This window comes from Secundilactobacillus similis DSM 23365 = JCM 2765 (genome assembly GCF_001311075.1).
GTDB lineage: Bacteria > Bacillota > Bacilli > Lactobacillales > Lactobacillaceae > Secundilactobacillus > Secundilactobacillus similis.
Genome location: NZ_BBAD01000018.1, coordinates 1 through 46,029 on the forward strand (window position 1 = coordinate 1; position 46,029 = coordinate 46,029).

General features: G+C 48.0%; 35 protein-coding genes and 7 pseudogenes. 10 read left to right on the top strand and 32 right to left on the bottom strand.

The window, feature by feature from the left end; translation table 11 throughout:
* Nucleotides 1–563: 563 nt before the first annotated feature.
* From JCM2765_RS05960 to JCM2765_RS05985, 7 genes and pseudogenes are all read right to left on the bottom strand, one after another.
* A pseudogene (locus JCM2765_RS05960) lies at nucleotides 564–2,817 on the bottom strand (glycoside hydrolase family 65 protein).
* Between the two features lie 33 nt (nucleotides 2,818–2,850).
* Nucleotides 2,851–4,227, bottom strand: a pseudogene (locus JCM2765_RS05965) (SLC45 family MFS transporter).
* 166 nt (nucleotides 4,228–4,393) lie between these two features.
* Entirely contained in the window at nucleotides 4,394–4,732 is a 339-nt protein-coding gene (locus JCM2765_RS05970; RefSeq protein ID WP_054734908.1) for a type 1 periplasmic-binding domain-containing protein, read from the bottom strand.
* A 14-nt stretch (nucleotides 4,733–4,746) separates the two neighbouring features.
* Nucleotides 4,747–5,064: a type 1 periplasmic-binding domain-containing protein gene (locus JCM2765_RS05975; RefSeq protein WP_054734911.1), complete on the bottom strand. Its 318-nt coding sequence runs from the start codon at nucleotides 5,062–5,064 to the stop codon at nucleotides 4,747–4,749.
* A 4-nt stretch (nucleotides 5,065–5,068) separates the two neighbouring features.
* On the bottom strand, nucleotides 5,069–5,260 hold the full coding sequence (locus JCM2765_RS05980; RefSeq protein WP_162231397.1) for a LacI family transcriptional regulator: 192 nt from the start codon (nucleotides 5,258–5,260) through the stop codon (nucleotides 5,069–5,071).
* A complete protein-coding gene (locus JCM2765_RS19010; protein WP_162231398.1) occupies nucleotides 5,257–5,346 on the bottom strand; it encodes a LacI family DNA-binding transcriptional regulator in 90 nt (29 codons plus the stop codon). The genes JCM2765_RS05980 and JCM2765_RS19010 overlap by 4 nt, the downstream gene beginning before the upstream one ends.
* A gap of 89 nt (nucleotides 5,347–5,435) precedes the next feature.
* Nucleotides 5,436–5,930, bottom strand: coding sequence for a methylated-DNA--[protein]-cysteine S-methyltransferase (locus JCM2765_RS05985; RefSeq protein ID WP_225352003.1), 495 nt, complete (start codon nucleotides 5,928–5,930; stop codon nucleotides 5,436–5,438).
* A gap of 75 nt (nucleotides 5,931–6,005) precedes the next feature.
* On the opposite strand from JCM2765_RS05985, the gene JCM2765_RS05990 reads away from it, so the two are divergent.
* Entirely contained in the window at nucleotides 6,006–6,662 is a 657-nt protein-coding gene (locus JCM2765_RS05990; protein ID WP_225352004.1) for an endonuclease III domain-containing protein, read from the top strand.
* On the opposite strand, the gene JCM2765_RS05995 is transcribed toward JCM2765_RS05990, so the two are convergent.
* From JCM2765_RS05995 to lplA (JCM2765_RS06030), 8 genes and pseudogenes are all read right to left on the bottom strand, one after another.
* On the bottom strand, nucleotides 6,659–7,468 hold the full coding sequence (locus JCM2765_RS05995) for a hypothetical protein (protein WP_156301695.1): 810 nt from the start codon (nucleotides 7,466–7,468) through the stop codon (nucleotides 6,659–6,661). The two genes, JCM2765_RS05990 and JCM2765_RS05995, sit on opposite strands and share 4 nt — an antisense overlap.
* 148 nt (nucleotides 7,469–7,616) lie before the next feature.
* Nucleotides 7,617–8,816: pseudogene (locus JCM2765_RS06000) on the bottom strand (iron-containing alcohol dehydrogenase).
* Nucleotides 8,817–8,958: 142 nt separating this feature from the next.
* Nucleotides 8,959–10,131, bottom strand: a complete 1,173-nt coding sequence (locus tag JCM2765_RS06005; RefSeq protein ID WP_054734919.1) for an aminotransferase class I/II-fold pyridoxal phosphate-dependent enzyme — start codon at nucleotides 10,129–10,131, stop codon at nucleotides 8,959–8,961.
* A gap of 13 nt (nucleotides 10,132–10,144) precedes the next feature.
* Nucleotides 10,145–11,272, bottom strand: a complete 1,128-nt coding sequence (locus JCM2765_RS06010) for an aminotransferase class I/II-fold pyridoxal phosphate-dependent enzyme (protein ID WP_054734922.1) — start codon at nucleotides 11,270–11,272, stop codon at nucleotides 10,145–10,147.
* A gap of 970 nt (nucleotides 11,273–12,242) precedes the next feature.
* Complete coding sequence (locus JCM2765_RS06015) at nucleotides 12,243–12,761, bottom strand: hypothetical protein (RefSeq protein ID WP_054734926.1); 519 nt, start codon at nucleotides 12,759–12,761, stop codon at nucleotides 12,243–12,245.
* Between the two features lie 12 nt (nucleotides 12,762–12,773).
* Nucleotides 12,774–13,202, bottom strand: coding sequence for a hypothetical protein (locus tag JCM2765_RS06020; RefSeq protein WP_054734929.1), 429 nt, complete (start codon nucleotides 13,200–13,202; stop codon nucleotides 12,774–12,776).
* Nucleotides 13,203–13,728: 526 nt separating this feature from the next.
* Nucleotides 13,729–14,739, bottom strand: a complete 1,011-nt coding sequence (gene lplA, locus JCM2765_RS06025) for a lipoate--protein ligase (RefSeq protein WP_054734932.1) — start codon at nucleotides 14,737–14,739, stop codon at nucleotides 13,729–13,731.
* Nucleotides 14,740–14,845: 106 nt separating this feature from the next.
* A complete protein-coding gene (lplA, locus tag JCM2765_RS06030) occupies nucleotides 14,846–15,856 on the bottom strand; it encodes a lipoate--protein ligase (protein ID WP_054734934.1) in 1,011 nt (336 codons plus the stop codon).
* Nucleotides 15,857–16,252: 396 nt separating this feature from the next.
* Between lplA (JCM2765_RS06030) and JCM2765_RS06035 the strand changes: the two genes are divergently transcribed.
* From JCM2765_RS06035 to JCM2765_RS19015, 4 genes are all read left to right on the top strand, one after another.
* Nucleotides 16,253–16,723 (top strand): universal stress protein, encoded by a 471-nt coding sequence (locus JCM2765_RS06035; protein WP_054734938.1) that lies wholly within the window; start codon nucleotides 16,253–16,255, stop codon nucleotides 16,721–16,723.
* A gap of 112 nt (nucleotides 16,724–16,835) precedes the next feature.
* Nucleotides 16,836–17,360, top strand: a complete 525-nt coding sequence (locus tag JCM2765_RS06040; protein WP_054734940.1) for a GNAT family N-acetyltransferase — start codon at nucleotides 16,836–16,838, stop codon at nucleotides 17,358–17,360.
* The gene (locus tag JCM2765_RS06045) at nucleotides 17,361–17,972 is read left to right on the top strand and encodes a pseudouridine synthase (RefSeq protein WP_369404043.1); all 612 of its coding nucleotides are present in this window, start codon (nucleotides 17,361–17,363) and stop codon (nucleotides 17,970–17,972) included.
* Between the two features lie 31 nt (nucleotides 17,973–18,003).
* On the top strand, nucleotides 18,004–18,258 hold the full coding sequence (locus JCM2765_RS19015) for a pseudouridine synthase (RefSeq protein ID WP_369404044.1): 255 nt from the start codon (nucleotides 18,004–18,006) through the stop codon (nucleotides 18,256–18,258).
* On the opposite strand, the gene JCM2765_RS06050 is transcribed toward JCM2765_RS19015, so the two are convergent.
* The 3 genes from JCM2765_RS06050 to JCM2765_RS06060 all read right to left on the bottom strand — a co-directional run bounded on the left by JCM2765_RS06050 (nucleotide 18,252) and on the right by JCM2765_RS06060 (nucleotide 22,006).
* Nucleotides 18,252–19,529 (bottom strand): APC family permease, encoded by a 1,278-nt coding sequence (locus JCM2765_RS06050; RefSeq protein ID WP_054734943.1) that lies wholly within the window; start codon nucleotides 19,527–19,529, stop codon nucleotides 18,252–18,254. The genes JCM2765_RS19015 and JCM2765_RS06050 overlap by 7 nt on opposite strands.
* A 366-nt stretch (nucleotides 19,530–19,895) precedes the next feature.
* Nucleotides 19,896–21,116: an ABC transporter permease gene (locus JCM2765_RS06055; RefSeq protein WP_054734946.1), complete on the bottom strand. Its 1,221-nt coding sequence runs from the start codon at nucleotides 21,114–21,116 to the stop codon at nucleotides 19,896–19,898.
* A complete protein-coding gene (locus JCM2765_RS06060) occupies nucleotides 21,113–22,006 on the bottom strand; it encodes an ABC transporter ATP-binding protein (protein WP_054734949.1) in 894 nt (297 codons plus the stop codon). Before JCM2765_RS06060 ends, JCM2765_RS06055 begins: the two co-directional genes overlap by 4 nt.
* 187 nt (nucleotides 22,007–22,193) lie before the next feature.
* Between JCM2765_RS06060 and JCM2765_RS06065 the strand changes: the two genes are divergently transcribed.
* Nucleotides 22,194–22,874, top strand: a complete 681-nt coding sequence (locus JCM2765_RS06065) for a hypothetical protein (protein WP_054734952.1) — start codon at nucleotides 22,194–22,196, stop codon at nucleotides 22,872–22,874.
* 66 nt (nucleotides 22,875–22,940) lie between these two features.
* Here the strand turns inward: JCM2765_RS06065 and JCM2765_RS06070 are convergent, their stop codons facing one another.
* The 4 genes and pseudogenes from JCM2765_RS06070 to ybaK all read right to left on the bottom strand — a co-directional run bounded on the left by JCM2765_RS06070 (nucleotide 22,941) and on the right by ybaK (nucleotide 29,361).
* A complete protein-coding gene (locus JCM2765_RS06070; RefSeq protein ID WP_420852586.1) occupies nucleotides 22,941–24,704 on the bottom strand; it encodes an ABC transporter ATP-binding protein in 1,764 nt (587 codons plus the stop codon).
* A 26-nt stretch (nucleotides 24,705–24,730) separates the two neighbouring features.
* Nucleotides 24,731–25,285, bottom strand: a complete 555-nt coding sequence (locus JCM2765_RS06075; RefSeq protein WP_054734957.1) for a MarR family winged helix-turn-helix transcriptional regulator — start codon at nucleotides 25,283–25,285, stop codon at nucleotides 24,731–24,733.
* A gap of 860 nt (nucleotides 25,286–26,145) precedes the next feature.
* Nucleotides 26,146–28,522: pseudogene (locus tag JCM2765_RS06080) on the bottom strand (phosphoketolase family protein).
* Nucleotides 28,523–28,854: 332 nt separating this feature from the next.
* Nucleotides 28,855–29,361, bottom strand: a complete 507-nt coding sequence (gene ybaK, locus JCM2765_RS06085; RefSeq protein WP_054734960.1) for a Cys-tRNA(Pro) deacylase — start codon at nucleotides 29,359–29,361, stop codon at nucleotides 28,855–28,857.
* Nucleotides 29,362–29,527: 166 nt separating this feature from the next.
* Between ybaK and JCM2765_RS06090 the strand changes: the two genes are divergently transcribed.
* Nucleotides 29,528–30,256, top strand: coding sequence for a GntR family transcriptional regulator (locus JCM2765_RS06090; RefSeq protein ID WP_054734963.1), 729 nt, complete (start codon nucleotides 29,528–29,530; stop codon nucleotides 30,254–30,256).
* A 483-nt stretch (nucleotides 30,257–30,739) separates the two neighbouring features.
* On the opposite strand, the gene JCM2765_RS06095 is transcribed toward JCM2765_RS06090, so the two are convergent.
* Nucleotides 30,740–31,399: an HD domain-containing protein gene (locus JCM2765_RS06095; RefSeq protein WP_054734997.1), complete on the bottom strand. Its 660-nt coding sequence runs from the start codon at nucleotides 31,397–31,399 to the stop codon at nucleotides 30,740–30,742.
* A 215-nt stretch (nucleotides 31,400–31,614) separates the two neighbouring features.
* On the opposite strand from JCM2765_RS06095, the gene aroD reads away from it, so the two are divergent.
* Both aroD and rbsK read left to right on the top strand, forming a co-directional pair.
* Complete coding sequence (gene aroD, locus JCM2765_RS06100; protein ID WP_054734966.1) at nucleotides 31,615–32,367, top strand: type I 3-dehydroquinate dehydratase; 753 nt, start codon at nucleotides 31,615–31,617, stop codon at nucleotides 32,365–32,367.
* A 180-nt stretch (nucleotides 32,368–32,547) separates the two neighbouring features.
* A complete protein-coding gene (rbsK, locus tag JCM2765_RS06105) occupies nucleotides 32,548–33,480 on the top strand; it encodes a ribokinase (protein ID WP_054734969.1) in 933 nt (310 codons plus the stop codon).
* A 90-nt stretch (nucleotides 33,481–33,570) separates the two neighbouring features.
* On the opposite strand, the pseudogene JCM2765_RS19240 reads toward rbsK, so the two are convergent.
* Nucleotides 33,571–35,410, bottom strand: a pseudogene (locus JCM2765_RS19240) (hypothetical protein).
* A gap of 625 nt (nucleotides 35,411–36,035) precedes the next feature.
* On the opposite strand from JCM2765_RS19240, the gene JCM2765_RS06115 reads away from it, so the two are divergent.
* Entirely contained in the window at nucleotides 36,036–37,322 is a 1,287-nt protein-coding gene (locus JCM2765_RS06115) for a chloride channel protein (RefSeq protein WP_369404045.1), read from the top strand.
* An 87-nt stretch (nucleotides 37,323–37,409) separates the two neighbouring features.
* Here JCM2765_RS06115 and JCM2765_RS06120 read toward each other — a convergent pair whose 3' ends face one another.
* From JCM2765_RS06120 to JCM2765_RS06155, 8 genes and pseudogenes are all read right to left on the bottom strand, one after another.
* Nucleotides 37,410–37,646: a hypothetical protein gene (locus JCM2765_RS06120; protein ID WP_054734971.1), complete on the bottom strand. Its 237-nt coding sequence runs from the start codon at nucleotides 37,644–37,646 to the stop codon at nucleotides 37,410–37,412.
* A gap of 397 nt (nucleotides 37,647–38,043) precedes the next feature.
* On the bottom strand, nucleotides 38,044–39,036 hold the full coding sequence (locus JCM2765_RS06125; protein WP_054734975.1) for a substrate-binding domain-containing protein: 993 nt from the start codon (nucleotides 39,034–39,036) through the stop codon (nucleotides 38,044–38,046).
* Between the two features lie 240 nt (nucleotides 39,037–39,276).
* Nucleotides 39,277–40,515, bottom strand: coding sequence for an IS110 family RNA-guided transposase (locus JCM2765_RS06130; protein WP_054734978.1), 1,239 nt, complete (start codon nucleotides 40,513–40,515; stop codon nucleotides 39,277–39,279).
* 810 nt (nucleotides 40,516–41,325) lie between these two features.
* Nucleotides 41,326–41,867: pseudogene (gene hxlB, locus JCM2765_RS06135) on the bottom strand (6-phospho-3-hexuloisomerase).
* Between the two features lie 2 nt (nucleotides 41,868–41,869).
* Nucleotides 41,870–42,493, bottom strand: a complete 624-nt coding sequence (locus tag JCM2765_RS06140) for an orotidine 5'-phosphate decarboxylase / HUMPS family protein (RefSeq protein ID WP_054734982.1) — start codon at nucleotides 42,491–42,493, stop codon at nucleotides 41,870–41,872.
* The gene (locus JCM2765_RS06145; protein ID WP_054734985.1) at nucleotides 42,490–43,452 is read right to left on the bottom strand and encodes a sugar kinase; all 963 of its coding nucleotides are present in this window, start codon (nucleotides 43,450–43,452) and stop codon (nucleotides 42,490–42,492) included. The genes JCM2765_RS06140 and JCM2765_RS06145 overlap by 4 nt, the downstream gene beginning before the upstream one ends.
* A 29-nt stretch (nucleotides 43,453–43,481) precedes the next feature.
* A pseudogene (locus JCM2765_RS06150) lies at nucleotides 43,482–44,773 on the bottom strand (gluconate:proton symporter).
* A gap of 3 nt (nucleotides 44,774–44,776) precedes the next feature.
* Nucleotides 44,777–45,526 (bottom strand): sugar phosphate isomerase/epimerase family protein, encoded by a 750-nt coding sequence (locus JCM2765_RS06155; protein ID WP_054734989.1) that lies wholly within the window; start codon nucleotides 45,524–45,526, stop codon nucleotides 44,777–44,779.
* Nucleotides 45,527–46,029 lie beyond the last annotated feature (503 nt).

Here is a 46,029-nt window from a genome sequence, read left to right on the forward strand (position 1 = left end):
GCTGTCGGTAACCAGAACCGTTGACTGTCACATATTGAAGTCGACGAAACTGTGTGCCGGCAACGTTAGACGATAACTCGACAACTGCAGAAGCAATTATGGTCAATGTTTAGTAACCGCCATGAACCAACGATTGCGCGATGCGGAAACGTATCAGTTGCACGTCATGTTTATGCCAATTCAGATATGCTATGTTGCCGTGCAGAGCATTTTGAGATGTTCTGCGATAGTGCCAAATTACGCAATATGAGATTCCGGTCAGCGACTAGGTGGAAGCTGTGTCGCGATAATTGGTGGTTGTTGATGAACTTCCGACAACCGCCAATTATCGGGGACGAATTCAAGACTCGCACGGATTTTGGCAAGGCTTGAATTCGAGGACTGAGACCGCTTTTTGGCTCAGGCCGGCCCCACAGCAGGAACCTAGTCGCTGACCGGAATCGACAGTCTAAGCCAATCACAGCACTTCACAAACTAAACCGAATCACACTTACGCTGGACACAACCGACAGTAAAAAGTCCCTCAACGCAAGTAACGCGTTGAGGGACTTTCACTAAATCAACTATGCAAGTTCAACCGCTTGGCCATCCAAATCAACCGTCAAAGGTTCACCAGACAACAAGGTCAGTTTCGTGCCAGTCGAATCGACCCGAACTTGGATCGAGCGACCGCGGAACAGTACCCGGAATTGGTAGCTGTTCCACTTCTTTGGCAGGAATGGCGCAAAGTGTAACTGGTCATTGCGGACCCGCATGCCGGCAAAGCCTTGGACGATTGCCAGCCAGCTCCCAGTCATGGACGTGATGTGCAAGCCATCGCTGGTATCGTTGTTGTAGTTGTCCAGATCCAACCGGGCAGTCCGTTCATACATTTCAACCGCTTTGTCTTCGTAGTGCAAGTCAGCAGCTAAAATCGAGTGAATGGCCGCCGACAAGCTCGATTCATGAACGGTCAGTGGTTCGTAGAAGTCGAAATTGGCTTTCTTTTGAGCCGGTGTGAAGTCGTCGATGAAGTCCCAGACACCTTGTAACACGTCACCTTGCTTGATGTATGGTGAGCGCAAGATTTTATCCCACGACCAGTTTTGGTTGATTGGCCGTTGGTCAGCTGGAATGGCTGAGACTGGTTTTAAGTCCTTATCCAAGAAGCCGTCGTGCTGCACAAAGATGCCTAAGTCTTTGTCAGCTGGCAAATACATCCGATCGACAATATCTTGCCACTGCTTCTTTTCGCCATCCGTCACGGCTAACTTAGCTGCGACGTCATCAGAAACTTGATCCAGGATCTCCAACGTGTATTTCAACGTCCACTGCGCCAAATAGTTGGTGTACCAGTTGTTATCCACGTTGTTTTCGTACTCATCCGGTCCGGTAACGCCGTGGATCATGTACTGCTGGTTACGTTCGCTAAAGTGAACCCGATCAGCCCAGAAGCGCGAAATTTCGGTGAGCACTTTGCTACCTTCGTTAAGCACGTAACTCGTATCGCCGGTGTAACGGGTGTAGTTGTAAATGGCGAAGGCAATATCACCATTCCGGTGAATTTCTTCAAACGTAATTTCCCATTCGTTATGGCATTCGATCCCATCAAAGGTCACCATTGGGTACAAGGCCCCTTTGAGGCCCTGTTCGCGGGCGTAACGTAGGCGCCATCGAGTTGTTGGTACCGGTACATTAACAAGTTGCGCGTCACGGACGGATCGGTGATGCCAGGTAAACGGGTACGGCGAAGGCTTCGGTGTCCCAGTAAGTTGCGCCACCGTATTTTTCACCCGTAAAGCCTTTTGGCCCGATGTTCAACCGGCTATCTTCACCATAATAGGTTGAGAATAACTGGTAGAGGTTGAAACGAATCCCCTGTTGAGCGCCCGTGTCACCATCAATTTCAACGTCGGACTTTTCCCAACGGTCGGCCCAAATCTTTTCGTGGGCAGCAAATAGGTCGTCGTAACTCTTCATCGCAACCTGGCTACTCAAGGTCTTCATCGCAGTTTCCAAATCAGCGCGGTTATCGTAATCCCGTGAGGTCACGACAACAACGTGCTTCGTCAGTTGGGTGCTTTGGTTAGGGGCAAGGTCACCACTGAACTGGTTAACAACTGCGCTTGAGCTTGGTTTGATCACATCGCCGGCCGTGAGATCCGTGGTGTTCGTCATCTGAACGCCAACGGTAAACCGGGGTGTGCCAAAGGGATTTTCCTTCGTAATGGCAACGATTGAACCCGTTGTTGCGGTTTGATCCGTTTTTAACACGTTCCAGAACCGTTCATCGTAGTTGGCATCTTCGTTTTGAACATCGGCATCCAAGGCTGAACGGAAGGTCACGTTAACGGACTCTTGGCTCTGGTTCGTTACGGTTAAGCGAATAACGGCCAGTTCCTTTTGAGCGGCACTGATGAACCGCTCAAACTTAAAGCCAATTTGCCGACCCTGCTTAGTCAACGTAAACGACCGGGTCAACTGTGAGTGTTGCATGTCCAAATCCAACGCAAAGTTACTGAACTGGTCCGTCGCCAAGTCAACGGGTTCACCGTTGATCAGCACGTTCAACTTAATGAAATTGATGGCGTTGATCACTTTCCCAAAGTACTTAGGATAGCCGTTCTTCCACCAACCCACTCGGGTCTTATCTGGGAACCAAACGCCGCCCAGATAGATGCCTGGCAACGTATCGCCGGAATAGTCTTCTTCAAAGAATCCCCGCATCCCCATGTTGCCATTACCTAAACTGGTCATGGATTCCTGAAGACGCTTATCTTCAGGGTTAAAGTTATGCGTGACAATGTGCCACGGTGTGATTTCAAAGGTTTGTTTCATTTTTAGCTACCTCTTTCTCTAAAATGCTGACGGTTAAGCCGCCTTACGTGCCCAAACTTCTTTGACGATGCCAACACTGGCAGCGCCGACTGCTAAGAAGATACCGGACAGTAACAACATGGTTGGCATGTGTGAGCCCAACAGTGGGAAAATGGCGAAACTAGCAATTGACGCCACGATTTGTGGTAAACAGATACTACTGTTGAACAAGCCTAAGTAAGTCCCCATGTTGGCAGAATCTTCGATGGCGTTGGTCAAGAACGTGAATGGGAAGGCGTTCATTGCAGCCCAAGCGCAACCAATCAAGGCAAAGGAAATGAACAACGTGTACTTATCATGAATGAAGAAGATTGACCCGAAGCCAACGGCCCCCATGATCAAACTTGCGGAGTAGAAGCCTTGTGGTGGTTGTTGTTAACCTTTGATAAAACTAAGGCCCAGATAACGGCCGCAATGGATTGAACGGCTGACATCACACCGTACCAGTTCCCGGCAGCTTGGTAACCAGCGCTGGTTGGGTTGGTAACGCCCCAAACGTTGGAAGCAATGGCACCAGTTGCGTAGGTCCAAAGGTATTGGAAGCCCATCCAGCAGAAGAATTGCACAACGGAAACGGTCCAGAACACTTTAGGGGCTGACTTCAAAGCGGCGAAGATGCCCTTCTTTTCTTGGTTGTCTTCGATGCCGTGGTACTTGGCGTAGGTCACTGGGTCGTATTCCTTAACCCGGAAGACCGTCAGCAAGCAGCAGAGTAACAGAATAATGGCACCGGCGTAAAATGACCAAACAACCGATGGGGGAACGGTCCCCTTCTTAGCGGTGTTCGCTAACCCAAGTGCGGTTAACGCGAACGGGAAGATGCTGGCCAACAGGCCCCAGCGTTAGAACTGAAACTTTGAATGGCGTAAGCAAACCCCTTTTGCTTTTCGTTCACCATGTCACCAACCATCATCTTAAATGGTTGCATGGCGATGTTAGACGATAGATCCATGAATAACAGTGAAATGGCGCCGAACCAAAGTGCGGCTAACGAAGCGAACCCGAAGCCAAAACTCCCGGCATTTGGTAACAGACACATCACGATCATGGCAATAATGGCCCCAATCAACAGGTACGGGATTCGCCGACCGAATTTTGGTGACCAAGTCCGGTCTGAGAAATACCCAACGAGTGGTTGGACGATCATGCCGGCTAATGGCGGTAAAATAAAGAAGAAGCCTAAGTTATTAGGATCAGCCCAATGGTTTGGAAGATCCGACCCATGTTGGTACTTTGTAATTGGAAGGCCATCTGAACACCCAAAAAACCGAAGTTGATCAGGAAAATGGTCGATGATGGCAACGCGGGCAACAAATCTTTTTTAGGTTCGGTTGCGACCGGCGTTGCGTCAGCAGTGCTAGATTCTGACATTCTGATTCCTCCTCGAACAAATTTGATGATTGCAAACGCTTTCTACGAGACCTATTATGCAACCGTTTGCAAAAGAATGCAACCGGTTGCACTAAAGTTTTTTAAAAAAGTGGATTCCCCTCAGCTCAAAACGCCTGAGTAGTCCCACTTTCACAACCTCAATTTTTTAACGCTCAATCGTAAACGGAATCACTTCCGACTGGCGACTCTCATTAAACAGTACCCGAACCGCCGCTTCACCCATCTGTTGCGGATAAAGTTCAACAAACCGCACTTGGTCACCCATCAGCATCCCCGTCTTATTCCGGTTAAAGCTGATTAACGGTACCGTATGACCTAGTTGCCACATCAACTGATAAATCATCAATCCCAGCAAATCATCCGTCGTCACGATGCCGTCCAACGTCTGCCGCGTCCGTAAAAACTGGGCAACGGCTTGATCCAAATGTTGCTGACTCTGCTTAGGCAGTTTAAGCACCTCAGCATCAACGCCAGCGCGCTTCATCGACGCCTGAAAGCCTAACCGCCGTTTGCGCTCAAATCCCAGTTCGGTTCTGATTCAACAAACAACGTCCGGTGAACGTCAAACTTATCGATCAAGTAATCACCAACTCGTTCACCCGCAAGATGATTATCGTTGTTAACGTACGCCTCGCCATCCTCATTAGGATCACCAACGAGCACGTACCGAACGTCTTGTTGCTTCAACAAGGCAATCACTGGATCATCGCGTTTCGAATACAGCAAAATAAAGTACCGAATGAGGCCCTGACTGATTAACGAGGCCACGTTTTGCACCAGTTCATCACTGGTCGTCGCAATTGCAACCGATAGCACCCCGTTACGCCCGTAGTTGCTGATTAATACCCATTAACAGATCCACGTAAAATGGGTTGGCCGACGTACTCATCTCTCCCGGTGGAAAAACGACACTAACCGCATTGGAGACGCCGTTCGTCAGGGTCTTGGCATTGTAGTTCGGCAGATAACCCATTTCATCCGCGAGTTGTTTGATTTTCTTTCGCGTTTTCATACTGATTTTCGGGTGATCATTGAGTGCCGTGATGCCGTAGACACCGACACCCCAGCCCGTTTCGCAATGTCTCGTATCGTAACCATGTCGTTCCTCCATTGGGAAATCAGTCGCTTGTTGCGCCCGCTTCCGTTTAGTCCTACATAGTCTTATTTTGACCCTTTTACGGGCGATGTCAACGAGATTCTAGCGTTAATAGTTGGCGCTTTAAAGAAACACCACCCCGAAACTGACCGATGCTACCATCCTTGCGTAAAATTCGGTGACACGGCACCACGATCATCAACGGATTCTTAGCCACCGCGGTCGCCACTGCCCGGACTGCTGTTGGGTGTTCAACTCGGTCAGCCAAGGTACTGTACGAAATGGTTTCACCGTAATTCAGTTGACTTAACGCATGCCAAACCTGTCGTTGCAGCGCCGTTCCCGTAACGGGCGCTAACGGCACATCAAAGTGGTGCCGGTTGCCCGCCAAATACTCCCGTAATTCAGTTGCCGCCTGCGTTAAAATCGGCGTTTCCTGCTGAACAAGATCTGCCGTTAACTGAAAATCGGCCAGTTCATCAACGCCAGCACCTGGTGTTCCGACAAAACACAACCCTTGATCACTAGCCGCTAAAATCATCGGCTGGTCCAATAACGATACTGTTTGATACATCACTTTAGTCATCAAAATTCCTCCTCGTTCAATCCAAATTCCCGACATTTAATGAGGACTGTGCTAAATTGGAATTACGCATTCTAATTGAAAGGCAGATGTCCTATCACAACTTCAATCGATCTCAATTGGCTCTACCAAGCCCTGCTCACCCATATGGGTCCCTCGGGTTGGTGGCCAGCCGAAACCAAACGCGACATTATCGTTGGCGCGATTCTGGTTCAAAACACGAACTGGCAAAACGCCGACCAGTCACTGCAAAACCTCAAACGAACTACTAAGCTTGATGCTGACGCCCTCTTAGCCCTTAGTCACGATGAACTAGTTGACCTCATTCGACCTAGTGGGTTCTATCAAAACAAGGCCAAGGCGCTCCATAGCGTCTTTCAGTGGTTCAATGACCAGCACTGGGATTACGCCCAGATTTGGCAAACCAATCGCGCAACCCTGCGTCAACAGCTACTTAAACTACCGGGCGTTGGTAACGAAACCGCCGATGTGTTTTTAGTCTACATCTTTGATCAACCCGCGTTTATCGCTGACACTTACACGCGACGCCTATTCCAACACCTTGGCTATGAACACACGGATACTTATCAGCACCTGCAACGCCAAATCACGCTACCCCAATCCTTCACCTTCGAAATGGCACAGGATTTTCACGGGTTAATTGACGAGTTTGGCAAGCAGTACCTCCAACGCCCCGGTCAGTTTGAAACTAGTTTTTTAGCTGGGCTACTCTAGTTCAACGCGTTTTGAGTCGGTACTAGGTAGATGCCCCAAGAGCCGTACCCACTCAACCAGTTTTTGTAATTACTGTCGTAACCATGTGGCGTAGCGTAGACACCAATTTGATACCCTTTAAACTGATTCCGTTTTGCCGTGGTATAACCCTGGTTCTCCAAACCCGCCTTGACCAGTTTAACGAAGTCGGTTTTACTGGTCGTCTTAGTCCAGTTATAGGCCGAAAAGATGCCCACCGCTTGCTTGTTCTTATTGGTTGCGGAGTAGTTGTTCGTGCGATTGATCCCCGCGTTTAAATCATTCCGGGCATCCGTCGTATACTGGTCATTCAGAATCGTCCCGGGGAACAGGGCTAAGATATCGACTTGCAACTTAGCCGCCTCACGAGCCGATTTGATACCCGCTAAACCGCCACCATATGACTTGACCAGTGGGTTCTTAGCCAACGCATCATTCGGGTTATCGCCCTTAGTCAGGTAATCTCGCCAAACCAGGCCTTCAATCTTACCGGTGTTATTCTTCACGCGGTAGTAGATGCCCGTGGTCTTGCCGATTCGCAGCTTATAACTCTTAGATAAGTACCACGTGGTTTTCGGGTAATTCTTTAAATTATGAATATGCTTGCTGTGCTTCAAATCCCACATATAGGCCGTTTTAGTGGTTTTAGCGTGCATCGCTAAATCACTGTACGCCTTCTTCTTCAAGACCTTCACGGACGCCGCCTGTGCTGATGGCGCTTGCCAGCCAGCAATACCGACAATCCCCAGCACGATCCCCATTAGTAACCACCAATTACGCTTTTTCAAGTTATCCACCCCTAAACATACGTTCGCATTAGTTGGTTAAATCATATCATGCCGTTGATACCGCTGACAAGCCCTTTCCATAAACAAACGCAAGCCCCCAAAACTGTCATTTTACCGACAATTTTGGGGGCTTGCGTTTGTTTATGATTTAGTTATTAGCGCCTCGAAATGCCACTAACGAGTCTCGATAGATCCGTTGTGCATCCGCTGGCGTTACGGGAACGTATCCCCGCTTGATCAACTTACCATGATCAACGGCGTTCGCTGCCATGGCCTCAAAGTAAGTGTCGTCTTTAATACCAACTTCTGGCAACGTCATTTCAGCCCCCAATGACGCAATCCAGTCATAGGTCTTTTGAACTGCATCCCGGGCAAGCTGTGCGTCATCGTCACCGCTTAACGCCCAGACGTTCCGAGCAAATCGTGCAAACAACGCTACCGTACTCTTATCTTCCAACACCCAGTCCATCCAACGAGGCGTTAGAATGCCCAATCCGATACCGTGGGTGATATCGTAGTAGGCTGACAATTCATGTTCCAAAGCGTGAACTGTCCAGCCACCCTCATTGGCCGCACCAACTAGCCCGTTCAAGGCCATCGTCGCCGTCCACATCAAGTTAGCCCGGGCATCGTAGTTGGTTGGGTCCGCAATGGCCACGGCGCCCACTTAATAACTGCCCGCATCAGCTTCGATCATCCCCTTAGACGCATCGTTTGCATCGTCACGGTCAAAATACTGTTCGGTCAAATGGCTAAAAATATCAATTGAGCCAGCAGCCGTTTGCCGAGCGGGCACGGTTTCAGTGAGTTCAGGATCTAAGAACGATACGGCTGGGGAGTTGGGACCTTGGGTGCCGTATTTTTCGTGAGTTTCTGGGTTGGTGATCACTGAACCAAAGTTCATTTCCGTGCCAGTTGCGGATAACGTGAGGATGTCCACAATGGGAACTTGTGGTAAGACGTTTCGATCAGCGCCGTTCGCCTTGATCACGAGGTCCCAAGGATCACCTTCGTAGAACTTGGCCGAACCGATCACCTTGCTGGCATCGACGACGGAACCGCCACCAACGGCTAGGATAACGTCAATATCATGTTCCTTGGCTAAACGTTGCCCTTCTTGAACCGAAGCTAGTTTAGGGTTAGGTTCAACGCCACCTAATTCAACGATGTTAAGGTCTGCTAGTAACCCCTTTACGCGATCATAAAGGCCTGATTTTTTGATTGATTGGCCACCATAAACGAACAGCACGTTGTTCCCAAATTGGGCAACGGCATCGTGTAATTCGGCATCAATGTGATTGCGACCAAACCGAATATCAGTTGGGTTATGAAATTTAAAGTCTTGCATGTTTGTATCCTCCGAAGTTTAAGTTAACTTCTATTAAACAACTTAGAGGCAACTCTAAGTCAAGCAAAAAAACATCAAGCAGTAGCGCTTAACGCAAGCGCTACTGCTTGATGTCCATCGTTTAATTTAATTCTACTGATGTTTATCTTACTAAATTAGCCGCTTCAATCTTCTCAAAGGCCTGCTTAAAGTCCGCCTTCAAATCGTCAACATCTTCAACCCCAACGGAAAGCCGTAATAGGCCATCAGAGATACCCCGTTCGTGACGTTCATCCGCTGATAATTCGGCGTGTGACATCTTTGGTGGGTAGGATAAGATGGTTTCCACTGCCCCAAGGGAAACGGAGAAGACCGGAATCTTCAGCTCTTTGACCAGTTTACGGACGTTGTCTTCTGACCCAATATCAAAGGAAAGAACCGCCCCGCCAGATGTCGCTTGGCTGAATTGAATGTCGTGACCCTCAAAATCCGTTAAACCAGGATAGTTGACGCCTTCGACAATGGCTTGTTCTTGGAACCATTTGGCTAATTCGAGCGCACTTTCAGCTTCGGCTTTGACCCGAACCCCCAGCGTCTTGATGCCGCGAAGCAGTAACCAGCAATCGCTAATACCGAGTGTGGCACCCATGGCGTTTTGAATGAAGTAAACTGCATCACCCAATTCCTTGGTCTTCGTCACGATTAAGCCGGCCAAAATATCAGAATGGCCCGCTAAGAACTTGGTCCCACTATGGAGGACTAAATCAACACCCAAGTCCAATGGCTTCTGGAAAATCGGCGTCATGAACGTGTTATCCGCAAAGACCAACGCATCGTGTTCGTGAGTAATACGAACAACTTGCTTAATGTCGGTCACTTTCAACGTTGGGTTAGCTGGGGTTTCAATGTAAACCACTTTCGTCTTCGGCGTAAAGGCAGCCTTCAGCGCTTCTGGATCATTACAGTCAACGAATGTATAGTCGATGCCGTAGTTTGGCAAGAGTTGCGTCACTAAGCGGAACGTCCCGCCGTAAACGTCGTTAGTAACGATGACGTGGTCGCCTTGATGCAACGTTAAGAAAGCCGTTGAAATTGCAGCCATTCCGGTCGCAAACGCAAAGCCGCGCGTCCCGTGTTCAAGGGCAGCGATGCTATCTTCTAGCACGTCACGAGTGGGGTTGCCGCTACGGGTATAGTCGTATTTGCCAAAATGGTCCAAATCTGGTTGCGCAAACGTGGATGACAATTGGATTGGTGGGTTCAATGCGCCCGTTGCTGGATCGGGTTTGGTTGTGGTTTTGATCACCTTAGTGGCGTCTGAAAATTCTTGGGTCATGGGCAATTCCTCCTTACTTCGTGGCGGCTTTGACAGTCGCAGCTTCAATGGCTTGGTTTAAATCGTCAATTAAATCGTCGCTGTTTTCAAGGCCAACGGATAACCGCAACAAGCTCTTCGTAATGTGCTTAGCTTGGCGTTCTTCTTCGGTCAAATCAGCGTGGGTTTGGATGGCTGGGACGGTCAATAGACTTTCGACGCCGCCCAAACTTTCAGCAAACGAAATGATGTTGAGGTGTTGCAGGATCGAATCAACCCAGTCCTCATCGTGGACGTAGAAACTGATCATGCCGCCGTGACCGGGATATAACACTTTATCGACAGCATCGTTGGCTTCAAGCGCTTCAACAATGGCTTTGGCGTTGCGTTCGTGTTGTGCCAACCGCAATGGTAAGGTCTTCAAACTTCTCAACAGGAGCCAACAGTCAAAGGGATCTAAATTGGCCCCAGTGGTCATCAAGTTGCGGTCAAGCCATTCAGCGTCCTCTTCTGACTTGCAGACCACTGCACCGGCCAAGATGTCATTGTGGCCACTCAGGTATTTAGTGGCACTGTGAACCACTAAATCGGCCCCTTCGTTCAATGGTTGTTGTAATAATGGCGTGTAGAAGGTGTTATCCACGATCACTTTAACATCGTGTTCGTGAGCGATCGAGGCTGTTTTGGCAATATCGATAATCTTCATTGTCGGGTTAGATGGGGTTTCAAGCCAGATCCCCTTGGCATGTTCCCGCGAAACTAAGGCGCTTAAGCGGTCAAAATCTTGACCGTCCCAAAGGTGGAACGTCATGCCGTAGTTATCGGTCAACAGGTCAAAGAACCGGAAGGAACCACCGTATAAATCATCTGAAACAATAATCTCGTCACTGGATTTGAATTGTGAAAATACCAACTGAATGGCTGCCATCCCAGAACTCAACGCAAAGGCCGCAACCCCGTTTTCCAATTTCGCTAACGTTTCTTGTAATACGTCTCGCGTTGGGTTTGATTCCCGCGCGTAATCGTAGCCGGTCGATTGACCTAAGCCACCATGACGAAACGCCGTTGAAAAGTAAAGTGGCGTTGATACGGAGCCTGTTTTGGCTTCATCCGTTCGGTTCCCTGCTTGTGCTAAAATCGTTTCAATATGTTCTTTTGTCATACTCAATTCCCTCCGAAGTCTGGCTTATTTTGATGCGTGGCTTATGGGTAAAAGGCCCGGTTGACACGCAACAATTAGAAGTTGCCACGAACCAGCCGTTAAGCTGCTTCGAGCCGCGGCGCGCCACCTAATTGGTTTTGAAACTAAAGAAACCCCCGTTCCGAGTTAATCGGGACGAGGGTTTCGCGTTACCACCTGAAATTTACTTGAACTTCACAGTTCAAATCTTGACAAGTACCGCTAAATACAGCGATACTCCGCATGATATCGTTTGCCAACGGACCAGGTAGCAGACTGCCACCCCTGGTCAAGCTCAGAGATCATCTTCAACAACTTGCGCCGACTACTTCTCACCAACCGTAGCTCTCTTTGCGGACCCGTCTTGTTTACTCTTCTCATCGTTGCCTCATATTTAATTGAAATCCTGAAATTATTTTCTAATTTAACTCTAATCTTGATGAGTGTCAAGGGACTTTCACAAAGTATTTTTGAGGTTGAGTGAGTGCGCTTACGGCGCCATCGGTTTTCGGCGTTGCTTTGAGTGATCTGTTTTGTTGATTGGTTGGTTTTGTGATTGATTTTAGTTGTGTGTTCTGGCTACCACGCCGAAACGTGTTCCAAGAAGCAGAGACCTGCACCTAAGGACCACCCACCATAAACCCAAGCCCGGGGTTTATGGTGGGTGGCCCTTAGGCTCCGGTCTTTAGGCGCTTCTTTCCACACTCTGTACAAAAAAAGACACCCAGGAAAAATCCTAGGTGTCTCAACGGCCACTTAATTGCTTAAATGGGCTCTCAAAAATCCACATTTCCTTTGAGCCAAGGCCTCCGTATATCCGACGGAGTAAACGGCCTGCCGTGCAAAAAGGTCACCGAGCTGCTTGCGCAGATCACCATTGCTGATGACGTGACATTCTCGACTCATCGCATAAAGCCATCGTACCATACTTCAAGGATAATGTGAAGGGATTCTAGTCAGTTGCTTCTTCGTCTGAATCGGCCGCCTTTTTATCCGTTTGGGCATCTGCTTCAGCTGCAGCCTTTTGATTAGCTTCGATTTGCGCTAATTGGTCAGTGATCCAGTCCCCAACGGCCCCTGCCATATCAGCATTGTGGGCATCGAAATCGGCAACGGAAGCTACCTTATCGATTCGTAACGATGACGCGTTAACGTCGGGTGATTCAATGACACTGTAGACGTTGACCGCTAAGGTTTCATCATCAGATAACATCTTCTTCATGGCATTAACGTACTGCAACGGCAAATTGATCACGCTAGTTTCAAGCCGAATCACAATGTCTGCATCCGTCACCGTTAACGCTACGCCAGCCAGTTGATTAGTCTTAACCGCGTCCGTTAACGCTTTAACTACCGGTTTAATCGCCTTTGCTGGATCCTTAGTCAAGGTGGCTAAGGTCGTGTCAAAGTCGGCTTGCGTGTAACTTTCGGCTTCAACTTGTTCAATAAAATCCTTCACTAAAATATCCATGATCGACCTCGATTACTTGTTTTGATTGAGTTTCTTTAATAGTTCGTCATCGCGCTTGTTTTGGAGTTGCTTACGGTATTTGAACGCCACCGTTAACCAGTAGAAGTTAAATGCAACGGCGCCACAACCCACAAGAACGAGTATTGCGCGAATCCCCAGCGAGGCGTGACTTTGACCCCACACCGCCAGTATACCATTGACCAGTCCCAGCGAGTAGACCATGATCACTAGTCCCAGCACGTAGTACCCCCAGTTCTGTCCTAACGCACCGATCACCATCGGCACTGCGTACAAGATCACCGAAATCACCAATGATTTAACGATGCTTCCCGCTTGAATCGTATGGCCAAATGCCGCCAGTTTGGACGACATCACCAAGTTAATCACTGAAAACAGCGCCCATGACACTATTCCCAAGGAAATCAGTTGCTTCTTTAACATGTGAAAACTCCTTTATTCACTTCAATCAACTCTCCAGCAGCCCTTATTCGCCACTCGACCAGGTTTCCTGATCATCTCTCAAAATTGTAGCATAGTTCTTGAAGCGATAGCGTAAAAACAATTAGATTCTTATTTACTTCACATGCTAACGTTTGTGTCCAGCGTAAGGGTTGGGTACGATTGGGGTGTTGACTGTTTGTCGTCGCTTCGCTCGCCAAAGCCGCATAAAAATCAGCGCTCTCAGACTACAAAATTCGGCGTCACTTAAACTGTCATTTCTAGGGTTCCTGAAGTTGTGAAAACTTGTCAACCACGCGCTTTCTGGCCACCACGCCGAATGGTGCTGCGCGAGACTGAGAGCTGCATGCAAGGCGACATCGGTAAAAACGCCAGGCCCGGGCGCCTTCACCGATGTCGCCTTGCACACTGCTCTCAACCCGTCTCGCTCCGCACACTTACGCTGGACACGAGCGACAGCAAAAAAACGCACTGTCAAAACGACAGTGCGTTTAAGTGTTCAGTTCAATTAAGCTAACAAGTCAACCAAATCGGTCTTTTCAATGCCCATAAAGTACTGGCTCGTATCAACATCAGCCAAAGCTTCAGTCAAATGTTCGCTATCGTAGCGAATACCAGTCAGGGTGTCAGCGAGTTCGCTGGCGTCCTTAGGGCCGAAGAAGTCGCCGAAGAACTTGATCTGTGAAATTTTACCTTGATCAACTAAGATCCGGGCATCAATTGTCCCAGAGGTAAAGTGCTTACGTTTCTTAACGGTGAACTCTGGTGAAGTCCCGTAAACCCAGTCCCAGTTGTTGTAGTATTCTTCGTAGATCTTGTCGATTTCAACTTGGTCTTCGGGGGTGACTACGTATTCTTGATCCTTGATCTCATCTAGGCTGTCCACGTGGAACAATTCCTTCAACAAGATGTCCCGGAATTCAGGAACCGTAATGTTTTGGTATTCTGGTGCCAAGTATGGCTTCAAGTTAGTGACCCGTGACCGCACGGACTTAATGCCCTTTGACTTGATCTTGTCTTCTGGCACGTTCAAAGCATCCGCAATCACGCCTTGGTCAACGTCCAACATCAACGTCCCGTGAGAGAACGTCTTGCCGTTCTTCGTGTACATAGCGTTGCCTGAGAACTTCTTGCCGTCTACTAAGATATCGTTACGACCCGAAACCTCAACGCCAGTCGCACCCATATCGTGTAACGCATCAACGATGGGTTGAACGAAAGACTTGAAGTCACCAAATTGTTCGGAATCGCTATCTAGCACAAAGCTAAAGCACAGGTTGCCGAGGTCTTGGTAGACCGCCCCACCGCCGGAAAGCCGACGGGTAACGGTGATGCCGTTTTCCTCCACGTATTTTTGATTAATCTCTTCTAGTGTGTTTTGGTTGCGCCCCACAATAATGCAGGGTTTTTCGTAATAGAACAGGACTAATGGTTCCCCAAAATCCTTGTTGTTCATCAAATACTGCTCAGTGGCCAAGTTCCGACCAATATCATGAGCTTTCATTGAAACGTAGCGCATATCCCAAACTTCCCTTCAAATATGATAACCAATCATGTAACCATTTTCTAGTTTACCACATTCATGTAATCGGTTACAGCCACTCGCTTGTAGCCTATTGCGCAAGCTAGCCGAGTAACTGAACGAAGGTATCGACATCGATGCCGGAGAAGTACTGGGTGGTATCAATGTCCTTTAGCGCTTCACGTAATGAGGGTTGGTCGTAGCGAACGCCTTTTAGCTTTTCGGCTAATTCTTTCGCATCCTTTTCACCAAAGAAATCGCCGAAGAACGTGATGGTCTTAATCCGGCCCCGTTCAACTAACACCCGAGCGTCGATGGTCCCCGCTGCAAAATGCTGCCGTTTCTTGACCGTGAACTCCGGTGAGGTGCCGTAGACCCAGTCCCAGTTATTATAGTAGTTATCGTACAGGGTTTTAATGTGCGCCTTATCGTCATCCGTTAAAACGTAGGCCTTATCTTTAATCTCATCTAAACTATCGACACCGTAAACCTTCTTCAAAATCGTATCGCGGAACTCCGCAATCGTGAGGTTTTGATACTCCGGTTTCAGGTATGGTTTCAAGTTTGTGACCCGCGACCGCACCGATTTGATGCCCTTCGAAGCCATTTTATCCTTTGGCACGTTCAGCGCATGGCCAATCACGCTCTGGTCAACGTCAAACATCAGCGTGCCGTGGGAGAACATCTTGCCGTTCTTCACGTACATTGCGTTGCCAGAAAACTTCTTGCCGTTGACCAGAATATCATTTCGGCCAGAAACTTCGATCCCCGTAGCACCCATATCACGTAGCGCATCCACGATGGGTTTCGTAAACGCTTTGAAATCGCCAAATCGCTCATCATCACGATCCACCACAAAGCTAAACGACACGTTGCCGAGATCATCGTAAACCGCCCCACCACCGGATAATCGCCGCGTCACTTGAATGTTATGCTCCGCGATATATTCTTGATTAATTTCTTCCAGCGTGTTTTGGTTCCGACCGACAATGATGCACGGATTCTGGTAGTAAAACAATAACAGCGGTTCGTCAAAGTCCTTGTCGTCCATTAAATACTGTTCAGTAGCCAAATTATACCCAATATCATGTGAGGCCATGTTGTAGTAGTACATCAAACGTCCTTCTCTCTGCGATTTAGTGTGACTCGTTTTCATTAGCGTCCGTCGTCAATTTCGCATGGCTTGACCAATCTACGTCACTTAACGCCACAATGACGACACGTCTTACTGTCGATTTTACAACAATTTGTGCAAAAAGAAACCGCTTTAATCCGTGCTTCTGGCTGGTATTTGTGAAATAAATGAGGATAAATCCTAATTTAACCGGGATTATAGCTCAATCTTTTTTCAGAAAAACGGGCGGAAACTACTTTTTTCTTAATGGTATTTTATAGTTTATGTTAAAATAGAAGGTGAAGTACAAGTGGTTATCAACGTTGGGCAAGACCATGGCGTGCTTACGAGACAAGCTTCAACTTGAAACTTATAATAAGTGAGGGAGTGGCGTATATGGACCAACAATATCAAAACATTCTCGCACCAGTTGATGGATCAAAAGCCACCGATCCGGTGTTAGATAAAGCAATCGAAGTTGCAAAGTTAAACGATACCCATTTGGATATCCTGAACGTGCTAGAAGTAAATCAGTTTAGTGACACTTACGGGGGCGCTGTGAGTGGCGATGTCATCTACAAGCTTTCCGAAGACGTCCAAGCGCGCTTGACCGAATTGAAACAAAAGGCCTTAGACGCTGGCGTGAAGTCCGTTGACATTCACGTGCGTTTTGGGAACCCAAAGCCCGTTATCGCCCGGGAATTCCCAGCTGACCATGACACCCAACTGATCGTCATTGGCTCAACCGGTCTGACCGCCGTTGAACGGTTAATGATCGGCTCCGTAACCAACTACGTCAGCCGTTCCGCTGTCTGCGACGTTTTAATCGTTAAGCCAGCCGAATTGTCAAAGTTAAACAAACAGTAATTTAAAATTACCTCTAAACGCCATGGCCGATTCCAGTTAGGATCAGCATGCGTTTTAACTTACATATATATAGAAACTACCGTCCTCAATCTACCAAAAAAGGAGCTCTCTCATGTCCCCCATTTACAGCACCGAGCGTCTCATCGTTCGACCACTTACCTCAGCTGATATCCCAGTGCTAAGCAACACCCTTCAAGACCCCATCGCCATGGCCGCCTACGCGCACGCTTTTAGCGACCAAGAAGTGACGGATTGGCTGAACAACAATCTACGTCGCTATCAAGAAGACGGCTACGGCTTGTGGGCGCTGATTTGCAAAACCGATGGTCAGTTCATCGGCCAATGTGGCCTGACCAACCAGAACTTTAACGGCCAATCCGTTGTCGAAATCGGCTATTTGCTACAACGCGATTACTGGCATCAAGGCTATGCGATTGAGGCCGCTCAAGGTGCGAAACAGTACGCTTTTGATACGTTGCACGTACCAGAAGTGTGGTCGATCATCCGCGACAATAATTTTGCGTCCATGAACGTTGCCATTCGCAACGGGATGCTGGTTCGGGGCGTTACCATCAAACACTATTACGGCATCGACATGCCCCACTATGGCTTTTCGGTCAAACGGGAGGTGATTTAAATGACCCAGTGGCAACTCACGGCAACCCTCCCAGCCGATTTCACCGCCAAACCCCTTCGACAACTACTGACGCAGGACTGGTGGTTACCTAAACATCTCGTTTTCAGTTTAAAGCGCGGGCAACGGGTGCTGGTCAATGGCAGTTACCGACCCGTTAACTTCGATGTCCTTGCAGGTGATCGACTTCAACTCACCTTTGTGCCGGAAGACTTCGACCATCCCTTCAGCAACGTCGATCCCGATAGCGCCGCCACGGTAGCCGTCCTGTACGAAACGGCCGACTTACTGGTCGTCAACAAAACACCGGGTAGCAAAACCCACCCCAACCAACCGGGTGAAGTCGGCACCACCCTCAACCACGTGGCCGCCTACCTTGAACCAAAGGGCCAGCAGCCCTACATTTTAAACCGCTTGGATCAAGAAACTAGCGGGGCACTACTGATCGCCAAAAATCCCGCCGTGGTGCCACCCCTCGTCCGCGCAATCAAGGAAAAGCAGGTTCAACGTACTTATTTGACTTGGGTCCACGGTCGCTTCAACAGCGACACGGTACGATTGCGTTACCAATTGGACGTGACCTTGAAGATCAGCGAAAACGGCGGTCGATGGTGAACACGCCCAGTCAGCGATTACCCACTACCAAGTGATTCAGCGGACCGAAACCGCGACCCTCGTTGCCATTCGGCTTCAAACCGGGCGAACACACCAGATTCGGGTGCATCTCTCTGCGTTGGGTCATCCAATCGTTGGCGACCCGCTGTACGCCCACGATGCACGGCAACAGCGGCTGTTATTGCATAGTTGGCAGTTGAAGTTGCCTTTGCCGTTTTCGTTTGCAGAAGTGCGGTTGGTGGCGCCGGTGCCGGATAGTTTTCGGGCGTTTGAGGTCACTCAGTGAGGATGTTGATGCCGGTCAAGCCAGTAGATCACGATACCGCTGACCACCACCCCACCAGCAATCAAGTACGTTTGAAGCTGAAAGCTAAGCATGATGCCGACCACGATTCCTAAGGCTAAAACCGGCACCAACTGACCACCCCATAAGCGCATTCCCGTGGGCAACGTTTGATCACGGCGAAGTTTAAAACTTGCTAGAATGGTGACCAGATACTGAATGAACGCCGCTAACACGATCAGATTCACTAAGAACAGGTAATCACCACTCACCACCAACAACATCGCTAATCCAGTAGTCACCAACACCGCCACGACCGGTGCTTGAAACCGATTTTGGCGACCAAATACCGCGGGTAACAACTGCTTTTCCGTTGCTAATGACGCGAGTCCAACCGGTGTGTCAAACGATACCGCTACTGCAACGCCAAGAATCGAGATCAACATGCCAACCAGAATCACAACTTTTCCAATTGGCCCCACAACCTGTTCAAAGGCTAGCGCAACGGGTAACGTTTCTCCCGCCAATCGGTGGCCAAGCAAGCCAATCGTTACGATCAATGCTAAGCTGTAGATCACTGTGACCACTAACATGACTAGTAACAGCGCGCGTGGCAAATTGCGTTCAGCCCGCTGCATTTCTTTAGCCGCCGTTGGCAAAAATGAAAAACCCGTAAACATATAAAACGAGGTCGTCAAAGCCAGTATCCATTGACCATGAGTCGCGGGTGTGGTGATTACTGGCGGCAACTGGGCCCCTAACGTCATGGCGCCACCGATGATAAACCCGAGAAGTAGTAGCACCTTCAAGGCACTCGCCAAGTTATCTACAACTGACATCGTCCCCGGACCAAATAAGTTAATGATTGCTAACATGCCAATCAATCCCACCGCAACCACCACGTACCAGGTCCGTTGCTGTAACGCCGGGATAAAATCCGTTAGCGTCGTTAAAAACGCTGCAATTTCCGCACTGATCGTAATGACCCCCAGAAACCAACTCAACCAACCAATCTGAAAGCCCACTGCCGGTCCGAACGCTCGATTTGCGTAGACCCAGGCCCCACCATCTTCATCAATTTTCGAAGCCAAGACCGCATAATTTAGCGCAACTAACGTCGTTGCTATACCAGCCAAAATAACGAGAAGGACACTCCAGTTTCCCGCCTGCTGGTAGAGGCTGCCAGGGAGTAGAAAGATTCCGGAACCGATAATGCCGTTGACGCCTAATAGAAGGACACTGCTGAAAGAGAGGCTTTTAGCGTGAGCGCGCATGGGAGTCACCGCCTTTTATTTTTATTGTATCAAGGGGGCATTTGGGGCGGTAGGGATTTGCTTGGTGGGGTTGGGAAGTTGCGGGATAAGCTGTATGAGACATAAAAGCCATAAGCTCCAAAGTGATTGGTGAGTTAAAAGCACCGCTTTCCGGCTACTGATTTTCGGCTGGTGGAAGATTATATTTCTTGGGGTTTCTGAAAGATTTTGGGATTGCTTACTTTTGCACCTTCTGGCCACCACGCCGAACGCGCGCCAAAACTCAGGCCCCGGCCATATAAGCCAATCAAAAACGTGAGTCCTGGTCTTGGGACTCACGTTTTTGATTGGCTTATATTCTGGGACCTAACCGAGTTTTATCGCGCTCTACCGATAACTCAACCCTCTCCTCAACCGATGCCAAAAATTCCCCTCATCGGCCTGCAGGATCAAGCCCTTGTAGATGCGACTGATATACCACACCATCAGGATAATGGTTAACGCTAAAATGCCCAACGAAATGGCCACCGCCGTCACGCTCACGTTACCGTTGATCACCCTTAACGGCATGAAGTACGACGAGAAGAACGGCACGTACGAGAGCACCTTGACCAACAGCGCATCCGCGTTACTTTGGAATGGGAACGTTGAGAAGAACGCGATCATACTCAAGTACACCGCTGGGTACGCTGCCTTTGACGCATCCTCCGCCTTCGCCACCAGCGCACCACTAAACGCCGCTAGTACCGTGTAGATGATGACACCTAAGAATAGGAATACTAAGTTCACACTCACCAGATTATGAACAACCTTGTCAACCAATGTCCCGTACTGGTCAAAGAACGGTTTCGCTGACGACAGTTGCCGCGCAACCGTCAGACTCGCCCAACCACCAAGGACGTACACCAGAAGTTGAGTGGCAATGACCAGCAACACGCCCAAGATTTTACCACAGAAGTATTTGGCCGCCGTAGTACTTGAGAAGACGATTTCCATTACCTTGGTGCCCTTTTCCGACGCAATTTCCTGCGCGGTGATTGACGAGTAGGTCGTCAAAATCATGTATACCATGAAGACTAGGATCCAAAACGACGCCATTTTGGCGATTTTGGCTAACCCGGTCTTCTTCTGGACAACTTCTTTGAAGGCAACCCGTTGCTGTAACGTTTGCAGCTGCTTCTTCGATAACTTCGCCTGCGCAACGTTTTGCTGCGTCTGAAGTTGGGTCAACGCACCGGTTAGCTGGCCCTTTTCGGTTGCATCGAGGCTGTCAGTGCCGTGATAAGTCGCTGCCAACTGCGTTCCCGACTTCAACACCACGTAACCTTTGATTTTCTCCGCCTTCACCGCTTTTTTAGCCGCAGCAACGGTGGTTACCGACCGCTTAACATCGCTTTTCGCTGTTTGTTTCAAATACGCTTGGCGCAACGCCGGCTGATCCGCCACCACCGCAATTTGATTACCACTAGACGCTGAATTAGCCGACACTAGACCAACACCCAACGAAACGGCCATCATCAGAAATGGTGACAGCACTAAAATCACAAAGCTCCAAGACTTCACTTGGCGAAGATACGTTGTCGCGGTAACGATCCATAGTTTTTTCATCGCCCGTCACCCGCTTTCAACCGGAAAATCTCATCTAAAGTCGGTGGCTGCTGACTGAACTCTTCCAGATACTCGCCATTCGATAATCGTTGAAAAATCAGTGGACCAGCTGCTGGATCATCCACCCGTAATAGGTAACGGTTCGCCGACAAGTTCACAACGGTCGTCACGTGGGGCAACTGGGCCAGATCACCTGGTCGCCAATCCGTTGTTACAAAGATCTCATTTTTACCAAATTGATCGCGCAACGCCCGAATCTCACCGTTGAGTACCATCTGCCCCTTGCGTAACATCACCAGCTGATCGCACACCGATTCAACGTTGCCCATGTCATGGCTGGAAAAAATAATCGCTGCGCCCTGATGTTTAGCATCCAAAATGGCCTGCTTCAGTAAATCTTCGTTCACAGGATCCAACCCACTGAACGGTTCATCCAAAATGATCAACGATGGCCGATGAATCAGCGTACAAATCAATTGCACCTTCTGCTGGTTCCCCTTCGACAGCGATTTAATTTTATCGGACCGTTTACCCTTCACTTCAAACCGCGCCATCCAGCGGTCAATCTCAGGTTTGATTTTCCGAGCCGATTGCCCCTTTAGTCGGGCTAAATACAAAATTTGCTGTTCCACCGTCATCTTCGGCATCAAACTCCGCTCTTCCGGCAAGTAACCGATTTGATTGAATACCCGCTCGTCAATCTGATGATCATCCCAGCTAATCTGACCATCGTAGTGAATAAAGTTCAAAATACTGTGAAAGGTGGTCGATTTACCAGCCCCATTTTGACCAATCAATCCCATGATCTCACCCTTTTGAACCGAAAACGAAATCTTTTGCAACGCCTGCAAATCCCCGAAACGTTTGGAAAGTTCCTGTATCGCTAACACCTGATCGCCCCCAATTGAATCGTCTTTGTTGCCTTAAGTTTAGCAGAGATTAGAGAACTTACCTAATCAAATTGAAAGCGGTTATCCTCCGCATTATTTTTGAAAAAAAAATAGATGCTATGATGAACGTGTTTCAAATTAACACATCGTAATCAATTCGTTTTTATCGAAAGAAGGACATCCAACATTGAATAAAACACTCATCAAAGGTCTCGCCTTCAGCGCCTTAGCACTAGGTATCGGTTTTACAACTCAACAAACCAACGCCGATGCTAGCACCGCTTATCGGACCGTCAAGACTAAGAGTTACTACAGCACTACGCCAGCTTATCATGCGAAGAATGCCACCAAATCTGTTTATATGTGGAATAGCACGATTACCAAAAAGCTGCATAACTTGAAAAATTACCCTAAAACAACTTGGTATGTTCAAAAGAGTGTGAAACTAACCAACGGTAAGAAGACCGGTATTTTCTACTATGTTGAAAATGCATCCAACTCTGTTCGTGGTTATGTTTGGCGCGGATATTTAACTAAGGGCAGTCTTTCAACTGCAACTAACACTAACAGTTTAACAACGGCTACCAGCAACAATAGTATTACCTTTAACTTTGTTGATGATAATACCGGTGCAACTGTTAAAACTGCGCAATGGATCATTCCAAACAGCTATCTCAAGTCCGGTGCAACGCTTAAAAAGGGCGTACTTCTAAAAAACGTCCTTACTAATTTAGCTAAAGTTTGGACTGGCGCTAGTTCAGTAGGTCCTGATGGTTATGATATCATCGATACATCCGGTACCGGTCAATCCACCTTAAAAGTTGGTGGCACCCTGACACTTAAAGTAACTGCTCAACCAACTAAATAAGTCATCGTATTAAAGTTTGACACAAAGAGCACCCTAGGCAGTAATTGCTAGGGTGCTCTTTAAGGTTTATTTAAACGCGCCCTGCATCTGATTCTCCACGTACTCCCGGTACAACGAATGTTTCTTCAATAGTTCCGTATGCGTCCCGTGTCCACTAACTCGACCATGCTCGATAAAGTAGATCTGATTAGCATCCACGATTGTGCTTAACCGGTGCGCGATCACCAACGTGGTTCGATTGTGCATCAACTTCTCTAACGCTTTTTGAACCATCATTTCAGATTCAGAGTCCAAGCTAGCCGTGGCTTCGTCTAACATCAAAATCTTTGGATCACGTAGGAACGCCCGCGCAATCGCGATTCGTTGCCGCTGACCGCCAGACAGTTTCACGCCACGTTCACCAACCTGCGTTTCAAGCCCATCAGCCATATCGGCAACGAAGTCTTTAGCGTAGGCCATTTCAAGCACCTGCCAAAGTTGATCATCCGTGTAATCACCCTTCAACCCGTACGTCAGGTTGTAGCGAATCGTTCCGGCCATAATCGTTGCATCTTGGCTAACGAGGCCGATCTGTTGACGCCAGTCGTTGAGGTTCAGTTGACTGACCACCGTATCACCGATTTTAATCGTCCCGCTAGTTGGATCGTAGAAGCGTTCCAATAACTTAAAGATGGTTGACTTACCACCACCGGAAGGCCCCGCAAACGCCACAACACTGTTGGGTTTCGCTTCAAAGGACACGTCCTTTAGAATCGGCGCACTATCTGCATAACTAAAATCAACGTGGTCGACCGTCAACGTTTGGCCGTCAGCTTGAACGAATTCGCCGGAAGTTTGGTCTTCTTCGGGGGCATTTAACAGTTCTTGGATCCGGGCCGTTGACCCACTGGCCTTGGCGAGGTCCGAGAAGAACCGGCCTAACGTTGCGAATGGGCCAATCAGTTGAATCAGGTACATTAAGAAGGAAATCAGCGTCCCAAAGGTCATGCTGCCCGCTGCTACTCGACTGGCACCGTAGATCAGCATGCCAATCACCAGTGCCATCATTACCATTTGCATGATTGGTGAGGCAATGGAATCATAAATGGCTTCCTTCAAGCCGATTTGGTATAACCGCTTGATTTTAGTGTGGCCGGCTTCGCGTTCAACCGTCTCAGCCGTTGAGGATTTGACCAACTGAATGTCACTTAACATTTCACTGGCTTCCCCGTTAAAGTCAGCCAGCGCATCCTGCCGAGCATGGGCGATTTTATGCGACTGTACTGCCACCGGCATGATCACTAGCACCACTAACGGCACCGCGATGAACATAATCAGCGTCATCTTCCAGTCCATGAACAGCATCAAGATCAACGCCCCCACCAACTGGAGGATCGAGGTCACCATGCTAGGCACGGAATTGGCCAACAGATCCTTTACCTGAGACGTATCGTTGACGAGCCGCGAAGCAACTTCGCCGGAACGCACTTCGGTAAAATACCCGACTGGTAATTTTAAAACCTTATCCCATAAGAACTGCCGTAACTTGTTAACAACGTCTTCACCGAAGAATCCTAACACACTCCCCGATACAGCACTCACCAGTGCACTCAGGACAAAAGCCACGATCAACGTGATCACTAACCCTGAATTAAGCTGATGACCAAGTTGATTGATCAGGTTCTTCGCAAACTGCGGTACCAACAACTGCACGATGGTGGCAATCAACCCCAACCCCAAGCCAACGCCAAGTTGCCAAAAATGCGGTTTGATGTGGATCATCAATTGAACAAACTGCTTAAAGTTAAATTTCTCACGCGTGCCACCTTTAGTCTGTGGCCGCCCCTGCATCTCTCTCATCTCATACGCCTTCTTTACTAATCGTTATCCCGCCGGTCGTTTCGGAAGAACCCGAATCGACCGAAGTCACCACCGAAATCATGATGGTGGTTAAAGTAATCGTGAAGTTGCTTGTGATCTGGCCAGTTTGGCATTTTCTCATCTAAGTCAGCCAGTAACTTCCGTAACGTCCCAGCTAACTGTTGTTGTTCTTCACTGGAAAGTGAGTCAAATAGCGATTCAGAAACGCCATCCTTCAACGACTGCGCCGCCGAAATAAAGTTGCGTCCCTTTTCAGTGAGTGAAATCAACATCACCCGCTTGTCTTCTTCTGAATCGTGCCGCTCAATCAACCCGCCATCTTCTAGCTTGCTAACCAGCGCGCTGGCTGAACTAGGTCGAATATCAAGCTCGTCCACAATGTCCGAGTTCGTCAACTGTTCATGTTCGGACAACAGTTGCAACACCCGAATCTGTCCCCGGTTAGGCTGATGCTGATCAAATTTACTGGTGCGCAACACTGCGCTCATAAACGTCCGTTGCTGGAATAAACGGCCAAACAATTGAATCAATTCTTGAGAATCATGGGTCATGGTTAAGTACCTCGAATTATCGTTTAGTATTTAGTTAGGATTCGTTTCTGCTAACTAACAAAATAGAGTATAGTTATTTAGTTAGTTCTTGTCAACTGAAACTAACTAAATAATTTTGTTTGTACTATTTGTTTTCGTTGGTGCGTTGATTATGGGTGTGGGCACAGCCGGCCGGCCTGAAAATTTGGGCTGGAACGTCGTGGACACGGCTGAGCCCAATTTTCAGACCGACCTCTTGTTTGTGCGTTGTCGGCATCGAGACCGCACTCCCGAAAATTTATTATGAAGGCCAAACTGTCGCACGATGATAATTAGCGAACATCTCAGTAATGTGCTGAACGATAACGTTACTGTATTGCGTCAACAATATGCTCAAGCATGTTGAGTCAACGTTCAAAATAACTTAACGTTCGCCATTACGAAGATGAAACATTAACCGCTGATCAATTTTAACAGTTGTTAAATCAACGTCAGGCGTAACAATTTTGCAGCAAACAGTTCAATTTATCGCTTGAGATGCTCTGCAATAGTCCCGAACGGCATCATGTAAGATGTAGGTAGCCGGTTAGGTGGATGCTGTGTCGCGATAATTGGTGGTTGGTGGTGCTTTCCCAACAACCGCCAATTATCGGGGACGAATTGAAGACTCGCGCGGGTTTTGGCGAGGCTTCAATTCGAGCCTGAGACCGCTCTTCGGCTCAGGCCGGCCCCACAGCAGGAACCTAGCCGGCTACCGGAATCGATAGATTACGCAAATCAGCGCACTTCGCAAACTAAACCAAAGAACGTTTACACTAGGTAAAACAAAAAATCCCCGACAAAATTGTCGAGGATTTTCGCATAACACATTAACAGTTAAATTACTTAAGTGGTTGCCACTTCCAGTTATTAACTTCTGGTAAGTCGGTCCCGTTTTCACGAATGTAGGCATTGTGCTTAGCAACCATGTCGTCCATCCGTTGAGCGAAGTAAGCGCCCTTAACCGCGTAGTCAGGAATGCTCAAGACAGCATCCTTGGCCAAGTGGAACCGGTCGAGTTCGTTCAAGACCCGCATGTCGAATGGTGTGGTGATATCACCGTTTTCACGGTAACCGTGGACGTGCAAGTTGTGGTTGTGACGATCGAAGAAGATGTCCTTAACTAAGTCTTCGAAGCCGTGGAAGGCAAAGATCACTGGCTTGTCGACAGTGAAGTAACGATCGAATTCATCGTCAGTTAAGCCACGAGGGTCGTTCTTAGGTGAACGAAGCTTCAAGAGGTCGACCACGTTGATAACCCGAATCTTCATGTCTGGGAATTCGTCGTGTAACAATGAAACGGCGGCGAAGACTTCCCAAGTTGGTTCACTACCAGCGGCAGCGAAGACGATGTCTGGTTCGGCACCTTGGTCAGTTGAAGCCCAGTCAATGTAGCCTAACCCGTTGTTAACCAAGTTAGTGGCTTCATCAATTGAGAACCATTGTGGACGTGGGTGCTTTGACGTAACCAGCAAGTTGATCTTTTCGTAACTTGCGAAGGCCACGTTAGCAACGGCCAACAAGGTGTTGGCGTCACCTGGCAAGTATTCACGGATAAACTCTGGCTTCTTTTCAGCCAAGTGAGTCAGCATCCCTGGATCTTGGTGGGTGTAGCCGTTATGGTCTTGCTGGAAGACAGTTGACGTATCCACGAAGTTTAATGATGGGTATTGGTTCCGCCATTGTTGTTCAGCGGCTTTACGCAACCACTTCATGTGTTGGGTCAACATTGAGTCAACGACCCGGCCAAATGATTCATAAGTGGCGAAGAAGCCGTGACGACCAGTGAGGACGTAACCTTCCAACCAGCCTTCAGCTTGGTGTTCAGACAATTGAGAATCAATGATCCGACCTTGATGGGCCATGTTTTCGTCATTAGGTTCCTTAATGTCTTCCATCCATTGACGCTTACCTTCATCCAAAGCAGCGTACAACCGGTTAGACTTCGTTTCATCAGGACCAAATGCACGGAAATTGTTCGGGTTGAGCTTCATCGCTTCAGCAACCCATTCAGACCAAACTAACATATCCTGTGCTTGAGTAGCACCTGGGGTCTTAACGTCGATCGCAAATTCCTTGTAATCTGGCAACTTCATTGGTTCTGGCTTGATCCCACCATTGGTGATTGGGTTCATGGACATCCGTTGGTCACCCTTTGGTGCAAAGGCGCGAACTTCATCCTTGATTGAGCCATCAGCGTTGAAGAAGTCTTCTGGATGGTATGACTTCAACCAGCTAACCAACTTGTCAGCGTGTTCCATTTCACCAGCGGCAATTGGAAGTGGGACTTGGTGCGCACGGAATGAGTTTTCAACGGGGTTACCATCGAAATCACTCTTAGGACCAGTCCAGCCCTTTGGTGAACGGAAGATGATCATTGGCCAGTTAGGCAACGAATTGTCGTTGTTTTCGCGAGCGTTCTTTTGAATTGCTTGGATCTTTTCAATAGCGCTGTCCATGGCCTTAGCCATTGCTTCGTGCACTGGCATGTGGTCGTCTGGATCATCAACTTCAACGAATTCTGGATCCCAGCCCATCCCGGTGAAGTAGTTCTTTAAGTCTTCATCAGACATCCGTGATAGGATCGTTGGGTTCGAAATCTTGAAGCCGTTCATGTTAATGATTGGTAAAACAGCCCCGTCTTTAATTGTTGATGAACTTATCTGAGAACCATGAAGCCGCTAATGGGCCGGTTTCAGCTTCACCATCACCAATTTCAACAGCGGCGATGACGTCAGGGTTATCTAAAATTGCACCAGTCCCGTGGGAAAGTGAGTAACCGAGTTCGCCACCTTCGTGGATTGAACCTGGCGTTTCAGGCGCAGCATGGGAAGCCACACCACCAGGGAATGAGAACTGTTTGAATAACTTCTTCAAACCAGCTTCATCCTGAGTAATTGCTGGATAAATTTCTGAGTAGCTGCCATCAAGGTACGAGTTTGAAACCATGACTTGGCCACCGTGACCTGAACCTTCAATGTAGAACATGTTCAGGTTGTACTTGTTAATGACCCGGTTCAAATGGGCATAAATGAACGTTTGTGAAACGATCGTGCCCCAGTGCCCGATAGGTTTAACCTTTACATCGTCAGAAGTTAATTCCCGGTTCAACAATGGGTTGTCCCGTAAGAATAGTTGGCCAACTGATAAGTAGTTAGCTGCACGCCAATAAGTGTCAACGCCTTCCAAGTACTGTTTGGAATCGTAATCTACTGCCATTAGAGTAACACTCCTTTGATTGATTAATAAGATTCACTACATCATAAAGTTAAAGCTTGGTTCAAGGGTAAATCAGTTTGGTGACATACCCCGTTACTAATTTACACCCCTATCATAGACCGTTTTTTCGAAAAGTCAACCTTTTAAATAATTGATACGGTCCAATTATTTAAAAGTCGGTCATCACGACTTCACAAGTTGAATTATGCCAAATTCAATCGAGCAAGTCCAACAATTTGACCGACTTTACCAGAACTTTACATAGGTTAAGCAAAACGCAAAAAAACACCCAGAATTCACAATCGAATCCTAGGTGTTTTCTAAATTTCTGATTATTGCTCCAATAAATCCACGAATTTTCCGTGAACTAATTTGCAGACGTCTTCCGCATTTAACTTAACGGAACGGCCAATTTGACCCGACGACACAATAATGTCGCCCTGTTCCTTGGCCGTGTTATCGAAGTAGATCGGGTACTTTAACTTTTCCCAGATGCCAACTGGCGTGTTAGCACCGTGTTCATAGCCCGTCGTTTTAACGAGTTCCTTGAGTGGCACCATGCTGACCTTCTTGTTGCCAGAGGCCTTTGCCAGTTTTTTGAGGTCCAAATGCGTATCAATCGGTAGTACCCCGACCACGGGACCGGTTGTTTTGCCGGATGCCACGAGGGTTTTGTAAATGGTATGCTCGTCGTACTGATTTTCATCAATATCGACTTGCGCAACGTCGCCCTCTTCATGAGTGGCGAAGGTCAGTTGCTGATACGGAATTTTTGCCTTATCAAGAATCTGTTCAACCAACGTTTTATGTAGCTGACTACCTTTTTTCTTTTTTGCCATAGGTCTGAATCCTCACTTTATTTAATATTGGTACAGCCCAGAAATCAGATTGAATAGAACCAATTTCTGAAATAGTGCGCTTCAAAGTAGGCGAACTGCTTAAAATCTGTTATACTCGATACAACTATAGAATCAGTCAGTTGGTTGCAAGGAGAACGCATCATCCATGAAAGATTTAGTCTACCGAAGAGTGCTACACGATTTGAAAGCACGTATTCACGATAATCAGTTTCCAAACAAGCGACTACCAGATGAACGAAGCCTAAGTGAAGCATACAACGTTAGCCGCAGTTCAATCAAGCGGGCGTTGAGTGTTTTAGCAAATCAGGGCATTATTTTCAAAAAACGGGGTTCTGGCACCTTTATTAACCCGCTATATATGAAAAACCAAACGATCTTCCACTATGAAGGGTCGAATCTGGGGGTCACCGATAGTTTTCAAAGCGACGGTCAGACACAGAGTATCGATCTGTTGTCGTTTCAGGTTGTTCCGGCTTCAGAAGAGATGCAACAGGATCTCTTCTTGGAGAGCGGCGATTTTGTGTATGAGATCAAACGATTACGTAAGTTTGACGACAAGCCCTTCATGATCGAACGGGGCTTCATTCCGATCAAAATCGCGCCAGAATTGTCACAAAAGGTGGTTTCAGGCTCAATTTTTAACTACTTAGAAGAAGAGCAAAACAAAGTCGTCACGAAGTCATTCATGACGATGAAGGTGGCCCCTTCTAATGAGGAAGATCAAAAATTACTGAGCTTAAAACCAAACGAACCGGTTGCCATTATGGAAGGCATCTTCTTCCTGGATGATGGTACCCCGTTTGAGGTGTCCAACATGCGCTTGCGGTATGATTACTTTAATTATAATACGTTTGTGACGTTGGATGAGGAATAGAGCGCGAAGCAAAGCGGTTAGAGACTGGAGCATAAGGCCCCCTCGCCAGAAATCCCGGGTTTTGGGATTTGTGGTGAGGGGGCCTTATGTGCAAGTCTCTGCTTTGCGTAGCGCATTTCGGCGCAGTTGCCTAAATGCGGTTCCGTGAGTAATTCTTCTAAATAAACGATAATGCGCCAAACTAAAGTCACATGAGGCGCCGAAACTAACGTAGTAGCAACGCTCGTCGCCACCACCACTCTACCAACTTAACAAATCAATCCCCTCAGTGACTAAAAAGTCCATATTGGTAAACATCAAACTCGCTTCTCAACCCAAACCTAATTAAAAATTTTGCTCAAAACTATTATCTAGCCTAAACGTGTTCCAAGAAGCAGGGAGCTGCACGTAAGGCACTTCCACCACAAACCCCAAAAACCGGGGTTTCTGGTGGAAGTGCCTTACGCTCCGCTCCCTAACCGCTTCTTTCCACACTCTCTCTGCCTACTTCAACCCATTCCACTCCGCCTTAAAATCTTCCAAAAACGTTGTCATGGTCTTCTGCCGGTTCTTAGCAATCCGCTTTGCAACCGGGGTGTTCATTTGGTCTGGCAGTTTCAGCAGTTTTTCGTAAAAGTGATTAATAATCGTTTCGTTATCTAAATTCCGATATTCCGCCTTCGTCATGTTTTGACGTGGCGCAATCTTGGGGTCATAAATCTTTTCACTGTGATGACCACCATAGTAAATCGCCCGGGTGATCCCGATGGCGCCAATCGCATCCAAGCGGTCAGCATCCTGCACGATTTGCCCTTCTAACGGTAATGGTTGTTGGTCATCCGTAAGGGATTTGCTAAACGACATGTTGTTAATGATCAACATGATGGTTTGCACCTGATCAGCCGTAAATTCTAGCGAGGTCAGTAATCGCTCAACGTCCGCTTGCGCATCGGCGACATTGGCCACTAACTTGTCGTCGATCACATCGTGGAGGTACGCTGCGCTCAGTGTCAGTAAATAACTTGCAGATGGCTCCTCCGCCAACAGCATCTTGGCGTTCGTAACCACCCGGTGAATGTGGTCCAGTCCGTGGCCAGTTTGATCATCGGCTAACTTTTGCGCCGTATAGCTTTCGATTGCCGCTAATTGTTCGGTTGCTTCCAAAGTGTTCACCCGTTCTTTCTAGAAAATTGCGTTATCAGTTAGCATATAAAATTAACATTAAAATACGATTAAAAACACTGTTTGATTTATGTCAACTTTTCCATATAACGACCTAAATCCACGCCATCAGAACGGGTTTTCTTGTGCTCAACGCCCAAACATGCTATCGTTTTTAATGATAATCTGATTAGACCAAAAAGGAGGCTTTTATTGCCATGACGCCCATTTCTCTTAAAGGACTCCCCCTTGGGGCTGGAATACCAAAGATCTGCGTGCCGATAACCGGCACTGACGTCAACCAAGTCATCGGCCAAGCAGGCGAAATCGTGTCATCTTCTGCCGACCTCGCTGAATGGCGGCTAGACTACTTTAACGGTCTTGAAGAAACGGCCGGTTTAATTGCCACAACAAACCGATTGACTGAGATTTTAGGTGATCTACCACTGATCATTACCCTACGCGACCGCACTCAGGGCGGTAAACGCCAGATTTCTGATAGTGATTACCAACAGCTCTACACAGCAATTTTACGCAACACCAACGTTGCAGCCATCGACCTTGAATGGCAACGAGACGCAACGCTTCTGAGCCAACTGATCGACCTCGCTCATGGGCAACAAGTTCGAACCATCATCAGTTGCCACAACTATGATCAAGCGCCAACCGAGGCTGAAATGGTCGATCAATTGACCCAAATGGCTTTGTTAGGTGGTAACTTACTAGAATTGGCCATTACGCCAACAAATGCAAACGATGTTTTAGGTTTGATGAACGCCGCTCACGATGCCAGTCAGCGGGTCGAACAACCCATTATCGCCACTGCGATGGGGCCACTGGGTACCGTCACCCGAGTTGCAGGCCAAACGTTTAATAGCGCTCTGACCTTTGCGACGATTCGGAGTGAAACCGCTCCAGGTCAACTCTCAGTCGATCAGACGCGAACCATTTTAGATGTACTGGCACATTGAGGTGAATCAGGTCGTTCATAACCCCTCAAATCATCTGGTAACGCTCATTACCGAACTAATTTGCAGACCGCTTGAAATCGCTTTAACAATCTGTTATATTAATAACAGGATTTAACGTAAAACGTTTTACTAGATAACTTAACGATAACCCTAACAATCAACGAAATGAGGCTTCCTAACATGACAAACCGCGTAACCGTAATCGGTAGTTTGAACGTCGATACTATTCTTGAGATTCCCCGTTTACCTAAACCAGGTGAAACGCTCGCAATGCACAACCAATCTTTTGCTGGCGGTGGCAAGGGCTCTAACCAAGGGATCGCTGCTGGCCGGGCCGGTGCTGATACCTACTTTATCGGTAAAGTTGGCGACGATGCCAACGGTAAGTTTATGATCAATTCAATGACTGAATCAGGCATTAACGTTGACCAAATCACTGTAACCAAGGATGCCAAGACTGGCCAAGCCTTCATCTTACTTGATGACGAAGGTCAAAACTCGATCCTCGTTTACGGTGGCGCTAACCAAGAATTAACGGCCACTGACGTTGAAAACGCCAAGGACACGATCGCCCAAAGCGACTTTATCATTACCCAATTCGAAACGCCATTAGACGTTGCCGAAGCTGCTTTCAAAGAAGCTAAAGCTAACGACGTTGTGACGATTCTCAACCCAGCTCCAGCTCGTGACACGATTCCAGCTAGCTTGCTGGCAGTGAGTGACTTAGTTGTTCCTAACGAAACTGAATGCCAAACGTTAACTGGCGTTGAGATCACCGATGAAGCGTCCATGATCAAGGGCGCTGAAAAGCTCCATGCGATGGGTGCCAAATGCGTGATCATCACCGTCGGCAGCAAGGGCGCCTTCTACCACACCGCTGATGGCGACACCGGCTTCGTGGACGCCTTCAAGGTCAAGGCCGTTGATACGACCGCTGCTGGTGACACCTTTATTGGCGCCTTGAGCTCTCAATTAAACAAGGACCTCAGCAACTTGCCTGATGCAATTCGCTTTGCTAACCGGGCGTCATCCATTACGGTTCAACGGATGGGCGCTCACCCTTCAATTCCAACGTTAGCTGAAATTGAAGCCGCAGAAGCAGCTGCTAAGTAAGTTTTAATCGCAATAACTTTTCCTTAAACAACTCAAAAAAAGCGCCTCATCAAATCACAAATCGATTTGATGAGGCGCGTTTTTTATCTGCTATTTCGTTTTTAACGCCGCATTCTTAAACGTCGTTAACCCAACGTTGGCAGTAGCGAGTTGATTCTTATCCGTTGCCGTGGCCTTAAAGCTAACCTTGTCGCCCGCTTGCACGAACTGGAAGATTGGCTGGAAGTCCTTAGACGTGGTATCCATCCGGTAAACGTGGCTGTCACCCTTCAGGATAAACAGGATCTGTTTATCATCCGGTTTGACAACCCGTTCAACGGTGCCAGAAATCGTCTTCCCGGTTACCTTTGGTGCAGCTGTAGCTGTCTTACCGCCGACCCGTTGCTCGAACAGCGCTAACGTGCTACGCGCATCGTCGCCAACTGCGTAAGAACCGCTTTGGTTGTTACCGTCTGCCAGCAAGTAGACGTATTTCATAAACGAGTTATTATCCCGGTCCAACATGGAGACGACCCAGGTTGGGTCACCGTTGATCCGGTACAGCAGTGGTAAGGTCCCCTTGTAGTTCTGCGGGTTGATATCCTGTTGCGCGTATGAGATCGCCCGTTCTGGCGTCATCACGTTACCGTGTTCGCGGTAGTAGTGCAACGTGTTCGTCCGGGCATCCACGAAGGCGTAGCCAAAATCGAACTTTGGTGACTATTGACACTGGTCATCCCGGTGAAGTAGTAGATCCGGCCCTTGTAGGCGTATGGCGTTAACTTGTCGCCGCCTTCAGTACCAGCTTCGGTTGCTTCATCACATCGTTATGACCGCCAAAACTGGTGGCATTCCAGAACCCGTGACGGTATTTACCAAACATCGTCACTTCGTCTGAAACCAACTCAGGCGTGGCCGCAACGTCCACGAACTTCGGTACTTTGTTTGGTGAGTAAACTTTCACCTTACCCGTGATCGTGTTCAACACCGCAACCTTGTAGTGCTTAAAGTCGTAGTTGCGGTTGAAATACGACAGTGGTTTCGCCAACGTCCGAACGTAGTATGGCGTCCCGTTATTGTCGACTTCCAACTGCGACGTCTTGCCCACCATGGTGTAGCCCATACTGCGGGCGCTGATTCGACGATCGGCATCCATGTTGAAGTACGCACTTGGCGTATAGCGCATTGGCTTCGAGACGAACTTCGGATCCGCGTTCTTATCCGTCGCGTTCGTCATGAAGTACCCTGGCACCTTTTGGTAGTGAATGTAGCGCCAGAAACCGCCGGAGAACTCAACGGGCGCCACGTAAACCATCTTGCCCTTGTACATCTGAACCCGCATGTGGTTCAAATCGTAAACGTTGGAGTTCTTAAAGCTGTTCAGTGAGTTGTTCATATCGGTGGACACCGTTTGCGGGGCGTTCACAACGGGCGTTTCCGCGCTGTCCTTAATGACCGGCATTGGTGCGCCCTTCGTACTGTTGTTCATTTCCGTTTTAATGGAATTAACCGCCGGCGTTGGGTTCATCTGAGTGATAACTGCTGAAATACTGCCAAGAACCATCAACACAACGATCGCCCCAACGGCAGCCCCTAACAGTTTGCCTAACCACCCAACGGTCAGACCAAAGCGCTGGAAGAACCGGGCGAAGATGTTATCTTCACTTTCGGCCCGGGCTTCCACCGCACCCTTGTTGAAAACAAATTTGCGTAAAACGGCAACGAGCACTAGTCCACCGATCAGCCACATCAACCAGCCATCGATCATGGCCGGATAAGCCAGATCAGGCAAGTTAAAGTAGGTGTTCACATAACTGACGATAAACAGTGCAACAACGGCCAGCGTCCCCCAAAGACGCCAGCGTTTGGTACTCACGATCAGGAACCAAACAAACGGGATCAACAACCCCGAAAGTTTGACCAACGTGATTAACGCAAAATAGCTCAGCATATAACGTCGCTCCTCTTTTCAAACCCCAAACTTTTGTATGTTGGAGAGTTGCTGGGTTCTATTATAACAGAGCGCGAAGCAAAACGGGTTGAAGTCGGAGCGTAAGGGCCTTCCTACATAAAGTCATGAACCTCGACTTTATGTAGGAAGGCCCTTACGTGCAGACTTCAGTTTTGCTTCGCGCGTTTCGGCGTGGCGGCCTTAAAACATCCCCGTTAACAATCCCACCACGAGGACGATTCGCGAAACATATCAGTCAACACTTAGTCGAAACCAACGTAGTAGTTACCTACTATCTCAAGTGAACTGCCAATGCTACACAACTCAATTACAATGACACCATTTAAAGATTATCTTAGTGCATCACATCCAGTCGAGTGCCACTCTCGCACCAAAAGCCAGGCTTATCCTAACAGAGAAACTAGCTTGATATATCAATCATCTGGGAACCACAAATGGCTTTTATATGCTCAAATACAAGTTCGAGCCAGTCAAAAACGACCCCAACAATCACGCAACCTCCCCATCAACCATTCCGAATTCAAGTTGAATCTCACCGCCAACCGTGCTACCTTATTTTAGGTGGAAAAGTCCACATATCAGAATAAGAGGGAAATTGAATTATATGACAAAGACACGTGAAAGACTCATGCTGAGCATTTCAACCGTTGTGCTTGGCTTAATTGCCGGTTTAGGATCACTCATTCTAGCCAACTTTTTAGATATCATTGAAAAACTCTTTTTAAATTTTAACGAAACACCCCTGAGTCCGTTTGCGGCCAACGCTAGCGGCACTCGGCGATTAGTATCCATGGTGATTGGTGGCGTCATTGCGGCCATTGTGTGGTACTACATGCGAACCAAAATGAAGCCTACCGTTAGCATCGCTAAAGCGCTAGATGGCGAAACCATGCCGGTGTGGACGACTGCGGTTCACGTTTTCACCCAAATTTTCTTCGTCGCTACGGGCGGGTCAGTTGGCCGCGAATTGGCGCCACGAGAATTTGGAGCCATGCTATCACAAACGTGGCAACGATTTTTACAGCATTTCGGGATCACCTTTGATGAAGAGGACCGTAAGCTATTGATTGCAGCGGCTGCGGGGGCTGGCTTTGCGGCCATCTACATCGCACCGTTGACCGGGACCATGTTTGCTATCGAACTATTGTATAAAAAAGTCACTGGTAGAGCCGTCGCCGTGAGTCTCACCATGTCATCCGTTGCGATGTTAGTCGGGTCCACCTTGCGTGGTTTTCATCCGTACTACGCTGTGGGTAACGGTGACTTCTCACCAATTTCAGTGGTGTTAGTCATTGTTGTTGGGCCATTGTGTGGCGTTGTCGGCGCCTACTTCCGCCGCTTCTTCCAATGGGCAAACAAGCACCAAGCTCGTGACCGTTCAATTCTGTGGTTACTGCCTGCTGCAGCCGTGTTAACCGGCGCGATTGCGTACTTCTATCCTGAAATTTCAGGTAATGGTCGCGCCCTGGCACAGCCGGCGATGACGAATCAGTCAGCTGGCTTGATCGGCATCTTCTTAATTGGTGGACTTGCTAAAGCCCTGGTCACTGTGTTCTCGTTAAGGGCCGGTGCCTCTGGTGGGACACTAACCCCTTCAATTGCCATTGGGGCCACGATTGGGATGAGTTTGGGCGTTGTCGCCCACATGTTGATCCCCGGCATCACGATTTGGCAAGGTGGCTTAATCGGCGCTGCAACGCTGCTAGCTAGCTCACAACAGGCGCCATTTATGGCACTGTTCATGATTTTTGAAGTCTGCCATCTCGATTACTCAGCTCCTGCCATTAGGACTGGGTGTGGCACTAGCCAGTGCTTCGTCACAACTGGTGTTGCATCAGTCGAAGAAACCGCAACAACAACGATAATAGGCGCACCAAAACTCAGATCCTAGACTATAAAAATCCGTAGATTCCCCAAATCAGGAATTCACGGATTTTTTTATATTCTGGAACCTAAACGCATTTTGTCCCGCGCCTAATCATGATAAACTCGCCGCATAAGTATCTAACAACTGTGCGACTTCTTTAATAACCGCTACGATATCAATCTTTTCCTTCGCAAAACTGCCCGTAGCTAACCGGTGAACGGCAGCAGCCTTGTCCGTTAATTCTAGATGATCTTTTTCTAAAATATTACTTAGTAGGTAGTCGGCACTAGTGTGACGGGCCTCTTGTAATTCAAAGTCCTCCGGGTGTCCCGAATCATTAACCCACATGGTAAACGTCTGAAGATTGCGACAAACGTGCGAAATAAAGTTTTATCTTCAGGGGTTAATAAAAAGATACTTTCAGTCATAATTAACCACCACTCTCAAAGTTATATCATCGTACTCTCATGTTTCTTTTATTTTACCATACTTTCCGTTGCTTTTTGACGATTTCGCTTATATTTAAAAGTGTTCGGTGACCGAGTTTTTGGCTAAAATTTCATTTTTAAATCCCACTCTACCGCATTCCCGAACATCCCCGGATTAGTCTTAACCCCTATTCGGCTTCAGTTCCGAAATGCCCCGCCACAGCTGACTTTGACAAGTCATTATTCGGCTCAATTTGAAAAAACATGCATCAATTTTGCATGTTTTTTCCGAAAATTATTTTCATTTTTTTGATCCATTAGCCAAACTTGGCCGGTTGGATTAGCTTTTGATGACTTAAATCAAGTTTTGGGTCCTGCAATTCCTGCAAGAGCAGTTCTGCAGCACTGGCCCCCATCAAGTATGGATTCTGCGTAATCAGTTGGGTATTTGGCGCTAATCGCCGGGCAGTATCGGTATCCGCAAAACCGGTTGCCGTTACCTGATGACCGTCTAGTAGCCCCTCGTTGATCAAATCTGGGATAAATTCAAGGAACCAGCGCTCCTTTAACGCAAACACCAAGGTTCGTTCTGTTGAGCGGGTCAACGCCGCCTTCAACTGCTGATAAACAGCCGAATGATTATAGGACGTTTCCGAAACCTCAATCGTATCAACGTTATCCGCCACGGACAAAATGCCGCGGTACCGCTCCTGCCGCGTCCGTGCTAGATGAACATCCGATGTCAGCACGATAACGTGCGTCTGGCCTTCGTCTAGAAAATGCTGCGTTGCCTGCCGCGCGATTTGATAGTTATCCGTCACCACTTGTGGCCACGTCCCCGCATCCATCTCCCGGTCAACGACAACCACTGGTAACTGCCGCCGTAGCGCCTGTTGAATCGTTTGTGGGTCATTTTCCGGTTGAATGATTAACCCGTCAAACACTTGCCGCCCAATCACTTCCAGCAGCTTTTGCTCCCGAGCATGATCCGAGTCCGCATCAAACAACACGCCAATGTAGCCTTGACTCTCCAAGATTGAACTAATGCCTTTGAACAACTCGCTAGAAAAGTAGTCATCGATATTGGCTACAATGACCGCAATCATCTTGCTGGACTTGGTGATCATCTGGCGTGCGCTGGAGTTTGGGACGTAATTGAGCTTCTCAATTGCCGCCGCTACCTTCGCCGCTGTCACCTTGGACATCCGATTCGTTTCCCCGTTCAAATACCGGGAGATGGTCGCAATCGACACCCCAGCTAGCGCTGCCACGTCCTTCATGTTTGCTGATTTAGGTTGATTTGCTGTCATTAGTCGTCACCACTTATCCGTATTTTGTCTATTAGGTCTAGTTTATCACGTGGGTTGGGTTGTCGGGAGGGGGATTAGCGCGTTTTCTACTATAAGCAAGCCCCAATTTCAAATAATTAGGATATTAAGTCTAATTATTTGAAATGTGCCAACCATGAAGTAGAAATCTTTAGAGCGTAATCAGAAAAAAGCGTATACCAAATAAACCTATATCCCATACCGTTTTTTTAGTGGTATGATTTAGATATTGGAACGCATAATAGCTTTGTTGTAGTCATACACCTCACCGTGTTTGACTAGGCCTATTAACGTCCTAATTAGTCTGTGAATACAGGCGATAGTAAATTTTTTAGTCATTTTTTGAGCAGTCTTCCTGGCGAAAGACTGCTTTTTCTTTTGATAATAATCGGCAATGTGACAGAAATGGTTTGAGTTTTGACAAGTTCTATAAATCTGTTGAACGATGCGATAAAGAACCTTTCTAGCTACCGCATTACCACGTTTACTGATGGTATCAGTACCGACAAACTTGCCCGACTCGTAGTGTCGAAGATCAATGCCAACATAGGCATTAACTTGAGAGGCCCGTTGAAAGTGCCGGCTATCACCAATCTCTGCCATTAATTGACAAGCAGAAATGGCGGAGATCCCAGGAATTGAGCAGTATAACCGATATTCAGGCAATGGTTCTGCCAGCTGGGTCATTTGAGTCACTAGGCTGTCCTTATCGGCCATCAACTCTAATACGCGTTGAGTCAGTTGACGCAGACGCATAACCTCTGGTGAGTTTCTAGATAGACCGGGAACGGATTCGGCAGCGGCCTGTTGTAGAATCTTGGCGTATTTAGTCCAATGCGTCAGTGGATGAGCGTCATGTAACGCGTCGTATAGCTGTGCGGTAATCTGCTCAGTAGTCAGGTCGCGGACTAGCGCCGCATGAGGAAACTCATGGAAGAGTTCATAATAGAGTGGCAACTCGTTACTAACCGGAAATTTAACGAATGGAAAAACTTGTTGAAGCGCCCGATGAACGCGATTCTTAGCGGATACGATATCCTTATTGTCGTTTTCGTACCATTGATCGTATACCTTTAAATTTTCATACACATCAGTTTTGACAGACGTCACTGCGTAGTTTCGACTAGTTGCGATCTCCGCTAACTTAATCGCATCAACACGATCAGTTTTGTTTTGCCTTAAACGGGCGTTTAATTGACGCGCCATCAACGGGTTAATACAGTCAAAATCGTAGCTATTTTGATTAAAAAAAGTGGCGACTGATACCGAGTAAACGCCGGTAGCTTCAAATACGATGTGAGGTGTAGTCGGGAGAGTATCCAAAGTGTTCAGCAACTTTAGAAATCCGGCTGAATTCTTGGCAATACAGAAGGTTTGAAGTAACTCAGTATCGTTTAAAATCGCAACATCGAGTTTATAGGCACTGATATCAATGCCCACACCAATTTGAGATGAGTTCATAAGATGCCTCCAAGTTAAGTAAAAAGTAAAACCAAACATAGTGACTACTCAATTAATTTTCTAAACACGGCTTTATTTAGCAACATACTGAGAACAAAATTCATAGTCTTATGAAACGGCCAATTTCGGCAACGACATCACAAAAGGCGTGTGTCAAACGCGCAAGCGGCCTAGGTTTCATAACTACTTTATCAAAAAGTAGCGATAAAATACCGTCGTATTTTATCTGACTTTATCTTAGTATGATTTGAGCGATAATTGTTGAGTTGGTGGGGATTGTAGGGGGTTAAATCATGATATGGCTATGTAGGCGACTCCCGTAATACTGCCCCAAAGTCCGGAAATCGCTATTTAACTTGGCTGACTGCTGGCTTGCGACGTGCTTTACTACTACATTGTTTTCGGCGCCATTGGAACTTCTATTTTCCGCTTACCAACTCAATTATGAAGTTTGTCTGCGTTAGTTTATTCTGGCAGCCACGCCGAAACGCACTCCGCAAGGCAGCGACCTGCACATAAGCCCCTTTCACCACAACCCCCAAAAAACCGGGGATCACCGTTTAACTTAGCTAACTGCTGACTTGCGACGTGCTTTACTACTACATAGTTTTCGGCGCTATTGAAACTTTTGTTTTCCGCTTACCAATTCAATTATGAAGTTTGTCAGCGTTAGTGCGTTCTGGCAACCACGCCGAAACGCGCTCCGCAAGGCAGAGACCTGCACATAAGCCCCTCTCACCACAAACCCCAAAACCGGGGTTTCTGGCAAGAGGGCTTATGCTCCGGTCTCTAAACGCCTTGCTCCGCGCTCTACTCCATATTACTATGCTCCGCCGCCGCACTATCATTCGACACATGATCCCGCCGGCTAAGCATCAAGCACAAAATGTCCAACGTTACGTGGACGCTTTGGTCAAACAACGTGCTTAATAGTTGAATGGATTTGACTCCATCGCCCGCCTTGGTTGCGCCTGGGACCACGATGGTTGCGTCGCCCAGTTGGCCTAATGGGGATTGGGCGTTGCTCGTCACACTAACGACCGTGACGCCGTTTGCCTTGGCCTTTTCTGCTAATTCCACGATGCTGGCCGTTTTACCTGAGCCCGAAACGGCCACTAAAACGTCGCCCGCTTGGACAGATGGCGTGATGGTTTCGCCAATCGCAAATACCGTATAGCAATGTGCATTAACCGCATTGCGAAGCCCTTCGCCATTAAGCCTGAGCGACCTGCGCCCAGCACGAAGATCCGCTTGTCCTTTTGGATCAGTGCTTCCGCTTGGCTCAATTGTGCTTCGTCCACTTTACCCATTACTTCGTTGATTTCACCTAAAACTTGGTCAATTACTGTCATCGTTATTTGATAACCTCCACAAATTGTTTTGCTGCTGCGATTGGATCCGCTGCCTTCATGATGCCACTACCGACGATCACGCTCTCAGCGATGCCCTGTTTAGCTAACCGCTCAGCCGTATCCAGGTTGATACCACCTGCCACTGCGATCCGCTTCACGTTAGGGAATTGCTGGTGGAATTGCGCTGTCGTTTCAACCGCGTCAAAGTCCCCTTCAATATCCTTAGCGTGGTGGATGCCGTAGATGGCTTGGTCAAAGCCTGCAATCTCCGCCTTCTTCTCAGGCGTTGTTTTCATTAAGTCGATCAACATGTCCCGGCCAGCATCCGCCGTCACCTGCGCCACCTTAGTCAGCGTATCTAGGGAAGAGGCCCCCATCACCGTCAAGATATCGGCGCCGGCTTCAAAGCCCTTTTCAAACTCGTAGACGCCTTCATCAATCGTTTTTAAATCGACCAATAACTGCGCGTGCTGTAGTTTCAAGCCACTTTCCTTAATTCCCAACAGCCCGTAGTCTTTCGGAATCGACGTCCCGAACTCAATAATATCAACCAACGGATCCAGCTTCTGAGCCATCTCTACCGCATACGCCAACGGGACGCGGTCAATCGCAACTTGTAATTTCAATCTTCTGATACTCCTTCTCGTTCGTAAAATGCCGCCAGTTCAGTCGGTGTTGGGTAGCCATCGTTATCACCAGCCGTTTGTACCTGCAATGCGCCAACCGCATTGCCCCGGCAAATGGCCGACTTCAACGGTTTATCTTCCAACAGCGCCGTGATAACGCCTAACGCAAAACCATCACCAGCGCCAACCGTATCAACAACGTGATCCACTTTGAACCCAGCGACCGTAAAGCTTTCACCGGCCTTCGTCTTCACGTAAGCCCCGGCTGGGCCAACCTTCACGATCACCACCTGGGTCCGAGCACCCTTCAAGTAAAAGTCCGCAATCGTTTCTGGATCAGTTGAGCCCATCAAGATCTCACCTTCACCAACGCCCGGCATCACGATATCAGCTGAACCAGCTAGTTCGTTAATGGTTGCAATCATCTTCTCTTGACTGGACCACAGCGATGGCCGCAGGTTCGGATCAAAGGTGATGAGGATATTTTGATCAACCAAGCGTTTCAGCAACGTCCGGAACGTTTCCTCAGCCGTTGCCGAAATGGCGGGGAAGATGCCTGACATGTGGGCAATTTTAACACCGTCCAGTGATACCTTTTCAATGACGTCCTTGGTTAAATGACTCGCTGCCGAATTCTTCCGGTAGTTAAACGTCGCCGGATCACCCTTAGTTACCAGTTGTTTCAGTTGATGGCCCGTCCAGTGGTCTGGGTCTTCGCTGATGTAGGTCGTCCCGACCTTATGCGCCTTGATCGTCTTGATAACGTATTCGCCTAAAGGTTCATCGCCCACTTGAGAAATGTATTCGACGGAATGCCCCAGACGTTGGACGCCAATCGCAACGTTTAGTTCAGCGCCACCCAGAATTTTATGAAATTCCAAGGCGTCGACTAAGGACGCATCCGGTTCAGTTGACGCAAAGGTTGGGACGGGTTCACCAATTGTAATGACTTCACTCATGTTCGTTACCTCATTTCGTTTTGTAATGGTTAGCCAAAGAAGTAGAAGACCAGTGCTTCGTTAATGATCGAGACGATCCACATCAGCGGAACGCCGAGTTTTAAGAAATCCTTTGATTCGACTTTCATATAATCCAATCCCCAAACGTTCCAGGACTGGGTGATATCCGTTGAAACGGCCAGTAAGGTTGGCACGTACAGTAGTGGTAGCAAGAAAGCATCGTTGAACAGGCCCGTTCCTGATAGCACCGCCGCCGTAGCTGCCCCAGCGCCCCATACGTGGAAGGGTCCTCGGAAAAGCGCTAGTGGTGCTAAGATTCCAAACGCCAGTGCCAACACTAAGTGGCTGTGTGGCAGAATGGCCGCAAACAGTGGCCGGAACCGAACGGCATCCATCGAAGCTGCGCCGCTAAACATGATCAAGGCCATCAAGAACATGATCAACCCGGCAATGTCACTAATTGATTTTTGAATCGTACTGTTCAAGAAGTTCGTAAAGTCTTTGAAATTCTTCATGTTACCCGTGAGGAAAATTGCCAGTAACGTGGCCAGCGTCAGCGCTGGAATGGCGTCCTACTTGAATAACATGTTCATCAGCACGGGCACGACCGGAATAATAAAGGCAATTTTAGGCATCCGCTTGGTTTCACTGTCCTGCCCCGTTTCAGCCCCGATAATCTTCAAATTTTCATCAGCCTTGCTGGGGTCGATCCGCTTCCGGTTGAGGAGTAACAGGATCACAACCGCAATCAGTTGAACGACCATGGCCGCCGCACCGAAGATCAGGTATTTGCCACCATACTGGGCGTGAGGGAAGAACGCTTGATCTGGTTATAGAGCACAACGTTCAAGTACATTGGCGCTCCAATTGACAGCGAGAACACGGATAGGGCTAAATCCCGTGGCACCCCAACCGAGAGCAGGATTGGCAACAGAATAACGCCAATCGCAATCACGGAGCCCACACCATAAGCACTAACGAAAATCAAAGCGGTTACGAGAATCACCAGAATGCCGGCAATCAACGGTTTCTTCTTACCGACCTTGTTGGTTTCCTCCGAAATAGCGGGGGCAATGCCGCTTTCCACCAATACCCGGCCGAACCAGGAGCCAAACACGATGTAGATAATGGTTGGCCCGTAGTTCAAGGCTGGTTCAGCGAACACCTTTTGAATCACTTGGTCGGCGGGCACCATGCCCAAGATCGACCAGAGGATTGCCATCACGAAGAACCCAATCATCAGGTTACCGCCCTTAACGACGTACCAGATAAAGCCAGCGAATGAAATTAACAGTAGAATGGCGCTAATCGTTGATAACATAAGTTATGCACCTACTCCTTTTCGAAATAACGCAATTTGAGCGGTAATTTGGTCGTCCGATGCCATTGGGTATTCCAAGGCGTACTGGACGTTGGTTGGTAAGTTTGCGATGATCGTTTGCCAGTCGTAAATGCCGGTTGCCAGATCATCGGTAGTTTCAAGTTGGCCAGCCGTTTCAGCTGTGTTCTTCAAGTGAATGTAGTGGGTGTACGGCGCCAACGCCTGAGCGCTCGCAATCGCGTCACCGTGCGTAAAGGCCCAGTTACCGAGATCGTAAACGTACCCTAAACTCGTTAAGCCAGCTTCATGCGCAGCATCCAAGAACGTCTTGATTGCCGATACCGTTCCAGAAACGGCCGTTTGATCGTTTTCCACGTTCATTTCAATCGCATCCAGCGGTAAGTCGCTAAACGCCGTAGCAAGGTCGCCGGTGAAGTGGGCAAAGTCACCCGTGTTGAACTTGATCTTACTGATGCCCATTGTCTGCCCTTCTGCAAAGTACTGGCCTAGCTTCGGGTTCGCCTGACCGCCTTCAACGAACACTTCATCCGGCACGCTGTAGTTTACGATTAATCCGTGCGCCTTCGCCCGTTCCGCAACGGCCGGTAATTCAGTGGCTAGATCCGTAAAGTATTCCCGACGCACTTCAATCCCATCAGCACCAAGTCGTGCAACCCGATCGACTAAATCAGCCTGCTTAACCCCCTGCTTCACATCAGCTTCAAAAACCCAAGTATTTAAAATTAACGTCATGATTGCCATCTCCCATAGCGACTGAGCTGGTGCGCCAGTCCGCTTAAATTTATGTTGTTCGCTACGTTTGTTAAAAGTGATATCGCTTTCGAAAATCGTGGTAAACGTTTACCAAAGATTTGTCAACAATCTTTATTCGTTGATGAGAACACTGCTATAAACAATATCAGGAGAGATATGGTAGATTTAGGTTAACGTTTACCTAAATGTAGTCAGTAAATTTCAAAGCTCGTTTAAGTAAGCGCTTTCTAAAACACTGAGTCATCCCGCTTCAGCATTGCGTTTCGAGTTGCTCAATCATTCACCAGAGCCGAAATCATTTTTATAAACTGACTCGCAATTTCAATTCACTTTTCCAACATTTCTTTCTTCAAATAATTTAAAAATTAAATTTTGAGTAGTTGCTAATCCTTTAGGAAAATTGTGAGTATTCGCTGTCGTTTGTGTCCAGCGTAAGTGCGCGGAGTTTGTGAACCTTGGCTTCATTGACGCGTTAATCATGG

Coding starts and splice junctions, on each gene's coding strand:
- JCM2765_RS06145 (WP_054734985.1), bottom strand. CDS start 43,452: ATGAGTGAAGTCATTACAATTGGTGAACCCGTCCCAACCTTTGCGTCA.
- JCM2765_RS06125 (WP_054734975.1), bottom strand. CDS start 39,036: ATGACAGCAAATCAACCTAAATCAGCAAACATGAAGGACGTGGCAGCG.
- JCM2765_RS06045 (WP_369404043.1), top strand. CDS start 17,361: ATGACCCAGTGGCAACTCACGGCAACCCTCCCAGCCGATTTCACCGCC.
- JCM2765_RS06090 (WP_054734963.1), top strand. CDS start 29,528: ATGAAAGATTTAGTCTACCGAAGAGTGCTACACGATTTGAAAGCACGT.
- JCM2765_RS06155 (WP_054734989.1), bottom strand. CDS start 45,526: ATGACGTTAATTTTAAATACTTGGGTTTTTGAAGCTGATGTGAAGCAG.
- JCM2765_RS06130 (WP_054734978.1), bottom strand. CDS start 40,515: ATGAACTCATCTCAAATTGGTGTGGGCATTGATATCAGTGCCTATAAA.
- JCM2765_RS06075 (WP_054734957.1), bottom strand. CDS start 25,285: ATGACCCATGATTCTCAAGAATTGATTCAATTGTTTGGCCGTTTATTC.
- JCM2765_RS06020 (WP_054734929.1), bottom strand. CDS start 13,202: ATGTTAAAGAAGCAACTGATTTCCTTGGGAATAGTGTCATGGGCGCTG.
- lplA (WP_054734932.1), bottom strand. CDS start 14,739: ATGCGCTACGTTTCAATGAAAGCTCATGATATTGGTCGGAACTTGGCC.
- JCM2765_RS06050 (WP_054734943.1), bottom strand. CDS start 19,529: ATGCGCGCTCACGCTAAAAGCCTCTCTTTCAGCAGTGTCCTTCTATTA.
- JCM2765_RS06015 (WP_054734926.1), bottom strand. CDS start 12,761: ATGGATATTTTAGTGAAGGATTTTATTGAACAAGTTGAAGCCGAAAGT.
- ybaK (WP_054734960.1), bottom strand. CDS start 29,361: ATGGCAAAAAAGAAAAAAGGTAGTCAGCTACATAAAACGTTGGTTGAA.
- rbsK (WP_054734969.1), top strand. CDS start 32,548: ATGACAAACCGCGTAACCGTAATCGGTAGTTTGAACGTCGATACTATT.
- JCM2765_RS05980 (WP_162231397.1), bottom strand. CDS start 5,260: ATGAAAACGCGAAAGAAAATCAAACAACTCGCGGATGAAATGGGTTAT.
- JCM2765_RS19010 (WP_162231398.1), bottom strand. CDS start 5,346: ATGGTTACGATACGAGACATTGCGAAACGGGCTGGGGTGTCGGTGTCT.
- JCM2765_RS05985 (WP_225352003.1), bottom strand. CDS start 5,930: ATGACTAAAGTGATGTATCAAACAGTATCGTTATTGGACCAGCCGATG.
- JCM2765_RS05970 (WP_054734908.1), bottom strand. CDS start 4,732: ATGAAGCGCGCTGGCGTTGATGCTGAGGTGCTTAAACTGCCTAAGCAG.
- lplA (WP_054734934.1), bottom strand. CDS start 15,856: ATGTACTACTACAACATGGCCTCACATGATATTGGGTATAATTTGGCT.
- JCM2765_RS06070 (WP_420852586.1), bottom strand. CDS start 24,704: ATGCAGGGGCGGCCACAGACTAAAGGTGGCACGCGTGAGAAATTTAAC.
- JCM2765_RS06120 (WP_054734971.1), bottom strand. CDS start 37,646: ATGTGGGTTAATGATTCGGGACACCCGGAGGACTTTGAATTACAAGAG.
- JCM2765_RS06055 (WP_054734946.1), bottom strand. CDS start 21,116: ATGAAAAAACTATGGATCGTTACCGCGACAACGTATCTTCGCCAAGTG.
- JCM2765_RS06035 (WP_054734938.1), top strand. CDS start 16,253: ATGGACCAACAATATCAAAACATTCTCGCACCAGTTGATGGATCAAAA.
- JCM2765_RS06115 (WP_369404045.1), top strand. CDS start 36,036: ATGACAAAGACACGTGAAAGACTCATGCTGAGCATTTCAACCGTTGTG.
- JCM2765_RS06005 (WP_054734919.1), bottom strand. CDS start 10,131: ATGACCCAAGAATTTTCAGACGCCACTAAGGTGATCAAAACCACAACC.
- JCM2765_RS06040 (WP_054734940.1), top strand. CDS start 16,836: ATGTCCCCCATTTACAGCACCGAGCGTCTCATCGTTCGACCACTTACC.
- JCM2765_RS06010 (WP_054734922.1), bottom strand. CDS start 11,272: ATGACAAAAGAACATATTGAAACGATTTTAGCACAAGCAGGGAACCGA.
- aroD (WP_054734966.1), top strand. CDS start 31,615: ATGACGCCCATTTCTCTTAAAGGACTCCCCCTTGGGGCTGGAATACCA.